This is a genomic window from Pseudomonas sp. CBZ-4 (assembly GCF_000346755.1).
Classification (GTDB): Bacteria; Pseudomonadota; Gammaproteobacteria; order Pseudomonadales; family Pseudomonadaceae; genus Aquipseudomonas.
On the sequence record NZ_ANNV01000171.1, the window covers coordinates 1 to 57671 of the forward strand.

54 protein-coding genes (1 of these 54 running past the window's edge) are annotated in these 57671 nt (G+C 60.5%); 18 read left to right on the forward strand and 36 right to left on the reverse strand.

Annotated elements, in window-relative coordinates; all coding sequences use genetic code 11:
• Positions 1-132: 132 nt before the first annotated feature.
• From B348_RS0126650 to B348_RS0126680, 7 genes are all read left to right on the forward strand, one after another.
• Positions 133-1137, forward strand: coding sequence for a ligase-associated DNA damage response exonuclease (locus B348_RS0126650; protein WP_017739080.1), 1005 nt, complete (start codon positions 133-135; stop codon positions 1135-1137).
• Positions 1134-2768, forward strand: coding sequence for an ATP-dependent DNA ligase (locus tag B348_RS0126655; protein ID WP_017739081.1), 1635 nt, complete (start codon positions 1134-1136; stop codon positions 2766-2768). Before B348_RS0126650 ends, B348_RS0126655 begins: the two co-directional genes overlap by 4 nt.
• Before the next feature lie 325 nt (positions 2769-3093).
• Positions 3094-3873 carry a transporter substrate-binding domain-containing protein gene (locus B348_RS0126660; RefSeq protein ID WP_017739082.1) on the forward strand — a complete coding sequence of 260 codons (780 nt, stop codon included), beginning with the start codon at positions 3094-3096 and terminating at the stop codon, positions 3871-3873.
• A gap of 58 nt (positions 3874-3931) precedes the next feature.
• Entirely contained in the window at positions 3932-4660 is a 729-nt protein-coding gene (locus B348_RS0126665; protein WP_017739083.1) for an ABC transporter permease, read from the forward strand.
• Positions 4657-5367, forward strand: a complete 711-nt coding sequence (locus B348_RS0126670) for an ABC transporter permease (protein ID WP_017739084.1) — start codon at positions 4657-4659, stop codon at positions 5365-5367. Before B348_RS0126665 ends, B348_RS0126670 begins: the two co-directional genes overlap by 4 nt.
• A 9-nt stretch (positions 5368-5376) precedes the next feature.
• Entirely contained in the window at positions 5377-6495 is a 1119-nt protein-coding gene (locus tag B348_RS0126675; protein WP_017739085.1) for a succinylglutamate desuccinylase/aspartoacylase family protein, read from the forward strand.
• A gap of 13 nt (positions 6496-6508) precedes the next feature.
• Positions 6509-7273 carry an ABC transporter ATP-binding protein gene (locus B348_RS0126680; RefSeq protein ID WP_017739086.1) on the forward strand — a complete coding sequence of 255 codons (765 nt, stop codon included), beginning with the start codon at positions 6509-6511 and terminating at the stop codon, positions 7271-7273.
• Here B348_RS0126680 and B348_RS0126685 read toward each other — a convergent pair.
• Complete coding sequence (locus B348_RS0126685) at positions 7266-8471, reverse strand: HAMP domain-containing sensor histidine kinase (RefSeq protein ID WP_017739087.1); 1206 nt, start codon at positions 8469-8471, stop codon at positions 7266-7268. The two genes, B348_RS0126680 and B348_RS0126685, sit on opposite strands and share 8 nt — an antisense overlap.
• Positions 8455-9132, reverse strand: coding sequence for a response regulator transcription factor (locus B348_RS0126690; protein ID WP_017739088.1), 678 nt, complete (start codon positions 9130-9132; stop codon positions 8455-8457). Before B348_RS0126690 ends, B348_RS0126685 begins: the two co-directional genes overlap by 17 nt.
• Positions 9133-9264: 132 nt before the next feature.
• Here B348_RS0126690 and B348_RS0126695 point away from each other — a divergent pair, with 132 nt between their 5' ends.
• The 5 genes from B348_RS0126695 (at position 9265) to pdeM (ending at position 15163) form a co-directional block, all read left to right on the forward strand.
• Positions 9265-9651, forward strand: coding sequence for a GtrA family protein (locus B348_RS0126695; RefSeq protein WP_017739089.1), 387 nt, complete (start codon positions 9265-9267; stop codon positions 9649-9651).
• Positions 9623-10558, forward strand: coding sequence for a glycosyltransferase family 2 protein (locus B348_RS01000000130345; RefSeq protein WP_081609294.1), 936 nt, complete (start codon positions 9623-9625; stop codon positions 10556-10558). Before B348_RS0126695 ends, B348_RS01000000130345 begins: the two co-directional genes overlap by 29 nt.
• Before the next feature lie 30 nt (positions 10559-10588).
• Entirely contained in the window at positions 10589-11971 is a 1383-nt protein-coding gene (locus B348_RS0126705) for a glycosyltransferase family 39 protein (RefSeq protein ID WP_017739091.1), read from the forward strand.
• A gap of 61 nt (positions 11972-12032) precedes the next feature.
• Positions 12033-14513 (forward strand): ligase-associated DNA damage response DEXH box helicase, encoded by a 2481-nt coding sequence (locus B348_RS0126710; RefSeq protein WP_017739092.1) that lies wholly within the window; start codon positions 12033-12035, stop codon positions 14511-14513.
• Entirely contained in the window at positions 14513-15163 is a 651-nt protein-coding gene (pdeM, locus tag B348_RS0126715; protein WP_017739093.1) for a ligase-associated DNA damage response endonuclease PdeM, read from the forward strand. The genes B348_RS0126710 and pdeM overlap by 1 nt, the downstream gene beginning before the upstream one ends.
• 15 nt (positions 15164-15178) lie before the next feature.
• Here pdeM and B348_RS0126720 read toward each other — a convergent pair whose 3' ends face one another.
• Entirely contained in the window at positions 15179-15379 is a 201-nt protein-coding gene (locus B348_RS0126720; RefSeq protein WP_017739094.1) for a hypothetical protein, read from the reverse strand.
• A 107-nt stretch (positions 15380-15486) separates the two neighbouring features.
• Positions 15487-16053 (reverse strand): dCTP deaminase, encoded by a 567-nt coding sequence (dcd, locus tag B348_RS0126725; protein WP_017739095.1) that lies wholly within the window; start codon positions 16051-16053, stop codon positions 15487-15489.
• A gap of 388 nt (positions 16054-16441) precedes the next feature.
• Between dcd and B348_RS0126730 the strand changes: the two genes are divergently transcribed.
• Positions 16442-16651 (forward strand): cold-shock protein, encoded by a 210-nt coding sequence (locus B348_RS0126730; protein ID WP_002554837.1) that lies wholly within the window; start codon positions 16442-16444, stop codon positions 16649-16651.
• A 222-nt stretch (positions 16652-16873) separates the two neighbouring features.
• Here the strand turns inward: B348_RS0126730 and rpoS are convergent, their stop codons facing one another.
• From rpoS to B348_RS0126770, 8 genes are all read right to left on the reverse strand, one after another.
• Positions 16874-17878, reverse strand: a complete 1005-nt coding sequence (rpoS, locus tag B348_RS0126735) for an RNA polymerase sigma factor RpoS (protein WP_017739096.1) — start codon at positions 17876-17878, stop codon at positions 16874-16876.
• Between the two features lie 105 nt (positions 17879-17983).
• On the reverse strand, positions 17984-18820 hold the full coding sequence (locus tag B348_RS0126740; protein ID WP_026137094.1) for a peptidoglycan DD-metalloendopeptidase family protein: 837 nt from the start codon (positions 18818-18820) through the stop codon (positions 17984-17986).
• A 209-nt stretch (positions 18821-19029) separates the two neighbouring features.
• Positions 19030-19665: a protein-L-isoaspartate(D-aspartate) O-methyltransferase gene (locus B348_RS0126745; protein ID WP_177325361.1), complete on the reverse strand. Its 636-nt coding sequence runs from the start codon at positions 19663-19665 to the stop codon at positions 19030-19032.
• Positions 19666-19706: 41 nt separating this feature from the next.
• The gene (gene surE, locus B348_RS0126750; RefSeq protein WP_017739099.1) at positions 19707-20456 is read right to left on the reverse strand and encodes a 5'/3'-nucleotidase SurE; all 750 of its coding nucleotides are present in this window, start codon (positions 20454-20456) and stop codon (positions 19707-19709) included.
• Positions 20444-21502 (reverse strand): tRNA pseudouridine(13) synthase TruD, encoded by a 1059-nt coding sequence (gene truD, locus B348_RS0126755; RefSeq protein WP_017739100.1) that lies wholly within the window; start codon positions 21500-21502, stop codon positions 20444-20446. The genes surE and truD overlap by 13 nt, the downstream gene beginning before the upstream one ends.
• A complete protein-coding gene (ispF, locus tag B348_RS0126760; protein ID WP_012722614.1) occupies positions 21499-21972 on the reverse strand; it encodes a 2-C-methyl-D-erythritol 2,4-cyclodiphosphate synthase in 474 nt (157 codons plus the stop codon). Before ispF ends, truD begins: the two co-directional genes overlap by 4 nt.
• 54 nt (positions 21973-22026) lie before the next feature.
• Positions 22027-22872, reverse strand: coding sequence for an S-formylglutathione hydrolase (gene fghA, locus B348_RS0126765; RefSeq protein WP_017739101.1), 846 nt, complete (start codon positions 22870-22872; stop codon positions 22027-22029).
• Positions 22873-22880: 8 nt separating this feature from the next.
• Positions 22881-23993, reverse strand: coding sequence for an S-(hydroxymethyl)glutathione dehydrogenase/class III alcohol dehydrogenase (locus tag B348_RS0126770; RefSeq protein ID WP_017739102.1), 1113 nt, complete (start codon positions 23991-23993; stop codon positions 22881-22883).
• Positions 23994-24102: 109 nt separating this feature from the next.
• Here B348_RS0126770 and B348_RS0126775 point away from each other — a divergent pair, with 109 nt between their 5' ends.
• Positions 24103-24999 (forward strand): LysR substrate-binding domain-containing protein, encoded by an 897-nt coding sequence (locus tag B348_RS0126775; RefSeq protein WP_017739103.1) that lies wholly within the window; start codon positions 24103-24105, stop codon positions 24997-24999.
• A 128-nt stretch (positions 25000-25127) separates the two neighbouring features.
• Here B348_RS0126775 and ispD read toward each other — a convergent pair whose 3' ends face one another.
• The 23 genes from ispD to rpsB form a co-directional block, all read right to left on the reverse strand.
• Positions 25128-25835: a 2-C-methyl-D-erythritol 4-phosphate cytidylyltransferase gene (ispD, locus tag B348_RS0126780; protein WP_017739104.1), complete on the reverse strand. Its 708-nt coding sequence runs from the start codon at positions 25833-25835 to the stop codon at positions 25128-25130.
• Positions 25832-26110, reverse strand: a complete 279-nt coding sequence (gene ftsB / locus B348_RS0126785; RefSeq protein ID WP_003172294.1) for a cell division protein FtsB — start codon at positions 26108-26110, stop codon at positions 25832-25834. Before ftsB ends, ispD begins: the two co-directional genes overlap by 4 nt.
• Positions 26111-26281: 171 nt before the next feature.
• Positions 26282-27571 (reverse strand): phosphopyruvate hydratase, encoded by a 1290-nt coding sequence (gene eno, locus B348_RS0126790; RefSeq protein ID WP_017739105.1) that lies wholly within the window; start codon positions 27569-27571, stop codon positions 26282-26284.
• A gap of 157 nt (positions 27572-27728) precedes the next feature.
• Positions 27729-28574 (reverse strand): 3-deoxy-8-phosphooctulonate synthase, encoded by an 846-nt coding sequence (gene kdsA / locus B348_RS0126795; protein WP_010212442.1) that lies wholly within the window; start codon positions 28572-28574, stop codon positions 27729-27731.
• Between the two features lie 5 nt (positions 28575-28579).
• Complete coding sequence (locus B348_RS0126800; protein ID WP_010212443.1) at positions 28580-30211, reverse strand: CTP synthase; 1632 nt, start codon at positions 30209-30211, stop codon at positions 28580-28582.
• Between the two features lie 273 nt (positions 30212-30484).
• Positions 30485-31795 (reverse strand): tRNA lysidine(34) synthetase TilS, encoded by a 1311-nt coding sequence (gene tilS / locus B348_RS0126805; RefSeq protein ID WP_026137095.1) that lies wholly within the window; start codon positions 31793-31795, stop codon positions 30485-30487.
• Positions 31796-31986: 191 nt separating this feature from the next.
• A complete protein-coding gene (locus tag B348_RS0126810; protein WP_017137153.1) occupies positions 31987-32934 on the reverse strand; it encodes an acetyl-CoA carboxylase carboxyltransferase subunit alpha in 948 nt (315 codons plus the stop codon).
• Between the two features lie 138 nt (positions 32935-33072).
• The gene (gene dnaE, locus B348_RS0126815; protein ID WP_017739108.1) at positions 33073-36594 is read right to left on the reverse strand and encodes a DNA polymerase III subunit alpha; all 3522 of its coding nucleotides are present in this window, start codon (positions 36592-36594) and stop codon (positions 33073-33075) included.
• A gap of 77 nt (positions 36595-36671) precedes the next feature.
• Positions 36672-37304, reverse strand: a complete 633-nt coding sequence (gene rnhB / locus B348_RS0126820) for a ribonuclease HII (protein ID WP_017739109.1) — start codon at positions 37302-37304, stop codon at positions 36672-36674.
• A complete protein-coding gene (gene lpxB, locus B348_RS0126825) occupies positions 37301-38440 on the reverse strand; it encodes a lipid-A-disaccharide synthase (protein ID WP_017739110.1) in 1140 nt (379 codons plus the stop codon). Before lpxB ends, rnhB begins: the two co-directional genes overlap by 4 nt.
• A 2-nt stretch (positions 38441-38442) precedes the next feature.
• Positions 38443-39219 carry an acyl-ACP--UDP-N-acetylglucosamine O-acyltransferase gene (lpxA, locus tag B348_RS0126830; protein ID WP_017739111.1) on the reverse strand — a complete coding sequence of 259 codons (777 nt, stop codon included), beginning with the start codon at positions 39217-39219 and terminating at the stop codon, positions 38443-38445.
• The gene (gene fabZ, locus B348_RS0126835) at positions 39216-39656 is read right to left on the reverse strand and encodes a 3-hydroxyacyl-ACP dehydratase FabZ (protein WP_005785726.1); all 441 of its coding nucleotides are present in this window, start codon (positions 39654-39656) and stop codon (positions 39216-39218) included. The genes lpxA and fabZ overlap by 4 nt, the downstream gene beginning before the upstream one ends.
• A gap of 108 nt (positions 39657-39764) precedes the next feature.
• The gene (gene lpxD / locus B348_RS0126840; RefSeq protein WP_017739112.1) at positions 39765-40820 is read right to left on the reverse strand and encodes a UDP-3-O-(3-hydroxymyristoyl)glucosamine N-acyltransferase; all 1056 of its coding nucleotides are present in this window, start codon (positions 40818-40820) and stop codon (positions 39765-39767) included.
• Between the two features lie 3 nt (positions 40821-40823).
• Positions 40824-41327, reverse strand: coding sequence for an OmpH family outer membrane protein (locus B348_RS0126845; RefSeq protein WP_003172279.1), 504 nt, complete (start codon positions 41325-41327; stop codon positions 40824-40826).
• Positions 41328-41372: 45 nt separating this feature from the next.
• Positions 41373-43760, reverse strand: a complete 2388-nt coding sequence (bamA, locus tag B348_RS0126850; RefSeq protein ID WP_026137096.1) for an outer membrane protein assembly factor BamA — start codon at positions 43758-43760, stop codon at positions 41373-41375.
• A 74-nt stretch (positions 43761-43834) separates the two neighbouring features.
• Positions 43835-45187, reverse strand: a complete 1353-nt coding sequence (gene rseP, locus B348_RS0126855) for a sigma E protease regulator RseP (RefSeq protein ID WP_017739114.1) — start codon at positions 45185-45187, stop codon at positions 43835-43837.
• Between the two features lie 53 nt (positions 45188-45240).
• The gene (gene ispC / locus B348_RS0126860) at positions 45241-46431 is read right to left on the reverse strand and encodes a 1-deoxy-D-xylulose-5-phosphate reductoisomerase (RefSeq protein WP_017739115.1); all 1191 of its coding nucleotides are present in this window, start codon (positions 46429-46431) and stop codon (positions 45241-45243) included.
• Positions 46428-47234, reverse strand: coding sequence for a phosphatidate cytidylyltransferase (locus tag B348_RS0126865; RefSeq protein WP_017739116.1), 807 nt, complete (start codon positions 47232-47234; stop codon positions 46428-46430). Before B348_RS0126865 ends, ispC begins: the two co-directional genes overlap by 4 nt.
• Positions 47235-47990: a polyprenyl diphosphate synthase gene (gene uppS / locus B348_RS0126870; protein ID WP_016974405.1), complete on the reverse strand. Its 756-nt coding sequence runs from the start codon at positions 47988-47990 to the stop codon at positions 47235-47237. It abuts the gene before it with no gap.
• Between the two features lie 17 nt (positions 47991-48007).
• Complete coding sequence (frr, locus tag B348_RS0126875) at positions 48008-48565, reverse strand: ribosome recycling factor (RefSeq protein ID WP_017739117.1); 558 nt, start codon at positions 48563-48565, stop codon at positions 48008-48010.
• On the reverse strand, positions 48562-49305 hold the full coding sequence (gene pyrH, locus B348_RS0126880; RefSeq protein ID WP_003189161.1) for a UMP kinase: 744 nt from the start codon (positions 49303-49305) through the stop codon (positions 48562-48564). Before pyrH ends, frr begins: the two co-directional genes overlap by 4 nt.
• Positions 49306-49513: 208 nt before the next feature.
• Complete coding sequence (gene tsf / locus B348_RS0126885; RefSeq protein WP_017739118.1) at positions 49514-50377, reverse strand: translation elongation factor Ts; 864 nt, start codon at positions 50375-50377, stop codon at positions 49514-49516.
• Between the two features lie 191 nt (positions 50378-50568).
• Positions 50569-51306 carry a 30S ribosomal protein S2 gene (gene rpsB / locus B348_RS0126890; RefSeq protein ID WP_003189158.1) on the reverse strand — a complete coding sequence of 246 codons (738 nt, stop codon included), beginning with the start codon at positions 51304-51306 and terminating at the stop codon, positions 50569-50571.
• Positions 51307-51693: 387 nt separating this feature from the next.
• Between rpsB and map the strand changes: the two genes are divergently transcribed.
• The 4 genes from map (at position 51694) to B348_RS0126910 (ending at position 57448) form a co-directional block, all read left to right on the forward strand.
• On the forward strand, positions 51694-52476 hold the full coding sequence (gene map, locus B348_RS0126895) for a type I methionyl aminopeptidase (RefSeq protein ID WP_012722594.1): 783 nt from the start codon (positions 51694-51696) through the stop codon (positions 52474-52476).
• Between the two features lie 66 nt (positions 52477-52542).
• Positions 52543-55245 (forward strand): [protein-PII] uridylyltransferase, encoded by a 2703-nt coding sequence (locus B348_RS0126900; RefSeq protein ID WP_017739119.1) that lies wholly within the window; start codon positions 52543-52545, stop codon positions 55243-55245.
• Positions 55246-55388: 143 nt separating this feature from the next.
• Positions 55389-56588: a succinyldiaminopimelate transaminase gene (dapC, locus tag B348_RS0126905; RefSeq protein WP_017739120.1), complete on the forward strand. Its 1200-nt coding sequence runs from the start codon at positions 55389-55391 to the stop codon at positions 56586-56588.
• A gap of 149 nt (positions 56589-56737) precedes the next feature.
• Positions 56738-57448, forward strand: a complete 711-nt coding sequence (locus B348_RS0126910) for a M12 family metallopeptidase (RefSeq protein WP_157356565.1) — start codon at positions 56738-56740, stop codon at positions 57446-57448.
• Positions 57449-57463: 15 nt separating this feature from the next.
• On the opposite strand, the gene B348_RS0126915 is transcribed toward B348_RS0126910, so the two are convergent.
• A protein-coding gene (locus tag B348_RS0126915; RefSeq protein WP_017739122.1) for a Na+/H+ antiporter crosses the window boundary here: on the reverse strand, positions 57464-57671 show its final stretch. It continues 1436 nt past the right edge of the window; 208 of the gene's 1644 nt are visible here — the last part of the coding sequence; its start codon lies off the right edge, out of view; its stop codon occupies positions 57464-57466.

Consider the following 57671-nt stretch of genomic DNA (forward strand, 5'->3'; position numbering starts at 1 on the left):
GAGGTGTCTGCATCGCAGGCAAGCCAGCTCCCACACAAGCCAGCCCCCACATTTGTTCTGCCTGCATTCAGATAGAACTTCTCAAGTCTTACTTCCCTCCTAACTGATAAGCCCATCGCCCCAGGCACGCCCATGGACCTTGTCACCGCCCGCCCCGAAGGCCTCTACTGCCCCGCCGGCGATTTCTACATCGACCCCTGGCGCCCGGTGGAACGTGCGGTCATCACCCACGCCCATGGCGATCACGCCCGCACCGGCAATACGCACTACCTGGCCGCCGCCCCCGGCGAAGGTATCCTGCGCTCGCGCCTGGGACAGGACATCAACCTGCAAACCCTGGCCTACGGCGAACCGCTGAACCATCACGGCGTGACCTTGAGTTTTCACCCCGCCGGGCATGTGCTCGGCTCGGCCCAGGTGCGCCTGGAATACAGGGGCGAGGTCTGGGTGGCCTCCGGCGACTACAAAGTCGAACCCGACGGCACCTGCGCGCCGTTCGAGCCGGTGCGCTGCCACACCTTTATCACCGAATCCACCTTCGGCCTGCCGATCTACCGCTGGCAGCCACAGGCGCAGATCTTCGCCGGGATCAACGATTGGTGGCAGGCCAATATCGCCGCCGGCAAGGCCAGCGTGTTGTTCTGTTATTCCTTCGGCAAGGCCCAGCGCATCCTCCACGGTATCGACGCCAGCATCGGCCCGATTCTCAGCCACGGCGCAGTCGAGCCCTTGAACCGGGTGTACCGCGAGGCTGGCATTTATATCCCCGAAACCCTCTACGCCGGGGACTTTCAAAAGACCGATCCACTGCTGCGCCAAGCTCTGGTCATTGCCCCGCCCTCCGCTGGCGGCAGCAGTTGGATCAAGCGTTTCGGCGACTACAGCGACGCCTTCGCCAGTGGCTGGATGCGCCTGCGCGGCACCCGGCGGCGGCGTGGGGTCGACCGCGGCTTTGTGCTGTCGGACCACGCCGATTGGCCCGGCCTGTTGTGGGCCATTGAGCAAACCGGCGCCGAGCGGGTCATGGTCACCCACGGTTCTGTGGGCGTACTGGTCCGTCACCTGCGGGAAAAAGGCCTCGACGCCCAAGGGTTCACTACCGAGTACGGCGATGACGAAGAAGAGGCTGGCGTATGAAAGCGTTCGCCGAGCTGTACGCCAACCTCGACGCCACCACCTCCAGCAATGCCAAGCTCGCCGCCTTGCAGGCCTATTTCCGCCAGGCGCCGCCGGCGGATGCGGCGTGGGCCGTGTATTTCCTCTCCGGCGGGCGGCCCCGGCAACTGGTGCCGACGCGCCTGCTCAGGGACATGGCCACCGAGGCGTCGGGTATCGAGCCGTGGTTGTTCGAAGAAAGTTACCAATCGGTCGGCGACCTGGCAGAGACCATTTCCCTGCTCCTGCCGGAATCGCCCTACACCTCAGAGGACGGCCTGGCCGCCTGGCTGGAAGAAAAACTGCTGCCCCTGCGCGGCCTGCCACCCCTGGAATTGGCCGAGCGCCTGCCTGCGCTGTGGGTACAGCTGGATCAACCGAGCCTGATGGTGTGCATCAAGTTGATCACCGGCAGCTTTCGCGTAGGCGTGTCCAAACTGCTGGTGACCCGCGCCCTTGCTGCCCTGGCCGACCTCGACAGCAAGCGCGTGGCGCAGCGACTGGTGGGCTACACGGATATGGCCAACCGCCCTACGCCTGAGGGCTACCTCAAGCTGATCGCCGCCGAATCGGCCGACGAGCATGCGCAACGTGGCGGGCAGCCTTATCCGTTTTTTCTCGCCCACGGGCTGGCCCAACCGGTGGAGCAGTTCGACACTGTGCTCGGCGCTCCCGGCGACTGGCAGGTGGAGTGGAAGTGGGATGGCATCCGTGCGCAGTTGGTCAAGCGCGAGGGCCGCCTGTGGATATGGTCCCGCGGCGAAGAACTGGTCACCGAACGCTTCCCCGAACTTCACCGCCTGGTCAGCGGCTTGCCCGATGGGACGGTGATCGACGGCGAAATCGTGGTGTGGAAAGACGCGGTGCAGCCCTTTGCCCTGCTGCAACAGCGCATCGGACGCAAGACGTTGAGCAAGAAAGTATTGGAAGACGCCCCAGTGATCGTCCTGGCCTACGACCTGTTGGAGCATGGAGGCGACGACTGGCGCAGCCATCCCCAGGCCGAACGCCGAACCCAGCTTGAGCAGGTGATTGCCCAGTGCAACCAACCCGTGCTGCAACCCTCGCCGCTGTTGAGCGGCGCCACCTGGGACGACCTCGCCGAACAACGCAAAGCCTCCCGCAGCCTCGGCGTGGAAGGCATGATGCTCAAGGATCGCCAAGGCCTGTATGGCGTGGGCCGCACCAAGGACATGGGGCTGTGGTGGAAGTGGAAGGTCGACCCGTTCAGCGTCGATGCGGTGTTGATCTACGCCCAGCGTGGCCATGGCCGGCGCGCCAGCCTCTACAGCGACTACACCTTTGCCGTGTGGGACGGCCCCCCTGGCGGCGAGCGGACGCTGGTGCCATTCGCCAAGGCCTACTCCGGCCTCACCGATGAAGAAATGCGCAAGGTCGACGCCATTGTGCGCAAGACCACCGTGGAAAAATTCGGCCCGGTCAGCAGCGTGACGCCGAGCATGGTGTTTGAACTGGGGTTTGAAGGGATTGCCTTGTCCAAGCGGCATAAGAGCGGGATTGCGGTGCGATTTCCGAGGATGTTGCGGTGGCGGCAGGATAAGGCGGTGGATGAGGCGGATAGCCTGGCCACATTGCAGGATTTGCTGGCCTGACTCTTCCCCCGAAAACACCACGAGTTCTGTGGGAGCTGGCTTGCCTGCGATAGCGGTCGCTCAGTGACACATGGGCTGACTGACCCACCGCCATCGCAGGCAAGCCAGCTCCCACAGTTGATCTTCGTATGATCTGAAATGGTGCGCTGAATTTTCAGTGCCCGCTTTCGGGCATCTCCTAAACTCAGATCTCTAGATTCCTACCTATTAAAACGAACATTCGGAACTATGGTTCAGAAATTGCTACCGATGTTGCGTCTGACACCGTTCAGTAACAGTCCTAATCGCGCCACAAGCGCTTATCTTGGTTTCAAGGGATTACATAATGAAAAAAGCATTGCTGACCCTTTCTGCACTGGCTCTGTGCATGGCCGCAGGTTCCGCGTTGGCCAAGGAATACAAGGAACTGCGTTTTGGTGTCGATCCATCCTATGCGCCATTCGAATCCAAAGCCGCCGACGGCAGCCTGGTGGGCTTCGATATCGACCTGGGCAATGCGATCTGCGCCGAGCTGAAAGTGAAGTGCAAGTGGGTCGAAAGTGATTTTGACGGCATGATTCCAGGCCTCAACGCCAACAAGTTCGACGGCGTGATTTCGTCGATGACCGTGACCACAGCCCGTGAAAAGGCCATCGACTTCTCCTCCGAGCTGTTCTCCGGCCCGACGTCCCTGGTGTTCAAGAAAGGTGCAGGTTTCTCCACGCCGGAGTCCCTCAAGGGCAAATCCGTGGGCTACGAGCAAGGCACCATCCAGGAAGCCTACGCCAAGGCTGTGCTGGATAAAGCCGGTGTGACCACCAAGGCCTACGCCAACCAGGACCAGGTCTACGCCGACCTGACCTCCGGGCGCCTGGACGCTTCGGTGCAGGACATGCTGCAAGCCGAACTGGGCTTTTTGAAGTCGCCCGCCGGTGCCGGCTATGAAGTCAGCGCGGCGATCGATGACCCATTGCTGCCGTCGAAAACCGCGATCGGTATCAAAAAAGGTAACAAAGACCTCAAGGCCTTGCTGGATAAAGGTATCAAAGCGTTACACGATGATGGCACCTACGCCACCATCCAGAAGAAACACTTCGGCGACCTGAACCTGTACAGCGGTAAATAACACCCTGGCGCCCACCGGCTCCGGTGGGCGCTTTTTTATCGCCATAGGTCCTGAATTCATGTTTGAAGATCTTTTGCAAACCCTGGGGCTGGGTGCCTTCAGCTTGAAGGGGTTCGGCCCGTTGTTGCTGCAAGGGACGTGGATGACCATAAAGCTGTCGGTCGCCTCCCTGGCGGTCAGCGTCGTGCTCGGCCTGCTCGGCGCCAGCGCCAAACTGTCCAGCCTGCGCCTGCTGCGCATCCCCGCCCAGCTCTACACCACCTTGATTCGCGGCGTGCCCGACCTGGTGCTGATGCTGCTGATTTTCTACAGCCTGCAAATCTGGCTGACCGGCTTTACCGACTTTATGGAATGGGACTACATCGAGATCGACCCATTCAGCGCCGGGGTTATCACCCTGGGCTTTATCTACGGTGCCTACTTCACCGAGACCTTTCGCGGCGCGATCCTCGCCGTGCCCCGCGGCCAATTGGAAGCAGCGACCGCCTACGGGCTCAAGCGCGGGCAAAGGTTTCGCTACGTGACCTTCCCGCAGATGATGCGCTTTGCCTTGCCGGGCATCGGCAACAACTGGATGGTGATGCTCAAGGCCACGGCGCTGGTGTCGATCATCGGCCTGGCGGACCTGGTCAAGGCGGCCCAGGACGCGGGCAAGAGTACCTATCAACTGTTCTATTTCCTGGTGGTCGCCGCGTTGATCTACCTGTTGATTACCAGCGCCTCCAACTTTGTGTTGCGCAGGCTTGAGCGGCGCTACTCCGCCGGGTCCCGGGAGGCGGTGCGATGATCGAGCTCTTGCAGCAATACTGGCGCCCGTTCCTGTACAGCGATGGCCAGCACATCACCGGGCTGGCCATGACCATGTGGCTGCTCAGCGCCTCGCTGGTGATTGGCTTCCTGGTGTCGATCCCGCTGTCCATCGCCCGCGTGTCGCGCAAACGTTGGGTGCGCTGGCCGGTGCAGTTCTATACCTACCTGTTTCGCGGCACGCCGCTCTATATCCAGTTGCTGATCTGCTACACCGGCATCTACAGCATCGCCGCCGTGCGCGAGCAGCCGTTGCTGGATGCGTTCTTTCGCGACGCGATGAACTGCACCATCCTCGCCTTCGCCCTCAACACCTGCGCCTACACCACCGAGATTTTTGCCGGGGCGATCCGCAGCATGGCCCATGGCGAAGTCGAGGCGGCCAAGGCCTATGGTCTGAGCGGCTGGAAGCTGTATGCCTACGTGATCATGCCTTCGGCCCTACGCCGCTCGTTGCCCTACTACAGCAACGAAGTGATCCTGATGCTGCACTCGACCACGGTGGCGTTTACCGCGACCGTGCCGGATATTCTCAAGGTGGCCCGGGACGCCAACTCCGCCACCTACATGACCTTTCAATCATTCGGCATCGCTGCGCTGATCTACCTGACCGTGACCTTTGCCCTGGTCGGTCTGTTTCGTCTGGCGGAGCGCCGCTGGCTGGCCTTTCTCGGGCCGAGCCACTAAGGAGTTCGCATGCGTCATCAGGTCCATGAACTGATTGCGCCGGTGCCAGGTACGGCGCGGCAGGTTCACAGTTTCCACTTCGGCCCCGAACGGGCCGGGGGCAAGATCTATATCCAGTCGTCGCTGCATGCCGATGAGCTGCCGGGCATGCTGGTGGCCTGGCACTTGAAGGTGCGCCTGGCCGAACTGGCCGCCGCCGGGCGCCTGCGCAGTGAAATCGTGCTGGTGCCGGTGGCCAACCCGCTGGGCCTGGAACAGGTGCTGATGGACATCCCACTGGGCCGCTACGAGCTGGAGAGCGGGCAGAATTTCAATCGCCTGTTTATCGACCTCAGTGAAGCGGTGGGTAACCAGGTCGAGGCATTGCTCGGCGATGACCCACAGCACAATGCGCGATTGATCCGCGCGGCACTGTCCGCTGCCCTCGCGGAGCACACCGCGCAAACGCAATTGCAGTCCCTGCGCCTGGTGCTGCAACGCCTGGCGTGCGATGCCGATATGGTGCTGGACCTGCATTGCGACTTCGAAGCCGTGGCGCACCTGTACACCACGCCCGAGGCCTGGCCGCAGGTGGAACCGCTGGCGCGCTACATAGGCTCGGAAGCCAACTTGCTCGCCACCGATTCGGGCGGGCAATCCTTCGATGAATGTTTCACCCTGGTCTGGTGGCAGTTGCAGCAACGCTTCGGCGAGCGCTTCCCGATTCCCCTGGGCAGCTTTTCGGTGACCGTCGAACTGCGCGGTCAGGGTGATGTGAACCACGGCCTGGCGAGCCTCGATTGCCAGGCGATCATCGACTATCTGATCCACTTCGGCGCCATCGCCGGCGACGTCGCGCCGCTACCCGACCTGCCCTACCCGGCCACCCCGCTGGCCGGCGTCGAGCCGATCGCCACGCCCGTCGGCGGCCTGCTGGTGTTCCGCGCCCTGCCCGGCGAATACCTGGAAGCCGGGCAACTGATCGCCGACATCATCGACCCCATTACCGACCGCGTAACGCCCGTGCACTGCCAGAAGGCCGGCCTGCTTTACGCCCGTTCGCTACGCCGCATGGCCACTGCCGGGATGGTCATTGGCCATGTCGCAGGTTTAGAGGCCTACCGTAGCGGCTATCTACTTTCGCCTTGAGGATGCACGCCCCATGTACAAATTGACCGTTGAAGGCCTGCATAAACGCTATGGCGACAATGAGGTGCTCAAAGGTGTCTCGCTCAAGGCCAAGACCGGTGACGTGATCAGCCTGATCGGCGCCAGCGGCTCGGGCAAGAGCACCTTTTTACGCTGCATCAACTTCCTGGAAACCCCCAACGACGGCGCCATGACCCTCGATGGCCAGCCGATCCGCATGGTCAGCGACCGCGACGGCATGCGCGTGGCCGACGATGCCGAGCTGCAGCGCCTGCGCACGCGGCTGGCCATGGTGTTCCAGCACTTCAACCTGTGGAGCCACATGAGCGTGCTGGAAAACATCACCATGGCCCCGCGCCGGGTGCTGGGGTGCAGCAAGAAGGACGCCGAGGACCGTGCCCGGCATTATCTGGAAAAAGTCGGCCTGCCCGCGCGCGTGGCCGATCAGTACCCGGCGTTTCTCTCCGGCGGCCAGCAGCAACGGGTGGCCATCGCCCGCGCCCTGGCAATGGAGCCCGAGGTGATGCTGTTCGACGAACCGACCTCGGCCCTCGACCCGGAGCTGGTGGGCGAAGTGTTGAAAGTGATCCAGGGCCTGGCCGAGGAAGGTCGCACCATGATCATGGTCACCCATGAGATGAGCTTTGCACGCAAGGTGTCGAGCCAGGTGTTGTTCCTGCACCAGGGCCTGGTGGAAGAGCAAGGCACGCCGGAGGATGTGCTCGGCCATCCGAAGAGCGAGCGTTTGCAGCAGTTCCTCAGCGGCAATCTCAAGTGAAACGGATGCACGCCCGGAACGTATGACGCGTGCGCCGTGTGTCGAGCTGCCAGCCAGTATGGGCGCAGGCGCGGGCAACGATCTCCAGGCCGAACCCGTAGCCCTGTGACAGGCACTGCTCGTCATGGTTATTGAGGATGACCAAACGCTGCTCGGTGAGGATGACCCGGACTTTCCCGGCGCCATGCTGAGCCGCGTTGCCGAGCAGGTTCTCCACCACACTGCGGGCAATTGCCTCGTGGGCCGCCAGGGTGAACGGCGCGGCGCCGGTAAATGTCAGGGCGCCTGCGGCAAACGGATAGAGCCATTGATACTTTTCGATCTGCTCGACGACGACCGCACCCAGGTCGATCGCTTCAGGCGCCCTTTGACGTGGCGCCCGGGCCAGGCTCAGAAACAGCTCAATCGTCATTTTCATCCCGGCCAGCGCTCCTTCCATACGCTGCAGGCTGCGCGCCATTTTGTCCGCCCCGCACCCCGGCAGGCGCAGGATTGCCAGGCTGTTGTTGAGGATACTCAGGGGGGTGCGCAGCTCATGGCTGACGTGCCGGGTAAACGCTTGCTCGCGCAGCAGCGCCGCGTTTTGCTGGGTCACCAGTGACGACAGCGTGCGGCTCAATGTGCCGATTTCGTCCTGGCGCTCAACCCCGCTGAAACAGGGCGGTCCGTCGGGTGCTCCAGCCACCTGCGCCGCCAATTGGCTGACCGGCCGGGCAATGGCCCGGGCAATCGCGATGGCGAGGATCGCGCCCAGGATCAGGATCAAGCCGGCCACCGCGCACAACAGCCCGAAGACCTGCCCACGATAGCCTTCGGTTTGGCTGAGGCTGGATTCATCCATGACCAGCACCAGCAACGCCGCTTCGCCGGCCACCTCACTGACCAGCACATGGATGTCCTCCTTCTCGATCTCATGGTGGCCAACGGGCAGGTGTCCGACCGTAGCGGGCAGGTTGGCGTCCGTCGACCAGTAGCCTTGGAGGTAGATCGCATTGGGCATCGCGGCGGCGCGGCCCGATTGGGCGTATTTGCCCTGGAACGCCTGCGCCTCCAGGTTCAGGTAGCTGGAGACAATGTAGTCCTCGGTGAGGATCACCGCAGCCCAGATCAGCAGGCTGTAAAACAACGTGATCAACGCCATGAACGGCAGCAGCGCATAGAGGATGCGCGCAAAAAACGAGTCAGTAGGGAATAGCAAGGCGATACCCTTTGCCGTGGACGGTGCGGATCAGATCGTTGCCATGGGGTTTGCCCAGGGCTTGCCGGAGTCGGTAGATGTAGGTGCGCAGTGCGTCGCTCTCGGGCGGATCGCCTTCGGGCCACAGCGCTGCCTCGAGTTTGCGCCGGCTGACGGGCTGCGGTGCCGCATCGGCGAGCAGGCTCAGCAGGCTGAACTGGAGCGCTGGCAGCACGGTGACGATGCCGTGGTGACTCAAGGATTGCACAGTCGAATCAAGCACCAGGTCACCCAGCTGCCTTGGGCTGCGCGACTGACGCGGGGCACCCCGGCGCATCAGCGCACGAATGCGCCATAACAACTCCTGGGGCTCGAACGGTTTTACCAGGTAGTCGTCGCCGCCGACGGCATAGCCCTCTTCCTTGTCGGGCAGCGCGTCACGTGCAGTCAAAAAGATGACCGGGGTCTGAACCTGCTCGTTGCGTAATTGGCGGCAGGTATCAAACCCGCTCAGCCGAGGCATGGCGACGTCCATCACAATCAGGTCGTATTCATGCTTGCGAACACGTTCCAGGCAACTTCGACCGTCGCGAGCGAAGTCTACGTCGTAACCAAATTCGGCCAGATAATCCCCCAGCGAACCTGCCAATACGTGATCATCTTCCACCAGTAATATATCCATTAGAGCCAACTCCAAATTCATACACGCAGCAAAGATTATTCCTTCAGCAACTAACTAAATTCCTACAACAATCGCTCGCCATATTTACGTAACGTGACATTTGATTCACATTCGACCTTATACATTCCCGGCATGCCAAACACACTCGAATTATTAACTCGCTACTTGGGGTCCGGTTGCATCGCCACGTTAGTCCACCTGGTGATATTTACCTGTTTGCTGAAGGGGGGCGGCCCGGTCATTTCAACACTCTGCGCAGGCATCAGCGGGGCCGTGACCGCCTATTGCCTCAACAGGCACTGGGTATTCGCCGGGCGCCAGTGCATTGGCGTGCGGTTTGCCGTCACAGCGGCCAGCCAAGTGGTCGCGAACACGCTCATCGTCGGGTTACTGACCTTCTGGGGCGTGCATCCACATCTCGCACAACTAACGGCAATCGCAGCCGTGACCGTGCAGGGTTTTACGATCAATCATTTCTGGGTATTCAAACATGACATCAAGCGCGCACACCCCCAGTGATCCTCCACCGCCGATAGAACTTACCCTGCTGATTCCCTGCTTTAACGAACAGTGCGTACTGGCGCAATTTCACGCGCGCCTCATGGCCATCGTTGAACAATTAAAAATAACTACCGAAGTGCTCTACATCAATGACGGAAGCCAAGATGAAACAGCCGCAATAATCGACCGTTATTCCCTGGATGCCCGAACCAGAAGCCTGCATTTGAACCGTAACTTCGGCAAAGAGGCCGCCATGCGCGCAGGTATCAACGAAGCGCGGGGCCGTGCAGTGATCATCCTCGATTGCGACCTGCAGGACCCACCCGAGTTGATCCCGTTAATGGTGCAGGAGTGGCGCAAGGGCTTTGAAATCGTCAACATGCAGCGCCGCTCGCGGCATTGCGACTCCTGGCTCAAACGCACGACGGCCAGGCTCTACTACGCCGTCATGGACCAGTTGATCGATGACTTCGATGTGCCCAGGGAAGTCAGCGATTTCCGCCTGATCGGACCCAATGCGCTGGCCGCCATTCGCGCCATGGACGACAACGCCGGCGTCCTGAAAATACTGGTCAGTTGGCTCGGCTACCCCACCACCGAAGTGAATTACGACCGCAAGCCGCGCCAGGCGGGCACGTCCAAATGGTCGTCGCTGTCGTTACTGAACCTGGGAGCGGACTCGATTCTGGCGTTCTCTACCCGCCCCTTGCGGATGTACAGCTATTTGAGCGGAATCAGCTTTCTGCTCGGCTCGTTGTGGATCGCCGGCGTGGCGACGTTTGGCGAACTGACCCCTCAGCATCTGCTGCTGCAGGCAATCCTGCTGCTGTGCCTGGGCACCGCCGTGGTGGGCGAGTACGTCGGCCGGGTCCTGATGGTGGTCAGCCCCAGGCCAAAATCCCTGTGCAAACGCGATCAACCTTGAACTCATTTATCCACTTGTGAGGCTAACGGTATGAACCCTTCCGTTTCCATTCGCTTGCTCTGGGCAATCCTGCTTGGCGTACTGCTGGTGCGCCTGGGGACGCTCGGGCTGTATCCACTCATGGACACATCGGAAGCGCGCTACGCGGAAATTGCCCGCAAGATGCTCGCCTCCAACGACTGGATCACGCCAATGTTCGATCACGGCGTACCGTTCTGGGGCAAACCGCCACTGTCGTTCTGGGTGCAGGCGCTGAGCATGAAAGTGCTCGGAATCGGGGAATTCGCCAGCCGCTTTTCCAGCTGGTTACTGCACGCCGCCAGCTGCCTGTTGATCGTGCGCTTCGCCAGCCAGGAGCGAAGCCTGCAGGTCGGATTGACGGCCGCGATCATCTATTCGACGTGCAGCCTCGGGTTCCTCTCCAGCGGCGCCGTGTTGACCGACGGAGCCTTGGCGTTCGCCCTGCTGCTCGCACATATGGGCCTGTGGCGCGGGTTGATGCACGGTGAGCGCGGGTGGGCCCTGGCCGGCTTTTTCGGGCTAGGCCTGGGCCTGCTCGCCAAAGGCCCGCTGGCCCTGGTCCTGATAACGCTGCCGGCCGCCATATGGCTGGCGGTCACCGCCCACTGGCGCCGCCTGCTGGGTCTGCCCTGGCTGTCCGGCAGCGTATTGACGCTTGCCGTGGCCCTGCCCTGGTACTGGCTGGCAGAACAGAAAACCCCCGGGTTCCTGGAATACTTCATCGTCGGCGAGCATTTCAGCCGCTATGTCATCAGCCAATGGCAGGGCGATCTATATGGCAGCGCCCATGCCCAGCCGCTGGGAATGATCTGGCTGCACCTGTTGGCCGGCCTCATGCCCTGGGCGCTTTTTTTGCCGCTGCTGGCGAAGCTGCGCGGGCACCTTGGCAGGCAGCCCGAATACTTCATCTTTGTGCTGGCTTGGGCGGCTTCGGCGCCGGTGTTTTTCACCATGTCCACCAACATTCTCTGGACCTATGTACTGCCCGCACTGCCGGCCTGGGCGGTATTGCTCGCCGACGTGATCTGCCGGCACATGCGCGCGGCCGTGATCGCTGCCGTAGCATTGGCGTTGCCGGTGACAGGCTGCGCCTTGATCATCAGCGGCAAGGCAGCCGACCGCCCCCAGAACCAGGTAGCCATCGTGGCGCTCTGGAAAGAGCAACAGGCCGCAGCCCCTGGTGACTTGATCTACCTGGGCTCGCGCTCATACTCGGCCGAATTTTACAGCGCTGGCTGGGCGCGTCACCGCAAGAACCTGCAACAACTGCCGACGACAGCAAACTTCTATCTGGTGCAACGCCTGGACAAGCCGCAACCCTTGCCGCCGGCCTGCCGCACCATCGGCCAGGCCAACGGCTCGCAACTGCACTACTGCGCCGTGGCGCTTTAGTTAAACCTTTGGTGCAGCGGGAGGGTCTGTGGAATAAGCCCCTTAGAGCGTCAGCCGTCGCATGGCCCCTCACTTCGACTTCGCCAGGCAATGGTTTGCCGCCAGAGGCTGGAAGCCGTTCGCCTTCCAGAAAGACGTGTGGCGTGCAGTCAAGCAAGGCCGCTCGGGCCTGCTGCATGCCAGCACCGGGGCCGGTAAAACCTACGCCCTGTGGTTTGCCGCGCTTAACCGCTTCGCCATCACCCGCCCACCCGTGACGGGCAAACGCAAACCACCTGCCGAACCACTGACCGTACTCTGGATCACCCCCATGCGCGCCTTGGCTGCCGACACCGCGCGGGCGCTTGAGGCGCCGCTGGCAGCCTTGCAGATTCCCTGGAGCGTTGGCCTGCGCACCGGCGATACCGGCAGCAGCGAACGCGCCCGGCAAACCCGACGTCAGCCCACCGCGCTGGTGACCACCCCGGAAAGCCTGACGCTGATGCTGGCGCGGGCCGACAGCGAGACAAGCCTGGGGCACCTGCGCATGGTCATCGTGGATGAATGGCACGAACTGATCGGCAATAAACGTGGCGTGCAGCTGCAACTGGCGCTGGCAAGGTTGCGCCGCTGGCATCCCGAGTTGGTGGTGTGGGGGATTTCGGCGACGTTGGGTAATCAGGCTCACGCCCTGGAGGTATTGGTCCCACACGGCGAAGGAATCAACGTGCAGGGGCAAACCGCCAAACAGCTGATTGTCGACACCTTGCTGCCCGCCGTGACCGAGCGTTTTCCATGGGCCGGACATCTGGGTTTGAAAATGCTGCCGCAGGTCGTGGCGGAGGTGGCGTCCAGCCGCAGTTGCCTGGTATTTACCAATACCCGGGCGCAGGCGGAAATCTGGTACCAGGCCTTGCTCGAAGCGCGCCCTGATTGGGCCGGGTTGATTGCCCTGCATCACGGCTCGCTCGCCAGGGAAACCCGTGACTGGGTGGAACGGGCACTGAAAGACGGCCAGCTCAAGGCCGTGGTGTGTACGTCGAGCCTGGACCTGGGTGTGGACTTCCTGCCGGTGGAACGGGTGCTGCAGATCGGCTCGGCCAAAGGCGTAGCCCGCCTGATGCAACGCGCCGGGCGCTCCGGCCATGCACCGGGGCGGCCATCGCGGGTAACACTGGTGCCGACCCATAGCCTGGAGCTGATGGAAGCGGCCGCTGCCCAGGACGCGATCGCCCAGCGCCGTATCGAAGCCCGCGAATCGCCCCACAAGCCTTTGGATGTGCTCGTACAGCATTTGGTGAGCATGGCATTGGGCGGCGGGTTTACCCCCGATGCGCTGCTCGCTGAAGTGCGCAGCGTGTGGGCCTATCGCGAACTCACCGAGGCTGAATGGGCCTGGGCGTTGGGGTTTGTGCGCCATGGCGGCCTGTCGCTGACGGCCTACCCGGACTACCGTCGCGTCGAACCTGACGAGCACGGCATTTGGCGCGTCCCGGATGCGCGTCTGGCACGTCGGCATCGCATGAGCGTGGGCACTATCGTCAGCGATGCCAGTATCCAGCTGAAATTCTGGAGCAAGGGCGGCGGCGGCAAAAACCTGGGCAGTGTCGAGGAAGGCTTTATTGCCCGGCTCAAGCCGGGGGATGGCTTTCTGTTTGCGGGGCGCTTGTTGGAGTTGGTACGTGTTGAAAACATGACCGCCTATGTGCGCCGCAGCACCGCGAAAAAAGCCGCCGTGCCGCGCTGGAATGGCGGGCGCATGCCACTCTCCAACGAGCTGGCCCAAGCCCTGGTCGAGCGTTTTGACGCCGCCGCGCACGGGCATTTTGACGGCCCGGAGATGGTGGCGGTACAACCATTGCTGCGCACCCAGTTACGCTGGTCCGGTTTGCCGACCCGCAAGCACTTGCTGGCCGAGACGCTGAAGTCGCGGGAAGGCTGGCACCTGTTTCTCTACCCGTTCGCCGGGCGCCAGGTCCACCAGGGGTTGGCGAGCCTGCTGGCGTGGCGGGTCAGCCAGTTGCAGCCTGTGACCTTCTCGATTGCCGTCAACGACTATGGGCTGGAACTGTTGAGCGCCACGCCCGTGGATTGGCCGGGTGTATTGAATGACGCACTGTTGAGCCCGGAGCAGTTGTTGACGGATGTTGCCGCCAGCCTCAACGCCGGCGAGCTGGCCCTGCGGCGCTTTCGTGAAATCGCCCGCATTGCCGGGCTGGTGTTCGCCGGCTATCCGGGCGCGCCCAAAAGCACGCGGCAGGTGCAGGCCTCCAGCGGATTGTTCTTCGAGGTATTCAAACAGTACGACCCGCAGAACCTCTTGTTGGCCCAAGCCGGGGAAGAAGTCCTGCGCAATGAGTTGGATATTCGTCGTTTGGAAGAGACCTTGCGCCACCTCTCGACCCTGGAATTGGACCTGCACGTCATCGAGCGTCCTACGCCCCTGGCTTTCCCCCTGCTGGTAGAGCGCATGCGCGAAAGCCTCAGCTCGGAAAAACTGTCGGAGCGCATTGCACGGATGGTCAAGGATCTGGAGCACGTCGCGGATCATGGGAAGCGCTGATGCATTATTCACTGACGCTGGAAGGCGAGGAATTATGGCTGCTGGCGGACAAAGCGGTGTATTGGCCCGCGCGCCAGTGCTTGTTGATTGCCGATGCGCATTTTGGCAAAGCGTCGGCGTATCGCAGCCTGGGGCAGCCGGTGCCGCAGGGCACCACCACCGACAACCTGCTGCGGCTGGATCGGTTGCTGTCAGCGTACCCCTGCACGCACATGATCTTCCTCGGCGACTTCCTGCACGGACCCGGCTCTCACGCCAGCGGTACGCTGCGGGCGCTGGAGGCCTGGCGTACACGCAACAGGGCGCTGCACATCACCTTGATTCGCGGCAATCACGACAAACGTGCAGGCGACCCGCCCTTGGGCCTGAGGATCGACGTGGTAACAGAGCCGCTGCTGATAGGCCCCTTTGCGCTACAGCACGAACCGCACGCGCATGCCGATTACCACGTACTGGCGGGGCATGTGCATCCGGTCTATCGCCTGCGCGGCAAGGCTCGGCAAAGCTTGCGCCTGCCATGCTTCCAGATCGGCAGGCGAGTAAGCCTGTTGCCGGCGTTTGGAGCGTTCACCGGCGGGCATGAAGTGGCGCAGGGCAATGACCGCCAAATCTTGGTGATCGGCGATCATAAGGTTTGGCCAGTCGGTTGACTGGCCCACAGGGGGTCAGGCAACTGGCGCGGGAGGCGGCTCATCGGGAACGGTAGGCGAGCCGGGCTCCTCGATGGGCTGCGGGGAGTCTGGATCAGGTTGGCCTGGGATGCCGCCCGCGTAAGCGGGGTTGGCCATCAGTGACCAGGCCAGAACACCAATCTGGTTGGGTTCAAGCCGGGCAAGTTCGGCACTGATTCGCGGGTCGATCTTCATAGGGAACTCCTCAAGCGTGGCTCGGCGCGTTGTGCACGCACCGAGGCAGTACACCCAATAGAGTGCCTTCCCGCTGACAAATTCCCTTTACGTGTAAGACCTTTCGATCAAGCGCGCGGGAGGGTGACGCCGCGCTGGCCCTGGTACTTGCCTGCACGGTCTTTATAGGACACTTCACAGGCCTCGTCGGACTGCAGGAACAGCATTTGCGCCACACCTTCGTTGGCATAGATCTTTGCCGGCAAGGTGGTGGTGTTGGAGAACTCCAGGGTCACGTGACCTTCCCACTCGGGTTCAAGCGGCGTCACGTTGACGATAATGCCGCAGCGCGCGTAGGTGCTCTTGCCCAGGCAGATGGTCAGCACATCGCGGGGGATGCGGAAGAACTCCACGGTGCGCGCCAGGGCAAAGGAGTTTGGCGGAATGATGCATACGTCGCTCTTGACGTCGACGAAGCTCTTTTCGTCAAAGTTCTTCGGATCGACGATCGCCGAGTTGATGTTGGTGAACACCTTGAACTCATCGGCGCAACGCACATCGTAGCCGTAGCTGGAAACACCGTACGAAATCACAGGGCTGTCGCCTTCGCCACGGATCTGGCGCTCAACGAAGGGTTCGATCATGCCGTGCTCTTGCGCCATGCGGCGAATCCACTTGTCCGATTTGATGCTCATGGCGGTGTCCTGAATAGCGAGGTGGAAAAATTCTGTTGGGCATCTTACCGGGGCCGGCGTTGGGGTTCAAAGGGCGTCGGGCTTTTCTTCACGACAGGCCTGCCTGCCATAAGCCGCAGCCAGCGGGGCCGGGACCCTGCTTGTGGCGACCAGTGGCGATAAATACCACCGCCAGTCACGAAAATAGAGAAACCTTCGGAAATACCATTGGCACGTTCCGGAAAAAGGGTTAAGGTGGCGCCACTGTGCTGCTTGTGTCACTGAGAATCTCTACACGATATGTTGAATTTCGATCCAACCATCTCCAAGAATTTTTCCTGCTCTTTGCACTCAGTCTCGGCCAGGGCTTTTCCTGAGTCGCAGTTAACTTTGTCCAAGGAGATACACCATGTCTAATCGCCAAACTGGTACCGTTAAGTGGTTCAACGATGAAAAAGGCTTCGGCTTCATCACTCCACAATCCGGTGACGACCTGTTCGTTCACTTCAAAGCTATCCAATCCGACGGCTTCAAAAGCCTGAAAGAAGGCCAACAGGTTTCTTTCATCGCTACCCGCGGTCAGAAAGGCATGCAAGCTGAAGAAGTTCAAGTTATCTAACTTGTACTGACTTAGTCGAAAAAACCCCGCCCTTAAAAGCGGGGTTTTTTTATGCCTGGGATTTGGTTATTCCGGGCATAAAAAATGTGGGAGCCAAACCTATGTGGGAGCTGGCTTGCCTGCGATAGCATCACCTCGATGCAACTGATAAACCGAGGTGATGCTATCGCAGGCCAGCCAGCTCCCACACAAGCCCAGCTCCCACACTTTCAGCGTGCGCCGTTATTGAAACAACGACTCACTCGACAAGCCATTTTTCTCCAGGATCTCACGCAAGCGCTTGAGCCCTTCCACCTGGATCTGCCGCACCCGCTCACGGGTCAGGCCAATCTCCAGGCCGACATCCTCCAGGGTACTGCTCTCATGGCCGCGCAGGCCGAAGCGGCGAATCACCACCTCACGCTGCTTGTCCGTAAGCTCAGATAGCCACTGGTCAATGCTTTGGGACAGATCATCGTCTTGCAACAGCTCGCAAGGATCTGTAGGCCGATCATCTGTCAGGGTGTCCAGCAGGGTTTTATCCGAATCCGGACCCAGCGAGACATCGACCGAAGACACGCGCTCGTTCAAGCCGAGCATGCGCTTGACCTCCCCTACCGGTTTCTCCAGCAGGTTGGCGATTTCTTCGGGCGAAGGTTCATGATCGAGTTTCTGCGTAAGCTCACGCGCCGCCCGCAGGTAGACGTTGAGCTCCTTGACCACATGGATCGGCAACCGGATCGTACGGGTCTGATTCATGATCGCCCGTTCGATGGTCTGGCGAATCCACCACGTGGCGTAGGTCGAAAAGCGGAAGCCCCGCTCCGGGTCGAACTTCTCCACCGCCCGGATCAAGCCGAGGTTGCCTTCCTCGATCAGGTCCAACAGGGACAGCCCACGATTGACATACCGCCGGGCGATTTTCACCACCAGGCGCAGGTTGCTTTCAATCATGCGCTTGCGCCCGGCCGGATCGCCCTTTTGCGACAAGCGCGCAAAATGGACTTCTTCTTCGGGAGTCAGCAGAGGGGAAAAACCGATTTCATTGAGGTACAGCTGGGTCGCATCGAGCGCCCGCGTGTAATCAATGTATTTGTGTTGCTTTAACGCGGTGGAGTTCTTGGATTTGGTGCGAACTGAAGGTACAGCAGGTCCCTCATTCGACATCGATTCCGTATCGGTGTGCTCTCCCATAAGGAGAAGCTCATCGTCGATGTCAAACTCCGGCGCTTCTTTACTGAGAGCCATTGTTATAGTCCTTTGGTGAGTTCGACCTCAAGCTCAAGCGTCGCCTTTATCCTTGGCAACACTGGAGCCTGTTCCTTCTACGTGAGGGAACAGGCTGACAACAAATCAACGACGGGGTAGGAATTGCAGCGGATCTACAGGTTTCCCTTGGCGGCGAATCTCAAAGTGCAGTTTCACCCGGTCTGTACCAGTTGACCCCATTTCGGCAATTGTCTGTCCGACTTTGACCTGCTGCCCCTCCCGAACCAACAGCCTGCGGTTATGTCCGTAGGCACTGACGTAGGTATCGCTGTGTTTGATGATGACCAGCTCGCCGTAGCCCCGTAAACCACTCCCGGCGTACACCACTGTCCCATCAGACGCAGCTAAAACAGGCTGTCCCAAATCCCCGGCGATATCAATGCCTTTATTCAAACTACCGTTTGAAGAGAATTTTCCAATCAGCACTCCGTTTGAGGGCCATCCCCAACCCGTCGGTGCCGGTCCGGCAGGCGGTAGTGGCGCAGGTGCAGGCTTGCTCGCAGCCGCAGGTGCGGCGGTGCCTGCAGGCCGGGTGATGATGGTGGTTTTGCTCGACGACGACGGCGAAGACGTGCTGTTTGTGACCACGGTCGCAGGCGTTGAACCGGTGCGTCCGTCAAAGCGAATCGTCTGACCCGGATGTATCGTGTATGGCACAGGAATATTGTTACGGGCTGCGAGTGCCTTGTAATCCCAGCCATAACGGAAGGCGATCGAGAACATCGTGTCGCCCTTGCGCACCACATATTGCCCGGTGGTCACCGTCGGCTTTTGCGGTGCTGCGCTGTTGCGGTCAACCACCCTCGCGCCGCTGCTTGGCGAGCTGGAACACCCTGCCAACAAGGAACTCAAGACAAGGCCAAGCACCAGTCGCTGAAAGCTTGTTTTACTCATACGCTGCGCAAGACCTGTGAGACTCACCCGCCGCTCCCTTTATGGTGGCTGAACATGAATGCCTGTATCAGGCTTGAAATATGACGCAAGTATAACTGGGCATTGGGTTTTTACCGGCACACGACTGAAACGAAAAATTCATCATGTTTAATCCCGGCGACCCATCATGTTGACTCTACAGACCCCGGCGTAAGACACATCCTCGCCAGCAGAATTCACTGCCGGCGCATAAATGATCAGGCCAGCGGGCCATTGAGCAACGGGACGAAGCGCACAGCGCCCAGTACATGCCGTGAAAAACCTTCGTCTTCACGGATGATGAGCATCAATTGTTGCACTTCGCCGGAGCCCACCGGGATCACCAACCGCCCGCCCGGGGCCAATTGATCGAGCAACGCCTGGGGCACATCAGTGGCCACCGCGGTGACGATAATGCCGTTGTAAGGCGCCAGTGCCGGCCACCCTTCCCAACCATCGCCCCAGCGAAACACCACGTTGCGCAGGTTCAACTCGGCCAGGCGCTCCTTGGCGCGGTCCTGCAGGACCTTGATGCGCTCCACTGAAAACACCCGCTCCACCAACTGCGACAGCACCGCCGTCTGGTAGCCCGAGCCCGTGCCGATCTCCAGCACCTTGTCCAGCGGCCCCGCCGCCAGCAGCAACTCGCTCATGCGCGCGACCATGTACGGCTGGGAAATGGTCTGGTTGTGGCCGATGGGCAGCGCGGTGTCTTCATAGGCGCGGTGCGCCAAGGCCTCGTCGACAAACAAGTGCCGAGGCGTACGCCGGATCACTTCCAGCACCTGGGCGTTGGACAGGCCCTCTTCATAAAGGCGCTGGATCAAACGCTCACGGGTACGCTGGGAAGTCATCCCGATGCCCCGGCGCAGCAGGTCGTCTTGTTCGCGGCCCATCAGTTCAGCGCCTCCAGCCAGCCATCGAGGCTACTGAAGGCATCACTGAAGGTGCGATCAAGTTGCAACGGCGTAATCGACACATAACCTTGCATCACCGCATGAAAGTCAGTGCCCGGGCCGCCGTCTTCGGCATCGCCGGCGGCGGCGATCCAATACCCTTCCTTGCCACGCGGGTCGACCACCTTCAACGGCGCTGCCGCACGGGCACGATGGCCCAGGCGCGTCAGCTGGATGCCACGGATGCGGTCGAGGGGCAGATTGGGGATATTGACGTTGAGCACCGTACGCGGCGGCAGGTCCAGGGAACCATGGGCCTCCACCAACTTGCGCGCGAAATAGGCGGCGGTTGGCAGGTTGTCCAATTGGCGCGAAGCCAACGAGAAGGCGAACGAAGTACGACCGAGGAAACGCCCTTCAAGAGCCGCCGCCACGGTACCGGAATACAGCACGTCGTCACCGAGGTTGGCGCCGAGGTTGATACCCGACACCACCAGGTCCGGCTCGCGGTCCAACAGGCTGTTGATCGCCAGATGGACGCAGTCGGTGGGGGTGCCGTTCACGCTGATAAAGCCGTTGGCCAGAACCTGCGGGTGCAGCGGACGGTCGAGCGTCAGCGAACTGCTGGCGCCGCTCTTGTCCTGGTCGGGGGCAACCACCACGCACTCGGCGTAGTCTTCCAGCGCAGCATAGAGCGCGGCAAGACCGGGTGCGGTGGCACCGTCATCGTTTGATATCAGAATACGCATGGGCTGTCCGTCTGCCCCACCGGCACCAGATCAACAAGCTCGCGCACCAAGACAGTGGCGAAGCATCCGGCCGGCAGGACGAATTCCAATTGCAGAATGTCAGGCCCGGGATAATGCCACGTCAACCCGCCAATGGGCAGTCGCAGAATGCGCCGCTCCTGGCTCATGCCCGCATTCACCAGCCAATCGCGCAGCTCGGCTTCGCTGGCGGCGACGGCCTGTTCCAGCGCATGGGTCGCACCGCTGGCGGGCGAATCGCCCTCCCCCCACTGCGGCCCGGTCGGGTGCAGGTCGAGGATCGCCAGGCGCGGGTCGCTGCACTCAGCCTCGCCGGCCGGGAAAAAGCTGCGGCTGTCGGTAAACGCCAGCAGGTCACCGACTTGGGCGCGCTGCCAGGAACCGTCGGCAACACGTGCCGCCAATACCTTGTTGAAGAGGAAACTGCGCGCCGTGGACAACAACCGCGAACGCACATTGCGCTGCTCCGGCAAGGCCTTGCGCGCCGCCCACTCACGAGCGTCAACCACGTTGCCGCCGCTGTGGCCAAAACGCTGGGCGCCGAAGTAGTTGGGAATGCCGTGCTGGGCAATCAGCTGCAAGCGTGCGTCGATGGCCGCGGTATCGCCGGCCAACTGGGTCAGGCGCAAGGTGAAGCCGTTCGCCGAATGCGCGCCACGTTGCAACTTGCGTTTGTGGCGGGCGATCTTGAGGATCTTGAGCGTGTCGTTTTCCGCACCGCTCATGTCTGGATCCGCCTTGCCCGGCAACTGCACGCTGAACCACTGGCGCGTCAGCGCCTGGCGATCCTTGAGCCCGGCATAACTGACGGTACGCAACGGCACGCCAGCGGCCTTGGCGATGCGCCGCGCGGCTTCTTCGGTATTGAGGCCACGTTTCTCGACCCACAACCACAGGTGCTCGCCATCGCCGGTCAACGGGATGTCCAGCACTTCATCAACCTGGAAGTCTTCAGCGGTGGCCTTCAGCACGGCACTGCCCAACGCCTCGCCATAGGCCCGTGGGCCCAACAGTTGCAGGTCGTTCATGCGCGCAGCAACAAGGCGACAGAGTGCACCGCAATGCCCTCTTCACGACCGGTAAACCCGAGCTTTTCGGTGGTGGTGGCTTTCACGTTCACTTGATCCAATTCTATTTGCAGATCCGCGGCAATCAGCGCGCGCATCGATTCGATATGGGGGGCCATTTTCGGCGCCTGGGCCACGATGGTGTTATCGACGTTGCCGACCTTCCAGCCCTTGGCGTGGATCAGGCCCACAACGTGGCGCAGCAGGACGCGACTGTCCGCACCCTTGAAGGTGGGATCGGTGTCTGGAAAATGTTTGCCGATATCACCCAACGCCGCCGCGCCGAGCAAGGCATCGCTCAAGGCATGCAACACAACGTCGCCGTCGGAATGAGCCAGCAACCCATGGTGGTGTGCAATGCGCACGCCCCCCAAGGTGATGAAATCGCCCTCAGCGAAACGGTGCACATCGTAGCCGTGGCCAATACGCATAAAAAAACGCCCCGATTTAATTCAGGGCGTGATTCTACCTACTTTTGCCACACATTAACCGAGCAAAGCACGGCCATGATGTCGCAAATGTTCTTCGATGAAGCTGGCGATAAAGAAGTAGCTGTGGTCATAGCCGGGTTGCAGGCGCAGTTCCAACGGATGGCCGGCCGCCTTCGCAGCCTGCTGCAAGGCTTCGGGCTTGAGCTGCACGGCGAGGAAGTCGTCACGGTCGCCCTGGTCCACCAGCAACGGCAGCTTTTCCGTGGCTTCGCTGATCAGCACGCAAGCGTCCCACTCACGCCACTTCGAACGCTCTTCCCCCAGGTAACGGGAGAAGGCTTTCTGGCCCCACGGGCAATCCATCGGGTTGTTGATCGGCGAAAACGCCGACACCGACAGGTAACGCCCAGGGTTGCGCAGCGCACAGACCAGCGCACCGTGGCCGCCCATGGAGTGGCCGCTGATGCCGCGTTTGTCCGAAGCCGGGAAATGCGCTTCGACCAACGCCGGCAATTCCTGCACCACGTAGTCATGCATCCGATAGTGCTTGGCCCAGGGTTCCTGGGTAGCGTTCAGATAAAAGCCCGCGCCAAGACCGAAGTCCCATGCGTTGTCCGGATCACCCGGCACGCCGGGACCGCGCGGACTGGTGTCCGGCGCAACGATGATCAGCCCCAGCTCGGCAGCCATGCGCTGGGCGCCGGCCTTCTGCATGAAGTTCTCATCGGTGCAGGTCAGGCCCGACAGCCAGTAGAGCACCGGCAACTTGCCGCCCTGCTCCGCTTGCGGCGGCAGGTAGACGGCAAAGGTCATGTCGCAACCGAGTACATCGGAATGATGCTTGTAGCGTTTATGCCAGCCGCCGAAGCTTTTCTGGCACGACAGGTTTTCCAGACTCATGGCCGACCTCAGAAGTGGATGACGGTACGGATGCTCTTGCCTTCGTGCATCAGGTCAAACGCTTTGTTGATGTCTTCCAGGCCCATGGTGTGGGTGATGAAGGTGTCCAGCGGGATCTCGCCGGTCTGGGCCATTTCCACATAGCTTGGCAATTCGCTACGACCGCGCACGCCGCCGAAGGCCGAACCGCGCCAGACGCGACCGGTCACCAGCTGGAATGGACGGGTGGAGATTTCCTGGCCAGCACCGGCAACACCGATGATCACCGACTCGCCCCAGCCTTTGTGGCAGCACTCAAGGGCGGCGCGCATCAGTTGCACATTGCCGATGCACTCGAAAGAAAAGTCCACGCCGCCGTCAGTCAAATCGACAATCACATCCTGAATTGGGCGATCGTAGTCTTTCGGGTTAATGCAGTCGGTGGCGCCCAGTTGCTTGGCAATTTCGAACTTGGCCGGATTGATATCGATGGCGATGATGCGCCCCGCCTTGGCCTTGACCGCGCCGATCACCGCCGACAGGCCGATACCGCCAAGGCCGAAGATGGCCACGGTGTCGCCCGGCTTGACCTTGGCCGTGTTGAGCACGGCACCGATACCGGTGGTGACGCCACACCCCAGCAGGCAGACTTTTTCCAGCGGGGCTTCTTTAGGAATCTTGGCCACGGAAATTTCCGGCAGCACGGTGTACTCGGAGAAGGTCGAGGTACCCATGTAGTGAAAAATCGGCTGGCCCTTGTAGGAGAAACGCGTGGTGCCATCCGGCATCAGGCCTTTGCCCTGGGTGGAACGAATGGCCTGGCACAGGTTGGTCTTGCCCGACAGGCAGAATTTGCACTTTCCGCATTCCGGGGTGTACAGCGGGATCACGTGGTCGCCGACCGCTACCGAGGTCACGCCCTCGCCGATGGCTTCAACCACCGCACCGCCTTCGTGGCCGAGGATCGACGGGAAGATGCCTTCCGGGTCCGCGCCCGACAGGGTGTAGGCATCGGTGTGGCACACGCCGGACGCGACCACGCGCAACAGCACTTCACCAGCCTTGGGCATGGCGACATCCACTTCAACGATTTCAAGAGGCTTCTTGGCTTCGAAGGCTACGGCGGCGCGGGACTTGATCATCCGGGTTTCTCCATGGAGTTAAAAACTGAGGCGCAGAGTGTAAAACATGGCTGAGTGATGAATAATCCAGCCGAAAGCAAAACATTATTGCTGTACAGGGATAATAGCCATGCTGGAAAACCGCTGGGAAGGCATCGATGAGTTTGTCGCGGTCGCCGAATGCAGCCAGTTCACGGCGGCAGCGGAGCGCTTGGGCGTGTCGTCGTCCCATATCAGCCGGCAAGTGGCGCGCCTGGAAGAGCGGCTGCAAACGCGCTTGCTGTATCGCAGCACCCGCAAGGTCACGCTGACCGAGGCCGGCCAGACCTTCCTGCAACATTGCCAACGCTTGCAGGACGGCCGCGAAGAGGCCCTGCGCGCGGTCGGCGACCTTACCAGTGAGCCCAAGGGCATGTTGCGCATGACCTGCGCCGTGGCCTACGGCGAGCGCTTTATCGTGCCGTTGGTGACGCGGTTCATGGCGTTGTATCCGCAATTGCGTGTGGATATAGAGCTGAGCAATCGCCAACTGGACCTGGTGCACGAAGGCCTCGACCTGGCGATCCGCCTCGGGCGCCTGCAGGATTCGCGCATGGTCGCCAGCCGCCTGGCACCGCGGCGCATGTATGTGTGTGCGTCACCGTCCTACCTGGCGCGGTATGGTCGGCCACATAGTTTGTCGGAATTGACTCGGCATAACTGCCTGATCGGCAGTTCGGACATCTGGCAACTGGCCCAGGACGGGCGGGAATTTTCCCAGCGGGTGCAGGGAAACTGGCGGTGTAACAGTGGGCAGGCGGTGCTGGATGCAGCGTTGCAAGGCGTCGGGTTGTGTCAGTTGCCGGACTATTATGTGCTGGAGCATCTGCACAGTGGCGCGTTGGTGTCGTTGCTGGAGGCGCATCAGCCGCCGAATACAGCGGTGTGGGCGCTGTATCCGCAGCAGCGGCATTTGTCGCCGAAGGTCAGGAAGCTGGTGGATTTCTTGAAGGCGGGGTTGGCTGAAAGGCCGGAGTACAGCAATTGATTATCGGGTGTCTGGGCGGGCCTCATCGCGGGCAAGCCCGCTCCCACAGTTGACCGAGTTGTATCAGGAGAAAGTGATCCCATGTGGGAGCTGGCTTGCCTGCGATGAAGTCAACTCGGTGCAACTGACTACCGCCGGTTAGCCCACCGCAACCGCAACCACTCCAAATCCTCCGGCCGGGTCACCTTGATATTGTCCGAGCGCCCTTCGATCAAACGGGGCGCCTGGCCGGACCATTCCATGGCCGAAGCCTCATCGGTAATCACTGCATCCGCCACCAAACTGTCAGCCAACGCACGGTGCAAGGCACCGAGGCGAAACATCTGCGGCGTGTACGCCTGCCAGATCAAACTGCGGTCAACGGTTTCCACCACCCGCCCGCGCTTGTCGACGCGCTTGAGCGTATCGCGGGCCGGCACGGCCAACAGGCCGCCGACGGGGTCATCCGCCAGTTCGATCAGCAACTTGTCGAGATCATCGCGGCTCAGGTTAGGTCGCGCCGCATCGTGCACCAGCACCCAATCATCATCACTGGCGCCCAGGGCATTCAATTGCAGCAACGCATTGAGCACCGAACCCGAGCGCTCCGCGCCACCGTCGGCACGCTGGATGCGCGGGTCGGCAGCACAGGCCAGGTTGGGCCAGTAGGGATCATCAGCAGCAAGACTGACCACCAGGCCCTTGAGCGCTGGGTGGTCGAGAAAACAGCCAAGGCTGTGTTCGAGAATGGTGCGCCCGCCCAGTTGCAGATATTGCTTGGGACGGTCCGCGGCCATACGGGCACCGACGCCCGCGGCAGGTATCACGGCCCAGAAGGCCGGCAAACCAGTACTCATTGGGCCAACTGGTAGAGGGTCTCGCCCTCCTTGACCATGCCCAACTCATGACGAGCCCGCTCTTCAACGGTCTCCGTGCCTTTTTTCAGCTCAAGCACTTCGGCATCGAGGACGCGGTTGCGCTCCAGCAGGCGTTCGTTTTCGGCGTGCTGATCGGCAATTTGCTGGGTCAGGTCTTTTACCTGCGCAAAGCTGCCATTACCCACCCATAGGCGGTACTGCAGGCCAGCCAGCAACAAGAGCAAGACGAGGAACAACCAATTGGGACTGCGCATCGAAATCCGGGTATCCAGTGAAAAAAGACAGCCATGCAAAACTTTTGCAGCAACTGATAGCACGAAGCCTGGAAGAACCAGGCTTGTGCTAGATAGCCATGAGATTAGCGTCGAAATCTACACTGTCGTGTTTTTTCCGACGCAATCCGCCGACTTTTTACCATTTACAGCTCAGCCGCGAAACTCATCACGACCGTTGTACTTGGCTTTGCCAGCCAGTTGCTCTTCGATACGCAGCAATTGGTTGTACTTGGACACGCGATCGGAACGGCACAGGGAGCCGGTCTTGATCTGGCCCGCCGAAGTGCCCACAGCCAGGTCGGCAATGGTCGAATCTTCGGTTTCGCCGGAGCGGTGGGAGATCACGGCGGTGTAGCCCGCAGCCTTGGCCATCTGGATGGCTTCCAGGGTTTCGGTCAGGGTGCCGATCTGGTTGAACTTGATCAGGATCGAGTTGGCGATCTTCTTGTCGATGCCTTCTTTCAGGATCTTGGTGTTGGTCACGAACAAGTCGTCGCCCACCAGCTGGATTTTCTCGCCGATCTTGTCGGTAAGGATTTTCCAACCGTCCCAGTCGGACTCGTCCAGGCCGTCTTCGATCGAGATGATCGGGTAGCGCTGGGTCAGGCCCTTCAGGTATTCGGCGAAACCTTCGGAGTTGAACACCTGGCCTTCGCCGGACAGGTTGTACTTGCCGTCTTCGTAGAACTCGCTGGCCGCGCAGTCCAGGGCCAGGGTCACGTCGGTGCCCAGCTTGTAGCCAGCGTTGGCCACGGCTTCGGAGATCACTTTCAGTGCATCTTCGTTGGACGCCAGGTTCGGCGCGAAACCACCTTCGTCACCCACGGCAGTGCTCAGGCCACGGGCCTTCAGGACAGCCTTGAGGTGATGGAAAATCTCGGTGCCCATGCGCAGGCCTTCGGAGAAGGACTTGGCGCCAACCGGCTGCACCATGAATTCCTGGATGTCGACGTTGTTATCGGCGTGCTCGCCACCGTTGATGATGTTCATCATCGGCACCGGCATCGAGTAGACACCCGGGGTGCCGTTCAGGTTGGCGATGTGGGCGTACAGCGGCAGGTCCTGGTCCTGGGCAGCAGCCTTGGCCGCAGCCAGGGATACGGCGAGGATGGCGTTGGCGCCCAGGCTACCTTTGTTTTCGGTGCCGTCGAGCTTGATCATCGCCAGATCGAGGGCTTTCTGGTCAACCGGGTCTTTACCCAGCAGCAGGTCGCGGATCGGGCCGTTGATGTTGGCGACAGCCTTGAGTACACCTTTGCCCAGGTAACGGCTCTTGTCGCCATCACGCAGTTCCAGCGCTTCGCGCGAACCGGTAGACGCACCGGACGGCGCGCAGGCGCTGCCAGTGATGCCATTATCGAGAAGCACGTCGGCTTCGACGGTGGGGTTGCCACGGGAGTCGAGAACTTCACGACCTTTGATGTCGACGATTTTTGCCATTGTTGTAAACACTCCAAAGTTGACGAAAACGACGCAGCTGAAGGAAAACTTTTGACCGACCGCAAGGGTGGAACAACGGGGCAGGCTTGCAGGCGACAAGGCTCAGGCCCGGGGGCCTGAGCATTTAGCGTGGGATACTTTACCGGAGAAACGCGGCTTACGCGGTCTCTACCGTCGGAAAACTCTTGACCAGTTCGTCCAACTGCTTGAGCTGGGCCAGGAACGGCTCCAGCTTGTCCAGGCGCAGGGCACAGGGGCCGTCGCACTTGGCGTTGTCCGGGTCCGGGTGGGCTTCGAGGAACAGGCCCGCCAGGGACTGGCTGATGCCGGCCTTGGCCAGGTCCAGCACCTGGGCACGGCGCCCGCCAGCGGAATCGGCGCGACCACCGGGCATTTGCAGCGCGTGGGTCACGTCGAAGAACACCGGGTATTCGAACTGTTTCATGATGCCGAAACCGAGCATGTCCACCACGAGGTTGTTGTAGCCGAAGCTCGAACCACGCTCGCAGAGGATCAACTGGTCGTTACCCGCTTCCACGCACTTGTTCAGGATGTGCTTCATCTCCTGGGGTGCGAGGAACTGGGCTTTCTTGATATTGATCACAGCGCCGGTCTTGGCCATCGCGACGACCAGGTCGGTCTGGCGCGACAGGAAGGCCGGCAACTGGATGATGTCGCACACCTCGGCGACCACGGCAGCCTGTTCAGGCTCGTGGACGTCGGTGATGATCGGCACGCCGAAGGCTTGCTTGATGTCCTGGAAGATCCGCATGCCTTCTTCAAGGCCCGGGCCGCGATAGGAGGTCACGGACGAACGGTTGGCCTTGTCGAAGCTGGCCTTGAACACGTAAGGGATACCGAGTTTCTCGGTGACCTTGACGTACTCTTCACAGACCTGCATCGCCATGTCGCGGCTTTCCAGCACGTTCATGCCGCCGAACAGCACCATGGGCTTGTCGTTGGCAATCTCGATGTCGCCGACGCGAATGATCTTCTGGGCCATCAGGGTTACGCCTTCTTCTGGTGTTGCGTCAGTGCGGCCTTGACGAAACCGCTGAACAACGGGTGACCGTCGCGCGGCGTCGAGGTGAACTCCGGGTGGAACTGGCAAGCGACGAACCATGGATGATCCGGTGCTTCAACCACTTCAACCAAGGCGCCATCACCGGAGCGACCGGAGATTTTCAGGCCAGCCTCTTTGATTTGCGGCAGCAGGTTGTTGTTCACTTCGTAGCGGTGACGGTGACGCTCGACGATCACGTCCTTGCCGTAGCAATCGTGAACCAGCGAGCCCGGCTCCAGCAGGCAGTCTTGCGCGCCAAGGCGCATGGTGCCGCCCAGGTCGGAGGCTTCGGTACGGGTCTCGACCGCGCCGGTGGCATCTTCCCACTCGGTGATCAGGCCCACGACCGGGTGGCCGCTCTTGCTGTCGAACTCGGTGGAGTTGGCGTCTTTCCAGCCCAGCACGTTACGGGCGAACTCGATAACGGCCACTTGCATGCCCAGGCAGATACCCAGGTATGGCACCTTGTTCTCACGAGCGTACTGCACCGCGGTGATCTTGCCTTCCACGCCACGCAGGCCGAAACCGCCAGGCACGAGGATCGCGTCCACACCTTCGAGCAAGGCAGTGCCCTGGTTCTCGATGTCTTCGGAGTCGATGTAGCGCAGGTTGACCTTGGTACGGTTGCTGATACCGGCGTGGCTCATCGCTTCGATCAGCGACTTGTATGCGTCCAGCAGCTCCATGTACTTGCCGACCATGGCGATGGTGACTTCGTGCTCAGGGTTGAGCTTGGCGTCCACCACGGCTTCCCACTCGGACAGGTCCGCGCCGTTGCATTGCAGGCCGAAACGCTCGACCACAAAATCGTCCAGGCCTTGCGAATGCAGGATGCCCGGGATCTTGTAGATGGTGTCGGCGTCTTCCAGCGCGATCACCGCACGTTCTTCAACGTTGGTGAACTGCGCGATCTTGCGACGCGAGGAAATGTCGATCGGGTGATCGGAGCGGCACACCAGCACGTCCGGCTGCAGGCCGATGGAACGCAGTTCCTTGACCGAGTGCTGGGTAGGCTTGGTTTTGGTTTCGCCGGCGGTGGCGATGTACGGGACCAGGGTCAGGTGCATCAGCATCGCGCGCTTGGCGCCGACTTCGAAACGCAACTGGCGGATGGCTTCGAGGAACGGTTGGGATTCGATGTCACCCACGGTGCCACCGATCTCGACCATCGCCACGTCGGCATCGCCTGCACCCTTGATGATGCGGCGCTTGATTTCGTCGGTGATGTGCGGGATCACCTGGATGGTTGCACCCAGGTAGTCACCACGGCGCTCCTTGCGCAGCACGTGCTCGTAGACACGGCCGGTGGTGAAGTTGTTGTTCTGGGTCATGGTCGTGCGGATGAACCGCTCGTAGTGGCCCAGGTCCAGGTCGGTCTCGGCGCCGTCGTGGGTGACGAACACTTCACCGTGCTGGAACGGGCTCATGGTGCCCGGGTCAACGTTGATGTACGGGTCCAGCTTGAGCATGGTGACCTTAAGTCCCCGCGCCTCCAGGATGGCCGCCAATGAAGCCGATGCGATGCCTTTCCCCAATGAAGAAACAACACCGCCCGTGACGAATATGTAGCGCGTCATGAAAAACCCTAGAAGTCTGCGTTAAAGCGGTCCGAGCCGCCGGGGAAAGCGAAGAGAGGCCGAAGCCCCCGATCACCTGCATTAATCACAGTGCACCTTTCAAAAAAACCGCCGCGTGGTGACAGACCAGCAATGAAACACCGGTACGTTGATCGCTACACATTTTTTGGAATCGCCCAGCAAAGACTGCTTGGTAATCGGCAACTGCTGCGATTCAGGCGAATCCACAGAAGTTGTATCAAGAAGGGAGCGTAGTCTACCGGAAAGGCTCTATCAGCTCAAACCTTGATCGCACGTCTGTGGCATCCAATGTAATTGCCAGTCGCCCGTCGCGTCGGGCCATAGCCCAGCGAGGCTTGGGACCGCCAGCAATTGCGCGCCCTGATACAGCAGCGGCAATCTGCCACGCATGAAGCGCGGCAAGCCACCTTCATTCAGCAGGCGCTTCAAGTCACGCCGGCCTCGGCCGGGGACTTCGACGATTTCGCCGCCTTGACGATAGCGGATCTCCAGCGGGCCTTCGGGTGGCTTGCCGACAAATTCCAATCGGCCATTGCCGGTTAACTCTAGTGGGTTTTGCGGCTGGGGCCAGCTCACCGGTGCGTCGGAAAAATCCGACCAAGCGGCAGGCACCCACCAGATGCGCTCGGCGCAACGGTGCAGTTCGCCGTCGGCAAGGCGCCACAGCGGCTGCGCGTCAGGCTTGGCATCACGCAGGGAATACCAGCTGGCCCAGTGGTCGCTGTCGGGTAGACGGGTCAGCGGGGTCAGCCAGTGACGCAAGGCGTTGCGCTGGCGGGCGTCGGAAAGCTCGCGCAGTGGTGCAAGCGCCAACGACGGCAGTGGAAGCCAAGGAAACGACGACGGCTGATCGGCGGCATGCAGGTCCATCTGCGCCAGCTCATCGAGCAGACCTTGGGCTTCACTCAGCTGCTCGGCGGTACGTGCGAAGCTGCTGACAGCTTGCGGCCAGCGCTCCGTCAGCAGCGGGAATACCCGGTGGCGCAGGTAGTTGCGTGCAAACCGAGGGTCGGCGTTGGACGGATCTTCAATCCACGCGAGTTGATGTTCGTGGGCATAGGCTTGCAGCTCAGCACGCGAGACATCCAGCAGCGGTCGCACCAGATGCCCCCCTGCCAAGTCGCGATGCAAAGGCATCGCCGCCAACCCTCGCACCCCTGCCCCACGCAGCAGGCGAAACAGCAAGGTCTCGGCCTGATCGTCGCGATGCTGGCCGGTCAGCAACACCTCACCGGCCCCAAGCACCTCGGCAAACGCCTGGTAGCGCGCCTCACGGGCGGCACGCTCAAGGCTGGCGCCGGGCTGGACCTGTACGCGCATAACGCGCAGGGGCACGCCCAGGCGGTCGCAGATCGATTGGCAGTGGCTGGGCCAGGCATCGGCGGCGGCTTGCAGGCCGTGGTGGACATGGATGGCGTTGAGACGCGGCAGCTGTTCGGTGCTGGCCAGGAGGTGCAGCAGCACAGTGGAATCAAGACCGCCGGAGAAAGCGATGTGCCAGGCCGGGGCGTTGCGCCAGGGGGCCAGGGTTTGCAGGAGTTTGGCGTGCAAAGTTGTTTTCATCACACATCATCGCCGCAAAGCTGGAATACATTGGCCAAGCATACACAAAACAAATGTGGGAGCTGGCTTGTGTGGGAGCTGGCTTGCCTGCGATAGCATCAACTCGGTTCGACAGAACACCGAGTTGTCTGCATCGCGGGCAAGCCCGGCTCCCACACAAGCCAGCTCCCACATTGAGTGTTGCAGTGGTCTTAGAGACCGTAGCTCATCAGACGCTCGTAACGGCGCTTGAGCAGCGCTTCGTTATCCAGCTTCTTGAGCATCGCCAGTTGCGAGCCCAGTTCTGCACGGATGGTCGCAGCAGCAGCCGCCGGGTCGCGGTGAGCGCCGCCCAGTGGCTCGGCGATCACTTTGTCGACGATACCCAGGCCCTTGAGGCGATCGGCGGTGATGCCCATGGCTTCGGCAGCGTCCGGCGCCTTTTCTGCGGTTTTCCACAGGATCGAGGCGCAACCTTCCGGCGAGATCACCGCGTAGGTCGAGTATTGCAGCATGTTCAACTGGTCGCACACGCCGATGGCCAATGCGCCGCCGGAACCACCTTCGCCAATCACGGTGGCGATGATCGGGGTTTTCAGGCGGGACATCACGCGCAGGTTCCAGGCGATGGCTTCGCTCTGGTTGCGCTCTTCAGCGTCGATACCTGGGTAGGCACCCGGGGTGTCGATGAAGGTCAGGATCGGCATCTTGAAGCGTTCGGCCATTTCCATCAGGCGGCAGGCCTTGCGGTAGCCTTCCGGGCGCGGCATGCCGAAGTTGCGGCGGACTTTCTCGCGCACTTCACGGCCTTTCTGGTGGCCGATGACCATCACCGGCTGGTCATCCAGGCGAGCGATACCGCCCACGATGGCCGCGTCGTCGGAGAAGTGGCGGTCGCCATGCAGCTCGTCGAATTCGGTGAAGATGTGCTGAATGTAGTCCAGGGTGTACGGGCGACGCGGGTGGCGAGCCAGGCGCGCGATCTGCCAGCTGGTCAGCTTGCCGAAGATGTCTTCGGTCAGGGTGCTGCTCTTGTCCTGCAGGCGAGCGATCTCATCGCCGATATTCAGCGAATTGTCATTGCCGACCAGGCGCAGTTCTTCAATCTTGGCTTGCAGGTCAGCGATCGGCTGTTCGAAATCAAGAAAATTCGGGTTCATAAGCGTCCGTCTTGGGTCGACGGCCAAGGAGTGCCTGGCCAGCCGGTGGTCTATTCGCGCCCTACCTTAAGGGAGAGGCGCGTTTAGGTCGAGATTAAATGTTCAGTCGAGATCAGGCTAATTACTGCCACCTGGCCATCAACGGTATTGGAGGAAGACGTTGTCTCGCCCGAACTGGTCACGCAAAGCTTGAATCAAGCCATCTGCGGGATCAATTCGCCAGGTCTCGCCAAACTGCAGCATCGCCTTGGCGTCGCTGCCGGTGTACTCCATGGTCACCGGGCACGCGCCACGGTGGCGTTTGAGCAAGTCGCCCAACCAGCGTAGCTGATCGCCCTTGAGCGCCTCGGTCTTCACCTTCAGGCGCAGGCTTTCGGCCAGGTTGGTGCGCGCGTCTTCCATGCTCATCACTCGCTTGATCCGCAGGCGCAGGCCGCCGGAGAAGTCGTCGTTGCTGACCTCCCCTTCCACCACCACCATGGCATCGGTCTGCAACAACGACTGCGCCGAATGGAACGCGTCGGCAAACAGCGACGCTTCGATACGGCCCGAGCGGTCGTCGAGGGTGATGAAACCCATCTTGTCGCCCTTTTTGTTTTTCATCACCCGCAGGGCGATGATCATGCCGGCAACGGTCTGGGTGTCGCGGGCCGGCTTCAGGTCGATGATGCGCTGGCGGGCAAAACGGCGGATTTCGCCTTCGTATTCGTCAATCGGGTGACCGGTCAGGTACAGGCCCAAGGTGTCTTTCTCACCCTTGAGACGTTCCTTGAGGGTCAGCTCCTTGGCCTTGCGATGGTTGCCGTAGACGTCCGCGTCTTCTTCGACAAACAAGCCGCCAAACAGGTCGGCGTGGCCGCTGTCGTGGGTGCGCGCAGTCTGTTCGGCGGCCTTGATCGCCTCTTCCATCGCGGTCAGCAGCACCGCGCGGTTACGGTCGATATTCGCCTGGTATGCCTTGGGCTCATCGTGGAAATACGGGCCGAGACGGTCGAGTGCGCCGCTGCGGATCAAGCCATCGAGGGTACGTTTATTGATGCGTTTGAGGTCGACCCTCGCGCAGAAGTCGAACAGATCCGCGAACGGCCCGCTCTGACGCGCTTCGACAATGGCCTCCACCGGGCTTTCGCCCACGCCTTTGATCGCGCCCAGACCATAAATGATGCGGCCTTCGTCGTTCACCGTGAACTTGAACTCCGAGGCGTTCACGTCCGGCGCGTCGAGGCGCAGCTTCATGGTGCGCACTTCCTCGATCAAGGTCACGACCTTGTCGGTGTTGTGCATATCCGCCGAGAGTACGGCGGCCATGAACGGCGCCGGGTAGTGGGCTTTCAGCCAGGCGGTCTGGTACGACACCAGGCCGTACGCAGCGGAGTGGGATTTGTTGAAGCCGTAACCGGCGAATTTTTCCACCAGGTCGAAGATGTTACCGGCGAGGTCGGCGTCGATATTGTTGGTCGCACAACCTTCAATGAAACCGCCGCGCTGCTTGGCCATTTCCTCGGGTTTTTTCTTACCCATGGCCCGGCGCAGCATGTCCGCACCGCCAAGGGTGTAACCGGCCATGACCTGGGCGATCTGCATCACCTGTTCCTGGTACAGGATGATGCCGTAGGTCGGCGCCAGGACGGGCTTGAGGCCTTCGTACTGGTAGTCGGAGTGCGGGTAAGCCAGCTCGGCGCGACCGTGCTTACGGTTGATGAAGTCGTCCACCATGCCCGATTGCAGCGGGCCCGGACGGAACAGGGCCACCAGTGCGATCAAGTCTTCCAGGCAGTCGGGCTTGAGCTTTTTGATCAGCTCTTTCATGCCCCGCGACTCAAGCTGGAACACCGCCGTGGTTTCGGCTTTTTGCAGCAACTGGTAGGTCGGTTTGTCGTCCAGCGGGATAAACGCGATATCCAGCGGCGCTTCGTCCACCTTGGCGCGCTCGCGGTTGATGGTCTTGAGCGCCCAGTCGATGATGGTCAGGGTACGCAGGCCGAGGAAGTCGAACTTCACCAGGCCAGCCGCCTCCACGTCATCCTTGTCGAACTGGGTTACCAGGCCGTCGCCGGCTTCGTCGCAATAGATCGGCGAAAAGTCGGTGAGCTTGGTAGGAGCAATTACCACACCACCGGCGTGTTTACCGACGTTACGCACCACGCCTTCAAGCTTGCGGGCCATGTCCCAGATTTCGGCGGCTTCTTCATCGATCTTGATAAAGTCGCGCAGGATCTCTTCCTGCTCGTAGGCCTTTTCCAGGGTCATGCCGACTTCGAACGGGATCATCTTCGACAGGCGATCCGCCAGGCCGTAGGACTTGCCCTGCACCCGCGCCACGTCACGGATTACCGCCTTGGCCGCCATGGAACCGAAGGTGATGATCTGGCTTACGGCGTTGCGGCCGTATTTCTCGGCCACGTACTCGATCACGCGGTCACGGCCGTCCATGCAGAAGTCGACGTCGAAGTCGGGCATGGAGACCCGTTCCGGGTTCAGGAACCGTTCGAACAGCAGGTCATATTCCAGCGGGTCAAGGTCGGTAATCTTCTGTACGTAGGCCACCAGCGAACCGGCACCCGACCCCCGGCCCGGACCCACCGGTACGCCGTTGCTTTTGGCCCACTGGATAAAGTCCATTACGATCAGGAAGTAACCGGGGAACCCCATCTGGATGATGATATCCAGCTCGAAATTCAGCCGATCGACGTAGACCTGGCGCTTGGCCTCGTAGTCTTCGGTGGTGTCCTTGGGCAGCAGAACGGTCAACCGTTCTTCCAGGCCGTCGAACGATACCTTGCGGAAATATTCATCGATGGTCATGCCATCGGGAATCGGGAAGTTGGGCAGGAAGTGCTTGCCCAGCTTCACTTCGATATTGCAGCGCTTGGCAATTTCGACGGAGTTTTCCAGAGCCTCGGGCAGGTCGCTGAACAGCTCGGCCATCTCGTCGGCGCTTTTGAGGTACTGCTCTTCGCTGTAGTTCTTCGAACGGCGCGGGTCATCCAGGGCCCGGCCTTCGCCGATGCACACGCGGGTTTCGTGGGCCTCGAAATCTTCTTTCTTGATGAAACGCACATCGTTGGTTGCCACCAGCGGCGCGCCCAGCGTGTCAGCCAGGGCCACGGCGGCGTGCAGGTGTTCTTCGTCGTTGGGGCGGTTGGTGCGCTGCACTTCCAGGTAGAAACGGTCCGGGAACACCTGCATCCACTCGCGGGCGAGCACTTCGGCTTCCTGTGGGTTGCCACCCAGCAGCGCGAGACCGATCTCGCCCTCTTTGGCAGCCGACAGCATGATCAGGCCTTCGCTGGCCTCGGCCACCCATTCGCGCTCGATGATGATCGAACCATTGCGCTGGCCGTCGATGAAACCACGGGAAATCAGCTCGGTGAGGTTGCGGTAACCAACACCGTTCATCGCCAGCAGGCTGATGCGGCTCAGGGCGTTGTCCGGGTCTTTGTTGGACAGCCACAGGTCGGCGCCGCAGATCGGCTTGATACCGGCGCCCATGGCGTTTTTGTAGAACTTGACCAGGGAACACATGTTGTTCTGATCGGTAACCGCTACCGCAGGCATGTTCATGCCCACCAGGGTTTTGACCAGCGGTTTGATCCGTACCAGGCCGTCGACCAGGGAGTATTCAGTGTGCAGGCGCAGGTGAACGAATGAAGCCGGCATAGTGATCCTGTCTAGAAACTTAGAAACAACAAGGCCCGGGATTGTACCGGGCCTTGAGCAAAACATCAGCCTCGCGACTACAGCTCGGCGAGACCTTCCCGCGCCTCATAAGCCAGGCGAACCGGGGCGAACGAGCGGCGATGGATTGGCGTTGGGCCGAGGCGCGCCAAGGCTTCCAGATGAACGGGCGTCGGGTAGCCCTTATGGCCACCAATGCCGTAGCCGGGATAGATCAGCTCGAAGGCGGCCATTTCACGGTCGCGGCTGACTTTGGCGAGGATCGACGCCGCGGCAATCGCCGGCACCTTGCTATCACCCTTGACCACCGCTTCAGACGGCATCGCCAGTTTGGGGCAGCGGTTGCCGTCGATCATCGCCATTTTCGGGGTGATGTGCAGGCCTTCGACCGCGCGCTGCATGGCGAGCATGGTGGCGTGGAGGATGTTCAATTCGTCGATTTCTTCGACTTCGGCCCGGGCGATGTGCCAGCTCAGGGCCTTTTCACAGATCTCATCGAAGAGTTTTTCGCGGCGGGCTTCGGTGAGTTTTTTCGAGTCATTGAGGCCAAGGATCGGGCGGTTCGGATCAAGGATCACCGCCGCCGTGACCACTGCACCGCACAGCGGGCCGCGACCCACTTCATCCACACCGGCCACCAGTTCGTGGGCTTCGGCAACCAGGCTGAAGTCCAGGCCCATTTGCGTCGTCATACTGTTTCCTGTTTTTGCCCGATCAAGGTCAGCACGGCATCCGCCGCCTGGTTCGATGCATCACGGCGCAAGACGCGATGAATGGCATCAAAACCACGGGTCTGCTCTTCGCCGCCGTCGATCAGGGGTAATACGGTTTGCGCCAGGGCTTCGGGCGTTGCAGCGTCCTGCAACAACTCCGGCACCAACAGGCGCTGGGCCAGCAGGTTGGGCAAGGAGATGTAGGGACTTTTGACCATGCGCTTGAGAATCCAGAACGTCAGCGGCGCCAGGCGATAGGCCACGACCATCGGACGCTTGTACAGCAGCGCTTCCAGGGTCGCGGTGCCCGAGGCGATCAACACGGCATCACAGGCCGCCAGGGCCAGGTGTGATTGGCCGTCGAGCAGGGTCAACGGCAAAGTGCGACCTTCAAGCAAGGTTTCGATTTGCGCGCGACGTTGCGGGCTGGCGCACGGCAGTACGAAACGGACGCCCGGCTTCAAGGCCATCAGCCGTTCGGCGGCATCGAAAAACAATGCGCCCAAACGGCCGACTTCGCCACCGCGACTGCCCGGCATCAGCGCCACCAGCGGACCGTCGGGCAAGCCCAATTCAGCACGGGCCGCCGCGCGATCGGCTTGCAACGGAATGGCATCGGCCAGGGTGTGGCCGACAAAGCGCACCGGCACACCCTTCTCTTCGTAAAACTTCGCCTCGAACGGCAGCAGGGTCAGCATCAGGTCGCAGCCTTCGCGGATCTTCAGCACACGCTTCTGCCGCCACGCCCACACGGACGGGCTGACGTAGTGCACGGTCTTGATCCCGGCCTGACGCAACTTGAGTTCGATATTGAGGGTGAAGTCCGGCGCGTCGATACCGATAAAGACGTCGGGCTTTTCTTCGATGAGGGTCTGGATCAGCAGCTTGCGCCGAGCCAGCAGCTCGCGCAGACGGCCCAGTACCTCCACCAGGCCCATGACCGACAAGCGTTCCATGGGAAAGTAGGACGTGAGGCCTTCGGCCTGCATCAGCGGGCCACCCACGCCGATAAATTCAACCGCAGGATGCTGGGCCTTGAGGGCCCGCATCAGGCCTGCGCCCAGAATGTCGCCGGAAGCTTCACCGGCCACCAGCGCAATACGCAGATTGGCCATGATCAGCGGGTGATGCCGCGGGTCGATGCCTGGATCGAGTCACGGAATATCGCGACTTCCGGGAACAACGCGGACGGCTCGGCCAGTTCGGCCAGCGCCTGGTCGACCGTCAAGCCCTGGCGGTAAACCACCTTGTAGGCACGGCGCAGGGCGTGGATGGCTTCTTCGCTGAAACCACGACGGCGCATGCCTTCGAAGTTCATGCTGCGGGCTTCGGCCGGGTTGCCGAACACGGTGACGAACGCCGGAACATCCTTGCCGATGGCGGTGCCCATGCCGGAAAAGCTGTGGGCGCCGATATGGCAGTACTGATGCACCAGGGTGAAACCGGACAAAATCGCCCAATCGTCAACGTGCACATGACCAGCCAACGCCGTGTTGTTGACCAGGATGCAGTGGTTGCCGATCACGCTGTCGTGGCCGATGTGGGCATAGGCCATGACCAGGTTGTGATCACCCAGCGTAGTCTCGGCACGATCCTGCACGGTGCCACGATGAATGGTCACGCCTTCTCGGATGATGTTGTGATCACCGATTACCAGGCGTGTTTCTTCACCCTTGTACTTCATGTCCGGGGTGTCTTCACCTACCGAGGAAAACTGGTAGATGCGATTGTGTTTGCCAATACGGGTCGGACCTTTGAGGATCACGTGTGGCCCGATGACAGTCCCCTCGCCGATTTCAACACCTGCGCCGATGATCGACCAAGGGCCGACCTCAACGTCGGCGGCCAGCACGGCCGACGGATCGATGATTGCGCGAGGGTCAATCAAACTCATAGTTTGCGTTCCGCACAGATGATCTCGGCAGAGCACACCGGCTTGCCATCCACCGACGCCTGGCACTCGAACTTCCAGATCTGGCGCTTGCAGCTGATGAACCTGGCTTCCAGGATCAACTGGTCACCCGGGGTGACCGGATTGCGGAAACGCAACTTGTCGGAACCCACGAAATAGTAAAGCGTGCCGTCGGCAGGCTTGAGGTCGAGCATTTTGAAACCAAGGATACCGGCAGCCTGGGCCATCGCTTCAATGATCAACACACCCGGCATGATTGGATGCGCGGGAAAGTGACCGTTGAAGAACGGTTCGTTGATGCTGACATTCTTGTAGGCACGAATGCGCTTTTCCTCGACATTGAGGTCCACTACACGGTCCACCAGCAGGAACGGGTAACGGTGAGGCAGGTATTCGCGAATCTCGTTGATGTCCATCATTTCGGGGGGAAGCCTGTAATAAAGATTGGGGGCGGACTAAAAGCACGCCCCGCTAGCAAATCAAGGAGGCAAGTCTAGCGGCTGTGCACACTTGATATGGAAATGGTATCAGCCTTCTGATGAAGCATTACCGCCAGGGGTCACTTCACCAACACGCTTTTCCAGCTGTTTGAGACGTCGAGCCATGTCATCCAGATGCCTCAAGCGTGCTGCACTCTTGCGCCATTCAGCTGCGGGCTGCATGGCCGTACCGGAAGAATAGGCGCCTGGCTCGGTAATCGAGTGGGTCACCATGGTCATGCCGGTGATGAAGACGTTGTCGCAAATCTCGATATGGCCCACCAGCCCAACGCCACCGGCGAGCATGCAATGCTTGCCGATCTTGGTGCTGCCGGAGATACCGACACAGGCGGCCATGGCGGTGTGATCGCCAATCTGTACGTTGTGGGCGATCTGGATCTGGTTGTCGAGCTTCACGCCATTGCCGATCACGGTATCGGCCAAGGCCCCGCGATCGACAGCAGTGTTCACGCCAATTTCCACATCGTCGCCGATCAACACACCGCCGACCTGGGCGATCTTGTTCCAGATGCCTTTCGAGTTGGCAAAGCCAAAGCCTTCCCCACCGATCACAGCACCCGATTGAATCACCACACGTTCGCCAATACGCACATCGTGGTAGAGGGTCACGCGAGGAGCCAGCCAACCACCGGCGCCGATTTCGCAGCGTGCACCGATAAAGCAATGGGCACCGACCGTGACTCCAGCCGCAATGCGCGCACCGCTCTCGATCACCGCAAAGGCGCCAATGCTGGCCGCAGGATCAACCTGGGCATCATCGGCGATGACTGCAGACGGATGGATACCGGCAACAGCCTTGGGTTTCGGGTCAAACAGGTGCGACGCACGCGCGTAAGCCAGGTACGGGTCAGCCACCACCAGCGCATCCCCGGCAAACCCTTCGGCGTCAGCGGCTTTCAGCAACACGGCTGCGGCTTGGCTGTCGACGAGGTATTTACGGTACTGAGGATTTGCGAGGAAGCTCAACTGAGCTGGGCCAGCCTCCTGCAAGGTGGCTAGCCCAGTGATTTCCTTCTCCGGGGAGCCGCGCAAGTCGGCCCCCAGGAACTCGGCCAACTCGCCGAGTTTGATAGTCGCGGTCATGGCTTACTTCAGCTGGTTCATGCGCTCGATCACCTGACGGGTGATGTCGTATTGAGGCTTGACGTCGATCACGGCGCCGCGCTCGAACACCAGGTCAAAGGCACCTTTCTTGATGACTTCTTCCACGGCGCTGTCGAGTTTCGGCTTCAGCTGCTTGAGCATTTCGCGGTCAGCAACAGCCTTGGCTTCGTTCAGCTCCTTGGATTGGAACTGGTAGTCACGGGCCTTTTGCTTGAATTCAAGCTCCAGACGCTCGCGCTCGCCTTGCTGCATCTTGTCGCCACCGGCAACCAGACGATCCTGGATGCCCTTGGCGCTGCTTTCCAGGGTCTTGAGCTTGGTCAGTTGCGGACCGAATTTCTTCTCGGCATCCACGGCGTACTTCTTGGCCGCATCGGATTCCAGCAGAGCCATCTGATAGTTCAGGACGGCGATTTTCATTTCGGCGAAGGCCGGGGTGGTTACCAGCACGGTGGCCAGCAGAACCAATTGAGTCAACTTACGCACGATGTACTCCTACAGAATCCGTTGTCGTTATCTTGGGTCAGACGCTTAGAACGTCTGGCCGAGGGAGAATTGGAAAATCTGGGTTTCAGCGTTATCCGGTTTCTTGATCGGCATGGCCAGAGCAAAGCTCAACGGGCCAAGCGCGGTCACCCAGGTCACACCTACACCGACGGAGCTCGCCAGGTTGCTCAGGCTCACATCGTTGCACTGGGTATTGGATTTCACGCCGCTTGGGTTGGTGATCTGCTCGCACTTGGAGTCGAACACGTTACCCACATCCCAGAATACCGAAGTACGCAGGGAGCGCTGATCCTTGACGAATGGCAGCGGGAACAGAATCTCCGCACCACCCTGGATCAACACGTTACCACCGAACGGCAGCGGGTCGTTGTCAGAGTCAGCCACGGTGCCCTGGTTACCGGTGAATGCTGCACCACGGCTAGGGGTACCGCGCGGGCCCAAGGTGCTGTCCTTGAAACCACGTACGGAGTTGAAGCCACCCGCATAGTAGTTCTCGTAGAACGGCAGGCCATTGGTCGAACCGTAACCATCGCCATAACCCAACTCTGTGTGCAGGCGCATGGTGTAGTTGTCGCTCAACGGCTGGAACAGCTGGCCGCGGTAGTCAAGCTTGAAGAATGAAAGGTCGCTGCCCGGCGTAGTGGTTTCCAGAGTCAGGCTCTGGGAATGGCCACGGGTCGCCAGTACACCTTTGTTCAGGGTCGACTCGGACCAACCGGCAGACGCCTTGAAGTTCAGGAACTTGTCGCCTTCACGACGGGTGAAGTCGAAGATTTCGTCCACGGTGTACACACCGGTCTTGATCTCATCCTGTTGCGCGGTCAGGCCGAAGGTCAGACGCGAGGTCTCACTGATCGGGTAACCAATGTTCACGCCAGCACCCAGGCTGTCGATCGCATAGCTTGCAACGTCAACGTCAAGGTCTTTGTAGTCGGTGGTGCGATAGAAGGCGTTGTAGCCCAGGCTCACGCCATCAGCAGTCCAGTAGGGGTCGACATAACCGAAGTTATAGCGGCTCTGGTATTCGCTGCGGGTCAGGCCGACGGAAACCTTGTTACCGGTACCGAGGAAGTTGTTCTGGGTAATCGAACCACCGAGGATCAGGCCGGCACTTTGTGCGAAGCCGACGCTGGCGGTGATCGAACCCGACGCTTGTTCTTCTACGGCGTAGTTCACGTCAACCTGGTCATCCACACCCGGTACGGCCGGGGTTTCGACGTTCACTTCCTTGAAGAAGCCCAGGCGCTCAAGACGGGTCTTGGACTGGTCGATCAGGTAGGTCGAAGCCCAGCCACCTTCCATCTGGCGCATTTCACGACGCAGCACTTCGTCCGCAGACTTGGTGTTGCCACGGAAGTTGATGCGGTTTACATAGGCACGCTTGCCTGGGTCGACGACAAAGGTGATGTCCACGGTGTGGTCATCATCGTGCGGCGTCGGCACGCCGTTGACGTTGGCGAAGGTATAGCCTTCGTTACCCAGGCGACGGGTGATCAGCTCGGAGGTGGTGGTCATCAGCTTGCGCGAGAACACCTGGTCCTTCTGCACCAGCAGCAGGGCCTTGACCTGGTCTTCAGGAACCTTGAGGTCACCGCTGAGCTTCACGTCACGAACCTTGTACTTCTCGCCTTCGTTGACGTTGACGGTGATGTAGACGTGTTTCTTGTCCGGGGTGATGGACACCTGGGTGGAGGCAATATCCATGTTGATATAGCCACGGTCCAGGTAGTAGGAACGCAGGCGCTCCAGGTCACCGGAGAGTTTTTCACGGGCGTACTTGTCGTCGTTCTTGAAGAACGACAACCAGTTGGTGGTCTTCAGCTCGAACAGATCGATCAGGTCGTCATCAGCGAACTTGGTGTTGCCCACCACGTTGATGTGCTGAATGGCCGCCACGGTGCCTTCGTTGATGTTGACCTTGAGGCCGACACGGTTACGAGGCTGTGGGATCACTTCGGTTTCCACGGACGCCGAGTAGCGGCCCTGGGCAACGTACTGGCGTTGCAGTTCGTTACGCACACCTTCAAGGGTGGCGCGCTGGAAGATCTCGCCCTCGGCCAGGCCGGATTGCTTGAGACCCTTCATCAGGTCTTCAGTAGAGATCGCCTTGTTGCCTTCGATCTCGATACTGGCGACGGAAGGTCGCTCAACCACGGTGATGACCAGGACGTTGCCTTCGCGACCCAGTTGGATATCTTGAAAGAAACCGGTTTTGAACAGCGCACGAGTGGATTCCACCAGGCGACGATCATCAGCCTGTTCCCCGACGTTCAACGGCAGCGCACCAAAGACGCTACCCGCGGAAACCCGCTGGAGGCCGTTGACGCGAATATCGGAGATGGTGAAGGACTCGGCGTGAACTTCGGCGATCATCAATACGGTGAGAACCGCAGTTAGCAGCAGACGTTTCATGAAGTCCTTTCTTATTCCAACTGGCAATAAACAAACTGCCGCAAAATGCGGCAGATTCGCAATTCAGCGAAGCGTTACAGACGTCCCAGATCGTTGACCAGAGCTAACAACATCACTCCGACCACCAAACTGATACCGATCTGTATCCCCCAACCCTGCACCCGATCCGACAAGGGGCGACCACGCACCCACTCGACCAGATAAAACAACAGATGCCCCCCATCCAATACTGGAATGGGCAGCAAATTCAGAACACCCAGGCTAATACTCAGATAAGCCAGGAAATTCAGGAAATCTGCGACACCCGACTGGGCAGAAGCGCCCGCCACTTTAGCAATGGTTATCGGTCCACTCAAGTTTTTTACCGAGAGCTCGCCGAACAACATTTTCTTAAGGGATTCGAGGGTCAGTACACTCATGGTCCAGGTACGTTTCGCACCCTCGCCAATCGCCTCCAAAGGCCCGAAACTGACCTCGCGCAGCATGGAGGGTGGCCACTCCGGACTCTTCACCCCGGCACCGAGGTAGCCCCCGGCTGCCTTGGCCTCCCCACGCAACGACAGGGTCACGGGGACGTCGATTTGAGCACCTTCGCGCTCGACTTTCAGCACAATTTTGGTATCAGGACGTACACGCACCAGGTCGACCACTTGCTGCCAGTCGCCCAGCGCCTGGCCGTCCAGGGCCAACAGGCGATCACCGGTTTTCAGCCCGGCAGCCTGGGCCGGACCTTTCGGATCCAGCTCGGCGAGCACTGGCGGCAAGCTCGGACGCCAGATGCGAATACCCAGGGACTTGATCGGATCAGGCTCATCGGCGCCCTGCAACCAGCGATCCAGCACCAGTTCACGCGGGGTCTCGGCCGTGGAATCCTGCTCGCGCACCACCACCTTGACGGTACCGCTCTCGCCAAGACGTCGCACCAGCTGCAGGTTGACCGCGCCCCAACCGGTGGTCGGCTCGCCATCAATCGCAACAATTTCCTGGCCAGCGGCCAACCCAGCCTTGGCGGCAATGCTATCGGCTTCGACCGCGCCGATGACCGGGCGCACCTGCTCGCTGCCGAGCATGGCCAAGACCCAGAAAAAAAACATCGCCAACAGAAAGTTGGCGATCGGCCCGGCAGCAACGATGGCGATTCGCTGACGAACGGTCTTGCGATTGAAGGATTGGTCCAACTGATCGGCCGGCACTTCGCCTTCACGCTCATCGAGCATCTTGACGTAGCCACCCAACGGGATCGCCGCGATCACGAATTCGGTACCCTGGCGGTCGTGCCAGCGCAGCAACGGCATGCCGAAACCGACGGAAAAGCGCAGTACCTTGACGCCGCAACGACGCGCGACCCAGAAATGGCCGAATTCGTGGAAGGTAACCAGCACACCCAGAGCAACCAGGGTGCCGACAATCATGTAGAGCGCACTCATCTAATTTCTCCGCATTCCAATCCAGTGCCTGAAGGCTCAAGCGAGCCCACAGGCTAACGCGCGTTGCGGTTCAACCATTGCTCGGCCAGGGCCCGGGCCTTTGTATCGGCCTCGAACACTGCCGCCAAATCATTTACCGCGACCACAGGCTCAAGGCCCAGGACGTCCTCGATGATACTCGCGATCTGCGGAAAGCGGATGCGCCCGTCGAGAAACGCCGCCACCGCCACTTCATTTGCCGCATTGAGCATCGCCGGCGCACTGTTGCCTGCTTCTGCCGCTTGCCGCGCAAGGCGCAGGCAGGGAAACCGCTGCTCGTCCGGTGCCTCGAAGTCCAGGCGGGCAATGGCAAACAGGTCCAACGGCGCCACGCCAGAATCGATCCGCTCAGGCCAGGCCAGGGCGTTGGCGATCGGCGTGCGCATATCGGGGTTGCCCAACTGCGCCAAGACCGATCCATCCACATAGTCGACAAGGGAATGAATCACACTTTGGGGGTGAATCACCACCTCGACTTGATCGGGCCGTGCATCGAACAGCCAGCACGCCTCGATCAGCTCCAGGCCTTTATTCATCATGCTCGCCGAATCCACGGAGATCTTGCGCCCCATGGACCAGTTTGGATGGGCACACGCCTGGTCAGGCGATACGTGCTCCAGCTCGGCCAATGGAGTCTGCCGAAACGGACCACCGGACGCCGTCAGAAGAATCCGGCGTACACCCACCTGGCTCAAGCCTCGGGCAAAATCACCCGGCATGCACTGGAAGATCGCATTGTGCTCGCTGTCGAGCGGCAACAACACGGCGCCGCTCTTGCGCACCGCCTGCATAAAGAGGGTGCCGGACATCACCAGCGCCTCTTTATTGGCCAGCAGAATCTTCTTGCCCGCATCGACAGCCGCCAGGGTCGGGCGCAGGCCCGCAGCACCGACAATGGCCGCCACGACGGTATCCACCTCGGCATCCGCCGAGACCTGGCACAAGCCCTCCTCGCCCACCAGCACCTGGGTCGCCAGGCCCGCAGCCCGCAGGTCATCCTGCAAGCCTCGGGCAACACCGGCTTCAGGCACCACGGCAAAGCGTGGCGAATGGCGCACACACAGGGCCAGCAACTCGCTCAGGCGCGAGTAGCCGGTCAAGGCAAACACTTGATAGCGCTCAGGATGACGGGCGATCACATCCAGGGTGCTCAGGCCGACCGAGCCGGTAGCGCCCAGCACGGTCACTTGCTGCAGGCGGCTCACGAGGCGATCATCCACAACAGCACGGCAAAGATCGGAATCGCAGCCGTGAGGCTGTCGATGCGGTCCAGCACGCCGCCGTGACCCGGCAGCAGGTTGCTGCTGTCCTTGATCCCGGCCTGGCGCTTGAACATGCTTTCGGTGAGGTCACCCACCACCGAGATAAATACGACGATGGCCGTGCCCAGCAAGCCGAGGAAAATCTCCTTCACCGACCAGTCGCGCACCACACCGACAACCAGCGTGATCACCAACGTCAACGCCAGGCCGCCATACACACCTTCCCAGCTCTTGCCCGGGCTGACAGCCGGCGCCAGCTTGCGCTTGCCGAACGCCCGACCGGAGAAGTAGGCGCCGATATCAGCGCCCCACACCAACACCATCACGGCCAGGATCAACTCGTTACCGATGGGATAACGCTTGATCTCCACCAGCCCTTGCCAAGCCGGCAACAGGATCAACAAGCCAATCACCAGCTTGCAGGCAACGCTGGACCACTGGCTGCTGGTACGCGGAAAGGTCAGCACCAGGAAGGTTGCCAACGCCCACCACAACACCGCCGCACCCAGTACCCAGGGCGCGATATCCGGCAGGATGTACATCAGGAACAACAACAGCGCCACGACAGCGGCGTACGCCACGCGCGGCAACTGGCTGGTGAAGCCCGCCAGGCGCGCCCACTCCCACGCCCCGAGGGTCACGACCAGGCCGATAAACAGCGCAAAGCTGGAACCGTCGAGCAGGAAAAACCCACACAGGGCAATCGGCAGCAGGATCAGTGCCGTGATGATTCGTTGTTTAAGCATTTAAACCCGGGCTCCAGCTTCGATCTGCTCACTTGTTTTACCAAAGCGACGCTGACGGGAAGCGAAATCAGCCAGCGCATTGCGCATGGCATCGTGTTTGAAGTCCGGCCAGAACAGGTCGGAGAAGTACAGCTCGGTGTAAGCCAGCTGCCACAACAGGAAATTACTGATGCGGTGCTCGCCACCGGTGCGGATGCACAGGTCCGGCAACGGCAGATCACCGGTCACCAGGCAGGTTTGCAACAATTCGGGCGTGATGTCGTCCGGTCGCAGATGACCGGCCTGCACTTCGCGGGCAAGCCGCTGTGCCGCCTGGGCAATGTCCCACTGGCCGCCGTAATTGGCCGCGATCTGCAACACAAAACGGTTGGCACCTGCGGTAATGGCCTCAGCCTCGCGCATGGCCGCCTGCAACTCTGGATGGAACCGTGAACGGTCACCGATGATACGCAGGCTGATATTGTTGTCGTTGAGGCGCTTGGCCTCACGACGCAAGGCCTTGAAGAACAGATCCATCAAGGCGCTGACTTCTTCGGCAGGGCGCTGCCAGTTTTCACTGGAGAAGGCAAAGAGGGTCAGCACCTCGACCTTGGCCTCGGCGCACACCTCGATCACAGCCCGCACCGCATCGACACCCGCTTTATGCCCGGCAACACCCGGCATAAAGCGTTTCTTCGCCCAGCGATTATTCCCATCCATGATGATCGCGACATGGCGCGGCACCACAGAGGGTACAGTCTGCTTGGTCTTTTCCATGAAGGCGTCCTGACCCCTTATACGGCCATCAGGTCCTTTTCTTTTTCCTCGGTGGCCTTGGTGATCTGGGCCTCGGCATCTTTGGTCAGCTTGTCGATATCGGCGACGGCACGGCGCTCTTCGTCTTCGCTGATTTCCTTGTCCTTGACCAGCTTCTTCAGGTCACCCAGCGCATCGCGACGGATGTTGCGAACAGCAACACGTGCGTCTTCAGCGGCACTGCGCGCCTGCTTGGTGAAGCCCTTGCGGGTTTCTTCGGTCAGGGCCGGCATGGAGATCAGCAGCAACTCGCCCAGGTTGGTCGGGTTGAGGTTCAGGCCGGCACTCTGGATGGCCTTGTCGACCGCGGCGAGCATGTTGCGCTCGAAGGCTACGACTTGCAGGGTGCGCGAATCTTTTACGGTGATGTTGGCGACCTGGGTGATGGAGGTATCTGTACCGTAGTACGGCACCATCACGCTGCCCAGGATGCTTGGGTGGGCCTTGCCTGTACGGATCTGACCAAATGCATGGTTCAGGGAGTCCAGGGATTTCTGCATACGCTCTTGAGCGTCTTTCTTGATTTCGTTGATCATTGTTGGCCTTCCTCGATCAGAGTCCCTTCAGCGCCGCCGTGTACGATATTCAGCAGGGCGCCGGGCTTGTTCATGTTAAATACGCGCAGCGGCATCTTGTGGTCGCGGCACAGGCAGATTGCCGTCAGGTCCATCACACCCAGCTTGCGATCCAGCACTTCATCGTAGGTCAGATGATCGAACTTCTCGGCATGCGGGTCTTTGAATGGGTCTGCAGTGTATACGCCGTCGACCTTGGTCGCCTTGAGCACGACGTCCGCATCGATTTCGATCGCGCGCAGGCACGCAGCCGAATCGGTGGTGAAGAACGGGTTACCCGTGCCGGCAGCGAAGATCACCACTTCTTTCGAATTCAGGTGGCGCATGGCTTTGCGACGATCATAGTGATCGGTCACGCCGACCATGGAAATAGCCGACATCACGATAGCCGAGATATTGGCACGCTCCAGGGCGTCACGCATGGCCAGGGCGTTCATCACAGTGGCCAGCATGCCCATATGGTCGCCAGTGACCCGATCCATGCCGGCCGCACTCAGTGCCGCGCCGCGGAACAGGTTACCGCCGCCAATCACCAGGCCGACCTGCACGCCGATGCCAACCAGTTGGCCGACTTCCAGCGCCATGCGGTCGAGCACCTTGGGATCGATCCCGAACTCTTCCGAGCCCATCAGGGCCTCGCCGCTAAGCTTGAGTAGAATGCGTTTATAGCGAGCCTGATAACCACTGCCCTGCTGAGCCATTGCGAATCTCTCCTGCGGCGTATTTTAAAAATTCTTGGCGAGCCGTTTACGGCTTGCGTTCACTCTAGCTGGACGCTCTCACAGCGCCATCGGAACACGGCTTTGTAAGCCAGTTCCGAAGGGAAACCAAATAAAATTGGCCTTCCCATTTGAAAAGAGGCTGCGCGCGTGAGCGGGCAGCCTCTTTCGGGCGACAGTTGAAACTGTCTTATTGCTTGGCGGCAGCCAGCTGGGCAGCAACTTCTTCAGCGAAGTTGTCGACCGGCTTCTCGATGCCTTCGCCTACTTTGAAGTAAGTGAAGGAAACGATTTCAGCACCGGCTTTCTTGGCCAGTTCGCCAACCTTGATTTCAGGGTTCTTGACGAACGCCTGCTCAACCAGGCTTGCTTCAGCCAGGAACTTGCTGATACGGCCTTTGACCATGTTCTCAACAATGTTTTCTGGCTTGCCTTTGATTTTTTCTTCGTTCAGCTGCAGGAACACAGCTTTTTCACGCTCGATCGCTTCGGCAGAAACTTCCGAAGGCAGCAGGAACTCAGGGTTGCTGGCCGCTACGTGCATAGCGATGTCTTTGGCCAGTTCAACGTTGCCGCCCTTCAGGACAACTGCAACACCGATCTTGTTGCCGTGCAGGTAACCACCAACCACATCACCTTCAACGCGAACCAGGCGACGGATGTTGACGTTTTCGCCAACCTTGCCGACCAGTACCAGGCGAGCAGCTTCTTGAGCTTCGATCAGAGGCTCAACGGTAGTCAGCTTGTCAGCGAATGCTTTTTCAACGCTGGCAGCCACGAACGCCTTGAAGTCGTCCTGCAGAGCCAGGAAGTCGGTCTGCGAGTTCACTTCCAGCAGAACAGCGGATTTGCCGTCTTCTTTCAGAGCGATCGCGCCTTCAGCAGCTACGTTGCCTGCTTTCTTGGCAGCCTTGATGGCGCCGGAAGCACGCATGTCATCAATGGCTTTTTCGATGTCGCCGTCAGCCTTTTCCAGGGCTTTCTTGCAATCCATCATGCCTTCGCCGGTACGCTCACGCAGTTCTTTAACCAACGCTGCAGTAATTGCTGCCATTTTCAAATTCCTCTTGGATAGGTTTTCAACCATTCCACCCGATCGAACGGGGGATCAATTCTTCCCGAATCACCCTTGTAGGCCGCTGCACGTTACAGGTGTTGTAGCTGCGCTGCCGACAAATGGTTTTCGAGGTGGCAAAAAGGGGGCCAAGCCCCCTTTTTGCTTACTGAGTCAACGCCAGGGCGCTATTACTCAGCGGCAGCTACCGGAGCTTCTTCAACGAACTGCTCGGTACCGCCAGCAACGTGGTTGCGACCACGGATTACAGCGTCAGCCATCGAACCCATGTACAGCTGGATAGCGCGGATTGCGTCATCGTTGCCTGGGATGATGTAGTCAACGCCTTCCGGGCTGCTGTTGGTATCGACTACGCCGATAACAGGGATGCCCAGCTTGTTGGCTTCGGTGATCGCGATGCGCTCGTGATCAACGTCGATAACGAACAGTGCGTCAGGCAGACCGCCCATGTCCTTGATACCACCCAGGGAACGATCGAGCTTTTCCAGGTCACGGGAGCGCATCAGCGCTTCTTTCTTGGTCAGCTTGGCGAAAGTACCGTCTTCGGCTTGTACTTCAAGGTCACGCAGACGCTTGATGGAAGCACGGATGGTTTTGAAGTTGGTCAGCATGCCGCCCAACCAGCGGTGATCGACGTACGGCGAACCGCAACGTGCTGCTTCTTCAGCAACGATCTTGCCAGCGGAACGCTTGGTGCCGACGAACAGAATCTTGTTTTTGCCCTGGGCCAGGCGCTCTACGAAAGTCAGAGCTTCGTTGAACATTGGCAGGGTTTTTTCAAGGTTGATGATGTGGATCTTGTTACGTGCGCCGAAAATGTATTTACCCATTTTCGGGTTCCAGTAACGGGTCTGGTGACCGAAGTGCACACCGGCCTTCAGCATATCGCGCATGTTGACTTGGGACATGATAGTTCCTTAATAAGTCGGGTTTGGCCTCCACGTATCCCAATGACCAACCAGCGGCATCAAGGCCTCCGGCACCCAGGTCATCGTGTCGACACGTGTGTGGATTTAAGCTTCACGGGGTATCCCCGGAAAGCGGCGCATTTTATACCACAGCATCCGCAAAAACGAAACCCGCAATCGCATTTGCCGCCCACCGCATTCACGCAACCCCTTGAATAGAGCCAACATCACCCTACCTTATAGAGAGAAGCGATCGTCAGGGGCTCATGATTTGCCGCCCACGTCTGCTAGAATCGCGTTTTTTGGGGCTTGTGCGAATTCTGTAACCTTTTGTCGCACGCCCGTGAACCGTATTGATTTCAGCGCGTCGCGCTAGAGAGAGCCTGTATGACCGTTAGTTTGAAAACCGCCGAAGACATTGCTGGCATGCGCATCGCCGGCAAACTGGCTGCCGACGTGCTGGAAATGATTGCCGAGCACGTCAAGCCCGGCGTCACCACCGAAACCCTCAACCAGATCTGCCACGACTATATAGTCAACGTGCAGGGCGCCATTCCTGCGCCGCTGAACTACAAGGGCTTCCCCAAGTCGATCTGCACCTCGGTCAACCACGTGGTCTGCCACGGGATTCCGGGCGACAAGCCGTTGAAGGACGGCGACACCCTGAACATCGACGTCACCGTGATCAAGGACCGCTACTTCGGCGACACCAGCCGCATGTTCCACGTCGGCACCGTGCCGGTCTGGGCCGAGCGCCTGTCCCAGGTGACCCAGGAGTGCATGTACAAGGCCATCGAGATCGTCAAGCCTGGCTGCCGCCTCGGCGACATCGGTGAAGTGATCCAGAAGCACGCGGAAAAGAACGGCTTCTCGGTAGTGCGCGAATTCTGCGGCCACGGTATCGGTACCGTGTTCCACGAAGAGCCACAGATCCTGCACTACGGCCGCGCCGGCACCGGCATGGAACTGAAAGCGGGCATGACCTTCACCATCGAGCCGATGATCAACCAGGGCAAGGCCGACACCAAGGTGCTGGGCGACGGTTGGACCGCCATCACCAAGGACCGCAAGCTGTCGGCACAGTGGGAACACACCCTGCTGGTCACCGAAACCGGCTACGAGATCTTCACCCTGCGCGCCGACGACACGATTCCACGCGTTTCGGCCTAAAGGTTGCTTCAGGTTTTCCCACGCTGTGTAGTGACTGACTGAATAGATAGAAAGGAAAACCGATCGATGCCCCAGGTGGATCCCGAACTCTTCGACCGTGGCCAGTTCCAGGCCGAACTGGCCCTGAAGGCGAGCCCCATCGCCGCCTTCAAGAAGGCGATCCGCCAGGCCCGCGAGGTGCTCGATGAGCGCTTTCGCAGCGGCCGGGACATCCGCCGGCTGATCGAGGACCGCGCCTGGTTCGTCGACAACATCCTGCAAAAGGCCTGGGAACAGTTCAACTGGAGTGAAGACGCCGATATCGCCCTGGTGGCCGTCGGCGGCTACGGCCGTGGTGAACTGCACCCCTACTCCGACATCGACCTGCTGATCCTGCTGGACAGCGCCGATCATGAGATCTTTCGCGATTCCATCGAGCGTTTTCTCACCTTGTTGTGGGACATCGGCCTGGAAGTCGGCCAGAGCGTACGCTCCGTGGCCGAATGCGCCGAAGAAGCCCGCGCCGACCTCACCGTCATCACCAACCTGATGGAAAGCCGCACCATCGCCGGCCCCGAGCGCCTGCGCCAGCGCATGCTCGACGTCACCAGCACTGCGCACATGTGGCCGAGCAAGGACTTCTTCCTGGCCAAGCGTGCCGAGCAGAAAGCCCGCCATCACAAGTACAACGACACCGAATACAACCTGGAACCCAACGTCAAAGGCTCGCCGGGCGGGCTGCGGGATATCCAGACGATCTTGTGGGTCGCCCGTCGCCAGTACGGCACCCTGAACCTGCGCGCCCTGGCCGGCGAAGGCTTCCTGGTGGAGAGCGAAAACGCCCTGCTGGCCTCCTCCCAGGAGTTCATCTGGAAAGTGCGCTACGCCCTGCACATGCTCGCCGGGCGCTCCGAAGACCGCCTGCTGTTCGACCATCAACGCTCCATCGCTACCCTGCTGGGCTTTGAAGGCGAAGACGCGAAGACCAGCATCGAAAGCTTCATGCAGCAGTACTACCGGGTGGTCATGAGCATTGCCCAGCTCAGCGACCTGATCATCCAGCACTTCGAGGAGGTGATCCTGGCCCCCGAAGACGAAGCGCCGCCGCAACCGATCAACGCGCGTTTCCAGCTGCACGACGGCTACATCGAGGCGCGCAACGACAACGTGTTCCGCCGCACGCCGTTCGCCATGCTGGAAATCTTCGTGCTGATGGCCCAACAGCCGGAAATCAAAGGCGTGCGCGCCGACACCATCCGCCTGCTGCGCGAGCATCGTCACCTGATCGACGACGAATTCCGCAACGACATCCGCAACACCAGCCTGTTCATCGAGCTGTTCAAGTGCAAGATCGGCATCCACCGCAACCTGCGGCGGATGAACCGTTACGGCATCCTCGGGCGCTACCTGCCGGAATTCGGTTTTATCGTCGGGCAGATGCAGCACGACCTGTTCCACATCTACACCGTGGACGCCCACACCCTGAACCTGATCAAGCACCTGCGTAAGCTGCAGTACACCCAGGTGTCAGAGAAATTTCCGCTGGCCAGCAAGCTCATGGCCAAGCTGCCCAAGCCCGAACTGATCTACCTGGCCGGTCTGTACCACGACATCGGCAAGGGCCGGCATGGCGATCACTCGGAAGTCGGCGCCGTCGATGCCGAGGCGTTCTGCCAGCGCCACCAGTTGCCGTTGTGGGACAGCCGCCTGATCGTCTGGCTGGTGCAGAACCACCTGGTGATGTCCACCACCGCCCAGCGCAAGGACTTGTCCGACCCGCAGGTGATCCACGATTTTGCAGGCATCGTCGGCGACGAAACCCGCCTCGATTACCTGTACGTGCTGACCGTCTCCGACATCAACGCCACCAACCCGACGCTGTGGAACTCGTGGCGCGCCAGCCTGTTGCGCCAGCTCTACACCGAGACCAAGCGCGCCCTGCGTCGTGGCCTGGAAAACCCGGTGGACCGCGAAGAGCAGATCCGCCGCACCCAAAGCGCCGCCCTGGATATCCTCGTGCGCGGTGGCAACGACCCGGACGACGTCGAGCAACTGTGGTCGCAACTGGGTGACGATTATTTCCTGCGCCACACCGCCGGCGATGTCGCCTGGCACAGCGACGCGATCCTGCAACAGCCGGCCGATGGCGGCCCGCTGGTACTGATCAAGGAAACCACCCAGCGCGAATTCGAAGGCGGCACGCAGATCTTCATCTATGCGCCCGACCAGCACGACTTCTTCGCCGTGACCGTGGCGGCCATGGACCAGCTCAACCTGAACATCCATGACGCGCGAGTGATCACCTCCAGCAGCCAATTCACCCTCGACACCTATATCGTCCTCGACACCGAAGGCGAGTCGATTGGCGACAACCCGGCGCGCGTGAAGAAGATCCGCGAGGGCCTGACCGAGGCCCTGCGCAACCCTGACGACTACCCGACCATCATCCAGCGCCGGGTACCGCGCCAGCTCAAGCATTTTGCGTTTGCGCCGCAGGTGACCATCTCCAACGACGCCCAGCGCCCGGTCACCGTGCTGGAACTCAGCGCGCCGGATCGCCCCGGCCTGCTGGCGCGCATCGGCGGGATCTTCCTGGAATTCGACCTGTCGTTGCAGAACGCCAAGATTGCGACCCTCGGCGAGCGCGTGGAAGACGTGTTCTTCATCACCGACGCCGATAACCAGCCGCTGTCCGACCCCGAGCTGTGCCTGCGCTTGCAGGAAGCCATCGTCCAGCAGCTGAGCGTGACCCAGGAACCCGGCGTCGAACTGACACGCCTGACCATTTGAATTGTTAACTTTGTGAACACGGCCCCTGTGGGAGCTGGCTTGCCTGCGATGGCATCGCCGCGGAGTAGCGGGTAGACCGCGTTGCCTGCATCGCAGGCAAGCCAGCTCCCACAAGGTCCGCGCGCACCGTGATAGAGGCTTACATGAACAACGCCCTGAACCAGCTGCAGCCCTACCCGTTCGAAAAACTGCGCGCCCTGCTCGGCAGCGTTACGCCAAACCCGGCCAAACGCCCGATCGCGCTGTCCATCGGCGAACCCAAGCATAAATCCCCGGAGTTCGTCGCCAAGGCCCTGGCCGACAACCTCGACCAGATGGCCGTCTACCCGACCACCCTCGGCATCCCGGCGCTGCGCGAGGCCATCGGCGCCTGGTGCGAACGCCGTTTCAGCGTGCCCAAGGGCTGGCTCGACCCGGCGCGCAATATCCTGCCGGTCAACGGTACGCGTGAAGCGCTGTTCGCCTTCACCCAGACCGTGGTCAACCGTGGCGACGACGCGCTGGTGGTGAGCCCGAACCCGTTCTACCAGATCTACGAAGGCGCCGCGTTCCTCGCCGGGGCCAAGCCGCACTACCTGCCGTGCCTGGACACCAATGACTTCAACCCGGACTTCGACGCCGTGTCGCCGGACACCTGGAAACGCTGCCAGATCCTGTTCCTGTGCTCCCCCGGCAACCCGACCGGCGCGCTGATCCCGGTCGAGACCCTGAAAAAACTCATCGCCCTGGCCGACGAATACGACTTCGTCATCGCCGCCGACGAGTGCTACAGCGAGCTGTACTTTGACGAACAAACCCCGCCGCCGGGCCTGCTGAGCGCCTGCGTCGAACTGGGCCGCGAAGACTTCAAGCGTTGCGTGGTGTTCCACAGCCTGTCCAAGCGTTCCAACCTGCCGGGCCTGCGCTCCGGTTTTGTGGCCGGCGACGCCGACATCCTCAAGGCCTTCCTGCTGTACCGCACCTACCACGGCTGCGCGATGCCGGTGCAAACCCAGCTGGCCAGCATCGCTGCCTGGCAGGACGAAGCCCATGTATTGGCCAACCGCGACCTGTACCGCGAGAAGTTCGACGCCGTACTGGCGATCCTCAAGCCTGTGTTGGACGTACAGAGCCCGGACGGTGGTTTCTACCTGTGGCCGAATGTGAAAGGCGACGATGCCGCGTTCTGCCGTGACCTGTTCGTGGAAGAACACGTGACCGTGGTGCCGGGTTCTTACCTGTCACGGGAAGTGGACGGTTTCAACCCGGGTGCCGGACGTGTGCGCCTGGCGCTGGTTGCGCCGTTGGCGGAGTGTGTGGAAGCGGCGGAGCGGATTCGCGCGTTTATTCAACGTCGGCAGTAATCAAACACGCCCGCACTGTGCAATGCAGTGCGGGTGCTGGGCATTTCCTACAGCGCCACAGATATTCAGCCACTCCTCGTTGGAACGTTTCCCTCAATCAGCGCCACTACAGGGTCTCCAAACTCCTTTCGCCAGCGAGGCCATGCATTTTGAGCATCAACCCTACTGCCTATCCAACAGCCGCCGCCCCTGAGCATGCCTACAACAACCAGGCACCGAACACATCCGCACTCAGTAGAAAAAAACGTGGCGTGGCATTCCCTGCGGACCTTTGGCCACAACACTCGACACTCAAGATCTCGTTGACTGGCATGACGCCGGAGCAGGAGCAATTCACCAAAAACAACATCAATAAGTGGGCGCCTCATGTCAATCTGACGTTTGAGTTCACCCAATCACCCGACGCCGATATCAGGATTGCAGCGGACAATAATTCCTATGGAGGCTCATCGACAGTCGGCGTAAATGCGAAGAAGGTTCCCGCCCACAAGCCCACGATGTTTATCGGTTTTGCACACGGCTTGGGTACAAAAACCAGCCAGACGGTGGCCCATGAGTTCGGCCATGCCCTGGGCTTGAAGCATGAGCACCAACATCCCTACCGGACGCTGGAGTTCAATGCAGAAAACGTCTATGAAGATCACGATCGCTACAACCAACCCAGGCAACAGGCTGACGAGCAAATACTGAAAAAATTTGATCCTCGGCAGGTTTATTTTTCTCAGTATGACCCGCGCTCGATCATGCACTACGGCATGCCGGGGACCTACTTCACTAACAACACGCCCACATCCGACAACTATGAACTGTCCGAAACCGACAAACAGTTCATCAGTGACCTCTATCCTAAAAACCGATAGCGCCGCGCTGACGCCCTATTTCAACGTACCCAGATTCGCCTCACTCATATCCAGCTCGGCCAACACCTCCCTCAGCACGTCATCCCCAATCTGGTGATGACGGCTCAAGCTATACAACTCCAACCGCTGCGCCCGCAGGGCCTTGAGGCGTAACTTGCGTTCAAGCAGGTCCATCTGCTGCGCCAGTGCCTGGGCTTCGGCCGAATCGTTGAACACTTCCAAC

Coding starts and splice junctions, on each gene's coding strand:
- bamA (WP_026137096.1), bottom strand. CDS start 43,760: ATGAAACGTCTGCTGCTAACTGCGGTTCTCACCGTATTGATGATCGCC.
- rnhB (WP_017739109.1), bottom strand. CDS start 37,304: ATGACGACGCAAATGGGCCTGGACTTCAGCCTGGTTGCCGAAGCCCAC.
- rpsB (WP_003189158.1), bottom strand. CDS start 51,306: ATGTCCCAAGTCAACATGCGCGATATGCTGAAGGCCGGTGTGCACTTC.
- rseP (WP_017739114.1), bottom strand. CDS start 45,187: ATGAGTGCGCTCTACATGATTGTCGGCACCCTGGTTGCTCTGGGTGTG.
- B348_RS0126745 (WP_177325361.1), bottom strand. CDS start 19,665: ATGACTTCCCAGCGTACCCGTGAGCGTTTGATCCAGCGCCTTTATGAA.
- B348_RS0126665 (WP_017739083.1), top strand. CDS start 3,932: ATGTTTGAAGATCTTTTGCAAACCCTGGGGCTGGGTGCCTTCAGCTTG.
- kdsA (WP_010212442.1), bottom strand. CDS start 28,574: ATGGCCCAGAAGATCATTCGCGTCGGCGACATCGAGATTGCCAACGAC.
- B348_RS0126710 (WP_017739092.1), top strand. CDS start 12,033: ATGGCCCCTCACTTCGACTTCGCCAGGCAATGGTTTGCCGCCAGAGGC.
- B348_RS0126680 (WP_017739086.1), top strand. CDS start 6,509: ATGTACAAATTGACCGTTGAAGGCCTGCATAAACGCTATGGCGACAAT.
- B348_RS0126900 (WP_017739119.1), top strand. CDS start 52,543: ATGCCCCAGGTGGATCCCGAACTCTTCGACCGTGGCCAGTTCCAGGCC.
- B348_RS0126695 (WP_017739089.1), top strand. CDS start 9,265: ATGCCAAACACACTCGAATTATTAACTCGCTACTTGGGGTCCGGTTGC.
- B348_RS0126865 (WP_017739116.1), bottom strand. CDS start 47,234: ATGCTTAAACAACGAATCATCACGGCACTGATCCTGCTGCCGATTGCC.
- ftsB (WP_003172294.1), bottom strand. CDS start 26,110: ATGCGCAGTCCCAATTGGTTGTTCCTCGTCTTGCTCTTGTTGCTGGCT.
- B348_RS0126660 (WP_017739082.1), top strand. CDS start 3,094: ATGAAAAAAGCATTGCTGACCCTTTCTGCACTGGCTCTGTGCATGGCC.
- frr (WP_017739117.1), bottom strand. CDS start 48,565: ATGATCAACGAAATCAAGAAAGACGCTCAAGAGCGTATGCAGAAATCC.
- B348_RS0126690 (WP_017739088.1), bottom strand. CDS start 9,132: ATGGATATATTACTGGTGGAAGATGATCACGTATTGGCAGGTTCGCTG.
- rpoS (WP_017739096.1), bottom strand. CDS start 17,878: ATGGCTCTCAGTAAAGAAGCGCCGGAGTTTGACATCGACGATGAGCTT.
- B348_RS0126655 (WP_017739081.1), top strand. CDS start 1,134: ATGAAAGCGTTCGCCGAGCTGTACGCCAACCTCGACGCCACCACCTCC.
- fabZ (WP_005785726.1), bottom strand. CDS start 39,656: ATGATGGACATCAACGAGATTCGCGAATACCTGCCTCACCGTTACCCG.
- B348_RS0126810 (WP_017137153.1), bottom strand. CDS start 32,934: ATGAACCCGAATTTTCTTGATTTCGAACAGCCGATCGCTGACCTGCAA.
- map (WP_012722594.1), top strand. CDS start 51,694: ATGACCGTTAGTTTGAAAACCGCCGAAGACATTGCTGGCATGCGCATC.
- B348_RS0126770 (WP_017739102.1), bottom strand. CDS start 23,993: ATGATCAAGTCCCGCGCCGCCGTAGCCTTCGAAGCCAAGAAGCCTCTT.
- pyrH (WP_003189161.1), bottom strand. CDS start 49,305: ATGGCTCAGCAGGGCAGTGGTTATCAGGCTCGCTATAAACGCATTCTA.
- tsf (WP_017739118.1), bottom strand. CDS start 50,377: ATGGCAGCAATTACTGCAGCGTTGGTTAAAGAACTGCGTGAGCGTACC.
- B348_RS0126675 (WP_017739085.1), top strand. CDS start 5,377: ATGCGTCATCAGGTCCATGAACTGATTGCGCCGGTGCCAGGTACGGCG.
- surE (WP_017739099.1), bottom strand. CDS start 20,456: ATGCGTATTCTGATATCAAACGATGACGGTGCCACCGCACCCGGTCTT.
- dnaE (WP_017739108.1), bottom strand. CDS start 36,594: ATGCCGGCTTCATTCGTTCACCTGCGCCTGCACACTGAATACTCCCTG.
- lpxD (WP_017739112.1), bottom strand. CDS start 40,820: ATGACCGCGACTATCAAACTCGGCGAGTTGGCCGAGTTCCTGGGGGCC.
- B348_RS0126670 (WP_017739084.1), top strand. CDS start 4,657: ATGATCGAGCTCTTGCAGCAATACTGGCGCCCGTTCCTGTACAGCGAT.
- B348_RS01000000130345 (WP_081609294.1), top strand. CDS start 9,623: ATGACATCAAGCGCGCACACCCCCAGTGATCCTCCACCGCCGATAGAA.
- tilS (WP_026137095.1), bottom strand. CDS start 31,795: ATGAAAACAACTTTGCACGCCAAACTCCTGCAAACCCTGGCCCCCTGG.
- dcd (WP_017739095.1), bottom strand. CDS start 16,053: ATGAGCATCAAATCGGACAAGTGGATTCGCCGCATGGCGCAAGAGCAC.
- B348_RS0126800 (WP_010212443.1), bottom strand. CDS start 30,211: ATGACGCGCTACATATTCGTCACGGGCGGTGTTGTTTCTTCATTGGGG.
- fghA (WP_017739101.1), bottom strand. CDS start 22,872: ATGAGTCTGGAAAACCTGTCGTGCCAGAAAAGCTTCGGCGGCTGGCAT.
- ispF (WP_012722614.1), bottom strand. CDS start 21,972: ATGCGTATTGGCCACGGCTACGATGTGCACCGTTTCGCTGAGGGCGAT.
- B348_RS0126705 (WP_017739091.1), top strand. CDS start 10,589: ATGAACCCTTCCGTTTCCATTCGCTTGCTCTGGGCAATCCTGCTTGGC.
- B348_RS0126730 (WP_002554837.1), top strand. CDS start 16,442: ATGTCTAATCGCCAAACTGGTACCGTTAAGTGGTTCAACGATGAAAAA.
- B348_RS0126650 (WP_017739080.1), top strand. CDS start 133: ATGGACCTTGTCACCGCCCGCCCCGAAGGCCTCTACTGCCCCGCCGGC.
- lpxA (WP_017739111.1), bottom strand. CDS start 39,219: ATGAGTTTGATTGACCCTCGCGCAATCATCGATCCGTCGGCCGTGCTG.
- truD (WP_017739100.1), bottom strand. CDS start 21,502: ATGAACGACCTGCAACTGTTGGGCCCACGGGCCTATGGCGAGGCGTTG.
- eno (WP_017739105.1), bottom strand. CDS start 27,571: ATGGCAAAAATCGTCGACATCAAAGGTCGTGAAGTTCTCGACTCCCGT.
- B348_RS0126720 (WP_017739094.1), bottom strand. CDS start 15,379: ATGAAGATCGACCCGCGAATCAGTGCCGAACTTGCCCGGCTTGAACCC.
- ispD (WP_017739104.1), bottom strand. CDS start 25,835: ATGAGTACTGGTTTGCCGGCCTTCTGGGCCGTGATACCTGCCGCGGGC.
- B348_RS0126775 (WP_017739103.1), top strand. CDS start 24,103: ATGCTGGAAAACCGCTGGGAAGGCATCGATGAGTTTGTCGCGGTCGCC.
- lpxB (WP_017739110.1), bottom strand. CDS start 38,440: ATGGCCAATCTGCGTATTGCGCTGGTGGCCGGTGAAGCTTCCGGCGAC.
- uppS (WP_016974405.1), bottom strand. CDS start 47,990: ATGGAAAAGACCAAGCAGACTGTACCCTCTGTGGTGCCGCGCCATGTC.
- pdeM (WP_017739093.1), top strand. CDS start 14,513: ATGCATTATTCACTGACGCTGGAAGGCGAGGAATTATGGCTGCTGGCG.
- dapC (WP_017739120.1), top strand. CDS start 55,389: ATGAACAACGCCCTGAACCAGCTGCAGCCCTACCCGTTCGAAAAACTG.